The sequence below is a fragment of the Methanobrevibacter sp. genome (assembly GCF_017432245.1).
In the GTDB taxonomy this organism is placed as follows: Archaea; Methanobacteriota; Methanobacteria; order Methanobacteriales; family Methanobacteriaceae; genus Methanobrevibacter.
In genome coordinates, this window is the sequence record NZ_JAFRJO010000013.1 from 1 (window position 1) to 40,429 (window position 40,429).

Here is a 40,429-nt window from a genome sequence, read left to right on the forward strand (position 1 = left end):
ATCTTGCCCTTATATTTTTCAATTATTTCATAATCATCATAATTAAAGTCATTTTCCAAGAAATCATCTAAAATTTCATTTTGCCTTTTATAATCATAATTTGAAAACAATCCAATTCTAAATATATTTTTACTCACTGGAATCTGCCATATGAATCCTGGGAATAAATCTCCATAAGCGTATAAATCTACAAATGACATATTATTGTTATCTTCTTCAATTTTTACTAAATATTGGCTTGCACAATAATAATCGAAATCATTGCCAATTGCAGAAGAAACAAGGGAAAGAGGCCCATCTGCACCTACAATAATCTTGGATTTGATGCTTTTTTCAGCTGATTCATTTTGAAATGAGACTTTTCCTTCAACATCATCAATAGCCACAACTTTAGAAGAAAGATATGAATCGGCACCGTTTTCAATAGCTCTATTGTATAGGAATTGGTCCAATGAAACCCTATCAATTATTAAGGCCTGATCTTCCTCTTTAGAAACGCTTAAGCTATGATTTTTACTGTGTAAAACAGCACCTTTAACCTTATTTAATATTAATTCATCAGGAAAGTGATTGATATTCAAAACTCTTTTATTGATTATGCCTGCACATTGCAATGGCAATCCTATTACTTTCTTCTTATCTATAAGGCAGACATTGATATCATCTTTAGCCAATTCATAAGCCAAAGTAGAACCAATAGGACCTGCTCCAATGATTGTAACATCATAATCAAAACTCATAGTTAACCCACATAATTGAAATAAAAGAGCTTAGAAAAACTAAAAATTAAACTTAATTAAAAATATTAAAATAAAAAATTGATAATTAATTTAAAAATTAAAATTAATTTAAAAATTATTTATCAATATAAAAAATTATCTCCTGAATTTTCTGGAATGCTTTTCAAAGAGATCATCGGAAGTCTTATTCTTTTTATCCTTTCCAGATTCTGCAGTATCCTCATCTCTATAGTGATTATAATCATCATAATGAGAACTGGAATTGCGTCCAGACCTTTTTCTGGATTCCCTAGGGCTCATGTATTTATAATCTATCTCATCATCACCAGAGTATGTTCTGGTACGATTTGCATCATAATGATTGGAACTGGAGCCATAATTATGATTTCTTGAATTAGATTTCCTATAACTCTCATTTTGCCCATAATCTCTTTGATTATAACTATCATGACGATTATCATAATGATTAGGATTATTATAATTGTCTCTTAAAGGTCTTGAATCCTGATATCTATGGGAATTAACATTTCTATCATAGTAGTCATCATAATATCTGTCATCATAGCCATCATAATTTCTATCATAGGCTCTATCATGCCCTCTAGGTCCATGATTATAATCATCTCTAAAGCGATTATCATTTGACGGCTGGAACTTAATGTTATCATCCATTTCATGCATAGCTTGATTTATAGTGGTATCAAACTCTGCATCAGAGATATCTTCATAAATATCTTCATCCTTATTGCTTGAAAATGGATTTAATCTTGAAAGCCCTCTGGATTTCTTTTCTACCTTTTGAGGCTCTTGGTTATAATCCTCGCCATACTGATTTCTGCCTTGAATGTAATCATCATAATCTCTTTGAGCATCTAGATTACTTTGATGGAATTCCTCATAATTATTTGCAAAGTATTTGTCAGGATTTCTTGAATAAGAGTCTTTGATAGCACCGGAATACTGATGATGATGTGAGTCAGGCCTTCTTCTGGAATCATATTGATTATTGTAATCATTTCTAGGAGCTCTGCTTTCTCTATAGTTCCTATCTCTTGAATAATCATCATAATCATAGCCGCCATAATCATTATAACTGTTATAATCATCATAATATGGATCATTGGAGCCATAAGGAGAATCATAATTGGAATTGTAATTTGAGTTATAATTTGGATTGTTTCTGGACCTTTTAGCTTGGCGTCTTATTTCTCTAAGTTGTCTTTTACGCTCTTTAGCATCAACCAGTTCCAAATCATCCAAGTCTTCCATACGTCTATAATGGCCAGGTTCATGATTTGGCCTTATTGGATTGAAATCATCATCATAAATATTGCGACGCATTAAATGGGTTCCTCTCATATTCTCGAAAATGATATCTTCAATCTTTTTAGGGCTGGAAACGTCCTTTAATTCCATATCCTTTCCATCATAAGCGCTGTATAAGGTAATAGTGCCTACAGAAAATATCTTTCCTAAAAGACTTTGGGAACGGCTAACATCCTGAATAGTGTTAAAAGGCATGTAGTTTTTCTTTTGCAAGAGTATGCCCTTTTCAACAATCACTCTGCTTTCAGTGATTGTATACTTGATTGAAGTCCAGATTAAAAGCTTTAAGATGATGTATAACAATACAATCATTATTAAGATAAAGACAGCTATTGCAAAATAACGTGTCATTGGAACTTTGGTTGACTCAATCAAATAGACATTCATGTTCCCAATGTATTGAATTCCAGCAGAATACAAGAAAAATAAAAATCCGAGCACAAACATTGATATTAAAATTCCTTTTGAATAGACAAAAATATTAGGCTGTGTCTCGTATAATACCTTTTCATGATATTCTTCTTTTTTATCTTTACCAAACATCACTTTATATTTATAATTTTTATTTTAAATATAGTTTATGTACATTATATATAATTTATACAATATAATGGAAAAATAGCTAAAAAAGTGAAATTGAGTTTAAAATCCATAAAATAAGTAAAAATGGAATTGAAAATCTAATAAAAAAAGTTAAAATTAAGTTAAAATAATAAAAAAAGAAAATAAGAAAAAAGAAAAAGTCAATTTATTTAAAGATCTACAGCATTTGCATCAAATACATCAATGATAAGGTCTTGTGCTACTAAATCTTTAATGTTGTCTCCAAATCTGATGAAGTGGTCGGTTTGCAAATGTGAACCTAATATTTCTACAGATTCCCATTGTTCGACGAATAACAATGTTCCATCAGCAGTGTTGGAGTATAAATTGTAATCTATGTTTCCTTCTTCCTTTTTAGTGTTTTCAATTAAATCTTGTGCAAATTCTACAATTTTTTCACAAGCGTCTTCATCTTTAGGAATTGCTTTAGCTAAAACTAATATCATATAATCACCTATTAATATAGTTTTAAATAAATATATACGGTTTAATAAATAAAAATATTTCGAATCATAGGTTATGGCAATCTAGAGAAAAAAACTAATTCGTTCGGAGAATGAAAGTCAAATATCATAAATTAAGATAAGAGGCAACATAATTTTTAAATATTTAACTGGGTTGAGAAAAAAATGAATTCGATGAAAAAATTACTTATCAAACCATATAATTTATTTAAAACCTATTTTCCCTTATACTAATCCAATAAATAGATTATAGTTAGTCTTCAAATTGAGGAATTCCAGTAATTCTTAATCCTCCGTAATGGGATCTGTATTTAATGTTCAATCCAATAAGAAGTGGAGTGATTTTTTCAATAATTCTGGATTTTTCTAAAATTCCTGTATCAATTGCTTTTACACCTGGAAGTTTATTAATGAGTTCAGCAGCAATTTCCTTTGCTTCCTTATCATTTCCTGCAATCAAGCAATCACAGTCTATGTCATTTGGAATATTAGATAAGTGAGAGTTACTTATATTACAGAATGCACAGATGACTTTTGCACCAGTTCCAGCAAGGATTTTGTCAGTTCTTTCTGCAGCAGACCCTTCCATCAAGTCAATGAAACGGAATGGTTTTCCACCGATAGCTGTTTCAAGAGGTACGGTTGCATCGAGAACGATTTTGTCTGTACAGAATTCCTTGATTCCTTCAAGAGTAGGTTTTTGTGCTGCAAGAGGTACTGTGAGAATTAAGATGTCTCCAGCTTTTGCTGCATCTTCATTTGCCATTCCTACAATGTTTAAGTCATAATCCTTAAGTTCTTCAATTGTTTCTTCAACAATTTGCAATGCCTTTTCTTCCTTACGGGAACCTACAATAACTTCCACACCTTCAATTGCAAATCTTTTTGCAATTCCTAAACCTTGCGGACCAGTTCCACCAATAACTGCAACTTTCATGTTATCCTCCTAAAAATATCATAAAAGATAATTAAATAGATAATTTTCATATCAACAATTTTTTTATAAAAAATTTTTAAAAAAAAAGTAATGGAATAAATCCATTACTTTTAAAATCCCTAATTCAAAATCAACGAACTTAGTCGATGTCTAACATTACTACAGGTTTGATTAAGTCTTTAGGTTTTTCTTTCATCAAGAGTAATGCATCTTCGATTTTTTCAAGGCCTTTGAATTTGTGGGTAACTAATAATTCAGGGTCTTGTCTACCGCATAATGCTAAGTCAGCAAGTCTTTCCATTCTTACTGCTCCACCAGGACATAATCCGTTTTTAATGTTGATGTTGGACATACCGCAACCCCATTCTACACGTGGAATCAATACGTTGTCAGCACCACTTAAGTAGTTTACGTTGGATACGGTTCCTCCTGCTTTTGCAGATTTAATAGCTTCTGCCCATGTGTTTTCTAAGTTACCACCAGCGATAACTACTGAATCTACACCAGCACCATCAGTAAGGTCTCTGACTTGTTCGTCGATAGCTCCGTTTTTATAGTTAATGATGTCAGTTGCACCGTATTTTTTAGCAACTTCGACAGAAATTGGACGTGTACCTGCAGCGAATAATCTACCTGCACCTAAACATTTTGCACCAGCAATAGCTGAAAGACCTACTGCACCAATACCGATAACAAGTACGGATCCACCTAATGGAATGTCAGCGTTTTCGGATCCCATCATACCAGTAGACCACATGTCGGTTAACATTACAGCACCTTCCTCGGATAATCCATCTGGGATGAAGGTTAAGTTTGCGTCAGCCATGTTTACGTGGAATCTTTCACCAAATACACCGTCTTTGAAGTTGGAGAATTTCCATCCACCGAGAGGTTCGGTTGTTTGTGAAGGGAATCCTCTTTGAGCAGCTTCGTCATCCCAGTCAGGGGTAATAGCAGGAACAATTACACGGTCACCAGGTTTGAATTTGGTAACGTGGCTACCTACTTCTACAACTTCACCGACTGCTTCGTGACCTAAGACCATGTCTCTTCTGTCACCGATTGCTCCTTCCCATACAGTGTGAATATCTGAAGTACATGGGGATACACAAGTTGGTTTAACAATTGCATCATATGGTCCACATTCAGGTACTTCTTTTTCTACCCAACCAATCTCATTGAGTCTTTTCATTGCAAATCCTTTAAAAGTTGCCATTTTTTCACCTCAAAAATATAAAAATATTTATAAAAAACCTATTTTTCATTTTTCTAATCATTATTTTCAAAAAGAAAAATTAAAAGTGTCTAAAATTTTCGAAAACCCAAAAATTTTAGAAAAAATCAAGATTTAAACAAGATTTAAACACTTATTTTCTAAAAAAAATTAATAAAATCAATTTAATTTAGAAATAGATAGATTTAGTACAAATACTTTTCAAATAAAGGTTTATTTAATTCTATATATAAAATTTACTATTTTTTCATAGATTAAATTCAAATTTATGGACATATGACGATTTAATAAGAAAAATAAGACCTTATGATAATTTTTCATACTTATGATGTGAATTTCAATATATATCGCAAAACTGTAAAAAAATGAAAAAAATTAGATTAATAAAAAAAATTTCAAAATAAATATAGAAAACAAAAATTTAGGATAAAAAATTTTGATAATGATGAAAAAATTATTATTTATCTAAAATTTAAAAATGAAGAGGATGTTAAAGAAACTCATGATAAAAAAACATGTTGATGATGAAAATTAAAATCAATGATAAAAACAATTTAAAAACTAGATATCCATAAAAAGAAAAGAATAGATATGATAAAAGAAAATAATTAAAAAGAGAAAAATAAAAAATAAATAAAAAATTATACTATTTCATTCTTGAAAAACCTATAGAACCTATAAGCATCATTTAAATTGGATTCACCATCTAAAAGAAGCATTTGAGAATTGTCAAACACTACATCGTCATAAAAAAGGAATAATGAACCAAAAACATCTGTGACCGTGAAGAAGATATTTGGCATGTCCTCGACAATATAAAGATTGATCTTTTTATCCCTCATCAAACTCCTAAACAATTTTTCATTATCCGATTTAATAATTAAATCATAGATATTTTTTGTAGTGATTATATCCAAATAGCCATCATGCTCAATTAATGCTTCAGCAATAGCATCCATAAAGAGTTTAGAGAAAACTGGCAAAATCATGCAGATATAAGTAGATTTCCTAATGTTTTCCAAATACATATTAATAGGCTTTGCGAATTCTGTAATTGTTGATTCAACTAATGTAGAACCATAGAAAATGGACAATTCCTTTAAAAATTTGTTAGGAATAGACCTTAAGGAATGATTTTCACTAAATTCTTCAAAATAATTAATATTATCAAAATAGAACATCAGATTTTCCAAATTTTTCACAAGCAAAAAGCCTATTGATGAGATGACATACAATTTATTTGGAAGTCTTTCGATTAATTTACAGGACATCAATTCATTCAGCCCTCTGGAAATATTTCCTGATTTTCTATTGAACTCTCCCTCCAATTCCTTTATTGATTTGGAGGATTCATACAAACTAAACAATAATCTCAATCGCAATTCAGAGCTGACAACAAATTTCAGTAAGTTAAAATCTGCCAAATCACATATTCCTTCAAAGAACTCTTCACTAATAATTATCCCCCCTTCCGTTAGGATAAATAATGTCTTCCAATGACACATAAGGCCCACATAATTGTTCATATTCTTCAAAAAGCTTTAATCCGAAAGTTATAGCTTCAGGATTAGTTGAAACCAATACTGAATTTTGATTGAATTGCCCTGATTTAGTATAGAAAGCCAAAACTAAACATTTGTCAGAAACTGTAAATGCAAATTGGATATTATGGTCATTAGGCTTTAATTTGACAAATCTATTCTTAATTCCAGGGCTCTTTGGAACATAATCTATAATGAAATTTTTTACAGCTTCAGAAACTTCATCAGGAAGTATCAATTCGACAGTGCAATCATTATCTATCCAATAGCTGATAATGTCATGATGCCTTGGATGGAAATATGGAAAAATTCCCTTTAAAAATTTAAAACCCATCAAAGAACGTTGAAATATCTCAGTAGCCTTAAATAAATCAGTGCTGGTGGATTCAATTAATCTAGACCCATCCAGAGCAGATAAATCTTTAATGATATCTATATTAATATCTAAAAGAGAGCGATTTAGAAAATCAGCATTTTCTCTTAAAAACTTAGCAGATTTGTTAAAATAGAGAATATTAATTAATTTTACCCTTGTCTTATTATACAAATAAAACTTATCGTCTATATTATAAATAAATTCTTTTTGCTCTAGCTTGTTTATATTATCAAGAATTGAACTATAGCTATAATTAGTTTTCGCTTCAATTTGTTTTATTGAAGCACCGGAATTATATAAGCAGCCTAATATCTTTAAACGAATCTCAGAGTTAATCAAAAACTTAATGTCCTCTTGAAACTTAAGGAAATTTTCTTCATTAGATAGATTTGTCAAACTTTTACCTCCTTCAATTGTTAATAATAGTTATATAATAAAATGTATTTAAACTTTTTAATTGTTCAACAATTTTAGAATAAAAATGATAAATAACTTGTTTAGCAAAAATTTACTGAAAAATATTCTGAAAAAATTTAAATTTGTTTAAATGATTTAAAAAAAGAAATAAGAATTAAATGGCCTCAGATCGCCCATCATTCATCACGTATCAGAGCTCATAGGGTTCATCACAGGCCATTATATGATTTTAACTAAGTTAAAGAATAAAAAATTAAAAATTAAAAAATAAATGATTTTTAAATAAAAAACTTTAAAAGATAATCGGATAAAATAAAAAAAAAATAATTAGATAAAAAAGCAATATCTGGAATTATCCAAACATCACTCCACCATTGTCATCTAATTGACCTTCTTTATTTTTACCTAAAATCTTGTTAATAGCATCCTCAAAGTCTGCCATAATGATATGGTCTCTTTCTTCACGGATAGCAAACATACCTGCTTCTGTACAGATAGCCTTTAAGTCTGCACCAGCGAATCCTTCTGTAAGAGCGACAATATCATTAAGATTAATATCAGAAGATAAATTCATTCTCTTGGTGTGAATCTTGAGAATCTCAAGTCTTCCTTCTTCATTTGGAGCTGGAACTTCAATGAATCTGTCGAATCTTCCAGGTCTGAGCAATGCTGGGTCTAAGATATCAGGTCTGTTGGTAGCGCCTATGATACCAATATCTCCACGGGATTCAAATCCATCCAATTCTGCAAGCAATTGCATAAGAGTTCTTTGAACTTCCCTATCTCCACTGGTTGAACTTTTAAGTCTTTGTGCAGCTACTGCATCAAGCTCATCAATGAAGATGATACTTGGTGCCTTTTCCTTAGCAAGCTCAAATACTTCTCTAACCATTCTTGCTCCTTCACCAATGTATTTTTTAACGAATTCGGAAGCAACAACCTTAATGAATGTTGCATTTGTTTCATTAGCTACTGCCTTTGCAAGCAAGGTCTTACCAGTTCCTGGAGGACCGTACAATAGAATACCTTTAGGTGGGTCAATACCGACCTTTTCAAACAATTCAGGATGTTTTAAAGGTAATTCTACAGTTTCCTTAACTTCAATGATTTGATCATCCAAACCACCGATAACATCATAGGTTACATCAGGTTTGGTGTCAATTTCCATACCGGAAACATTTGCATCCTTCTCAGATGGCAATACTTCAACAACACCAAAGGTTTGTTGATTTAAAGCTACTCTTGAACCTGGTTTCAATAATTTTTCATCCAAGAATTTTGAATAGTTGATGAGGAAACTTGGTCCAGTACTGCTTTTTACAGTCAATCTTGAATCATCAATGACTTCAGTAATTGTAGCCAATATAAGTGGAGGTGATCTGAATCTTTCAACTTCACCTCTTAATGATTTTAACTCTCTTTCTAAACGAATCTTTTCATTTTCAGTTAGAATCTTATCCTTTTCAAGCTTTCTAACCTTCCACATGAGATTACGTTTGGTTTTTGTATTCTCTGCCTTAAGCAAATCTAGTTCTTTTTGAAGTTCTTCAACGGTTTTAGGCTCATCCACTTCTTCTATTTTAGTAGGACTAGCGATATTTTGAACTTCATTTGGAGAATCTTCCATAATACACTCCTCCTTTAAATTAGTTATCATCTATATAAATTTTAAATTTAGTTTTCAAATGTACTAATTAATTTTATATCATATTTTTACAACAATTTTACATTTTAAGTATAGATAGAAATTATAATAATTGTTATATATTATAATTCTATTTTAATCTAAATATTCGTAGATTATAAAATAATTTATACATAGTAATATATAAAGTTTTTCTTAATTTTAGTAAGAAAAATAATTTCATAAAAAATAATCGAAAAATAGATTAAAAAATAGAATATAAATCCTGAAAAAATGAAATTGAAAATATTGTAAAAGGATTATTTCCTTTTGATCTTTACAATACTTCCTAATGTATTTGGACCTGATGCAGAACTTTTAAATGATTCCAAATCCATTTCATCATATTTTTCAATTATAGTGATGCCCAAAGTCTTTTCGAATTTTTTAGCTAACTTTATATCCGGTTCCATCTTTCCAGATTCGATTCTGTTGATTACTGAAACCTTTTCATACATCTTAGCCCCTAATTCTTCTCTTGTCCAACCCTTAGATTCCCTTGCCTTTCTGATTAATAGATTGTAATCTTCTACAAGCTCATCCATAGGTTCTTCTCTGCGTCTTCTTTGAACATTCTGCTTGTTTGCTTGAGGTCTTTGAGGGTTTCCCTTTTTGTTTCTTGAAACAAATTTTCTCTCAAGAGGAGTGTCCTTTTGAACTCTTCCGAATTTAGAACATTCCTTGCAAACTTCTAAAACTGAACCATCTATTTTTGTTCTAATAGGTCTGCCTTCTATAGGTTTACCACATATTTCACAATTCATGTTTAAATATATGATTTTTGAATTATATAATACTTTTTAATTAATTCTAATAAGTTATTTACCAAGTTAACTGAAAAATAGATGAGAAAAAGAGAAATGGAGATTGAAAATAAGAAAAAAATAGTTAGAAAAATAGTTAGAAAAATAAATAAAAATGAGAAATGATAAAAAGTTAACAATGAAAAAATAAAGGGATTACGCCAATTATTCATTATTAGCCTTATAATCCTTCATTTGAGTTGATTGTTTTTTGCCGGAGTAATATCCTTTGAATACTTTTGCATCGTTGAATGATTTATTTAATTCCTTATAATCCTCATAATCATTGCTGATTACGACAATATGAGCAGGAGGATGAATTTTTTTGATTTGAACAATTGCAGTTGCAGTGTCTTCTTTTATACGAAATGCAGTAGCTACATTTGATTTGGTTCTTAATGGAGCCTTTAAAATGTTTTCAACAATTTTATCTGCATATTTTGCGTCAATCCTTTTAGGTTTTGTAGTTAAATTTAAATTTGCATGCCTTTCAACATCTGCAATTGCATTAAGAATTTTTGAATTGTTTTCTCCTCTAATCAATACCAAAGCCATATTATCCCTATAATCATTAATAAAAAAATAAAATAAATGATTTACATTATTTAAAAATCTACATATTACTTTATATTTTTTTATTTAAATATATTACTATTAAAAACTAATTAAATTTAAAAATAAACAATAATATTAAAAATATTGAATAAAAACTAACGAATATTTAAAAAAATTGAATAATAAATAATTTTAATCCAATAAATAAAAAAATAAATAAAAAACAATAGAAAAAATGAACAAAAAATTATGGAGAAATATAAAAATAGAAAAGAAAAATAGAAAAATAGAAAAATAAATAAAAAATAAGAAAATGAAAATTGGTAAAAACCAATTTAAGAAACACGATCTCTAAATGATTTCAATAATCTTGTTCTAAATACAACCAAGACTATTAAAACAAAACCAATTGCTGTTTGAATAGAACCTAAAATAGTAAGCACTATGGAATTAATAGGTAAATTCCATGCAGGAGAAGTTCTGCCATTAGGTAATGCATTGTAGTATACCCCTACAGCACGAACATCAGGTTTTACATTCAAGTCACTCGGTTCTACATAATCCACTCCAACAATAAGACCATTATTGATACCCTTATTAATGGAACCGGCTATTGTCGATGCATTATAACCATACTTCTTAACTGATGCCTTTACCACTTCTCGGGTAATATCAGACAACCCTGCCTTTTCGCTTCCATAGACAGAAACAGAAACAGCATCTTTGGAAATTGTAATTTCATTAATCAATACATCTGTAGCAGAACGAACTTCAAGTTCATGATTACAGATTGGACATACATTATAGTTTTCTGCATCAGGGAATCCAGTAGCCCAACCACAGTCCAAACATACTTTAGAATAATTTTCATCCATTGGATAACCAGTGGTATTTACTTGTTTTGGTACAAACATGTCTCCAGTGCTGATTAATGAAACAAGGTTTACTGCACCACCACCGTATTTCTCACCAGAATCTCTAGCTACTTCTTCCATAGCTTTACCGACAATGTAGGTAGCAGGATATCCATCTCTAATCATTTTACCGATATTTACTGCAGTTTCTCTACGTACACGATCCGCAGTACCATACATAGGGTTACCTGCACTGTTTCTCAAGTGAATGATAGCTCCTTTTGAACCTTGAGGTAATTGTACAACTCCCCCTTCATGGTGAGTAACTCTGATAGTTCCACTATCATCTACAACAACAAGATATGCATTATAGTCCCCACCAATAGCTGCACCCATTGAAGGTCCACCAATAACAAGACGAATACCATTAAAACCACTTGCTAAAGCAGCGGCAGCAGCTGGACTTGAACCATGTTGCATAGCTCCGAGTGCATCAATAATCGCATAGTTCCTTTCTGTACCATTACCTTCCCCCCCGGAAAGCATAGCATATCCATCATTTTTAGACATGATGAATGAAGATTGGAACATGTTATTTGCAAAGGACATACTTCCTGCAGCAGCACCATTTGGATCTTCACCTGAAGGGTCTGTAATAACAATTACGTTACAGGTAGCTGAAGCAGTAGCAATTACTGTAAAGAGCATTAAAAATAAAAATATTAAACCAATGATTCGTTTATTCCATTTATTCAAATTTTAACCTCCTATCCAGCAATACTATAATTATAAACGCTTTTTGAACTCTCTTGATATGAATTATCAGAAGAAGTAGTTTTATTACCTGTAATATTAATAGTTGAGAAATCTTCAATAACAGTAACAGTAACAATACCTGTATCCCTGTTTACACTAACATCCGCTCCTGCAATAGGGGCGATTTTGGTACCTGGGATTGTTGATCTTCGAACGAATTTTTCTGCATTGGCCTCGGCCTCTGTCACAGGCAGCTCCCGTATGGATGTCTTAAGGATATCACCATCAATATAACTGCCTTCTCTTAAACCAGAGTTCTGAACATTATAACGAATACTGTCAATAGGAACTATATCATTTCCTTTAACAATAATACCTGCAATAGGTACACCTTCAGCGACTTCAGCAGAGGATGCATATGCTACATAGATAATTAATCTGTCACAAACAATTAAGATAAAAGCTAATAATAAAATTATTAAAGTGTCTCTCCTAATTTTTAAAAACATAACATGCCTCTATAAATATAAATTAATTATTTAAATCTTTAAATAAATTCAAAAATTTTTAAATGAATTCATAAATTAAATAAATATTTGAGAATAAACAAGCGATTCCCAAATTAATGAAGATTATATTAACTCTACAATTCGATAGAATTGTAAATAAAATATAATATAAATATTTATTTAATTTACATATTATTAATAGTTAACTATAAAAAGAGTTTTTAAAATATTAAAAGATTAAAATAAGTAAATAAAGAAAATAAAAATAGAAAAAAGATAGAAAAATTAAAAAAACTTGGCTACATTTTTGTCATTAAGTCCATAATTGAAAAAGGCTCACCTTCTTTTCTCACTCTAGGAGCTCCACCAAAAGCAGCCATAGCATTCTTTTTAAAGTCTTCATTAGCTTTTTTTGAAACTTCACCAAAAATCATTTTATAAGCTTCACATTGAGGGTCTACAGCCCTAGGAGATTGGGTGGCAACAATTCCATTATAAGGACATCCTCCTCTACAGAACTTAATGAATTTGCAATCTGCACAGTCTTCATCAACAAAATTCTTGAATTCCATTAATTTGCTCCATGCTTCAGACTTCTCTAAATCTTCCATAGATGGCTCATCGTAAACATTTCCCATTATATATTCTTCCATTCCAACAAAACGATAGCAAGGGTAAATGGAACCATCATGACCAACTGCAAGTGTAGTTCCCATACAATCATTGAATGTGCAGAGAGTGCCTACCCTTCTAAGGCTACTTTTTGCAATGTGGTCCAAATCCATTATAACAAACTTATCCAAATCGTATAGGTACTTATCTAACCAATCAATCAACAATTTTCCATGCTCATCTTGAGGAAGTGCCCATGGATCTGCATTATCACCACGTAAAGAAGGTAAAGCTGCATGAATCTTTAAGTTTAAACCATTTTCCTTAAAGAAATCATATATTTCATCCGAAAAATCCTTTGAATAAGAAGTAAAAGTACAAACAAAATTGATTTGTATGTCATTTTCAGTAGCTAACTTAACGGATTTCATGGTTTTATCAAAGTATCCTTCACCTCTTTGATAATCATTTATTTCCTTAGGGCCATCAATGCTTGTACTGATAGCAATATTGTATTTTGAGAATAATTTTGCCATATCCTCATCTAAAAGCCATAAATTGCTTTGCAGGGAAAAACCTTCAGTTTCATGAGTGGTTGCATCATTAAGCAATGGAAGTGCTTTTTCATAGAATTCATAACCTGCAAGCAAAGGTTCACCACCATGGAAAGTGAAATGTACAGGTTCATCTCTAAAATTAGCTAACCATTTAACAATCTGATTGATTACATCAATATCCATTAATTCTGAATTTTCTTCAGAACCCCAACAGTATGCACAATTGGATGGGCATCCTAAGGTAGGTATAATCATTACATGAAAAGTCATTTAATCCCTCAAAAATTTAATTAAAAAACAAACAAAGCAATCATTGTAAATTACTTTTAGAAGAATAATAATTATAATTTTTTATTTAATTCAGTGATAAGATCTTTTTTAATTGTTTCTTCATCAGTTTTTTCATTATCCCTGCCAGTTTCAAAAACATATCCGCAATTGTCACATTTAAATTCCTTTAATTCAGCATGTGCGTGATGATTATCAATGAATCTCCTGTGAGCAGTCTTATCAGTAGAACCACATTTAGGACATTTTGCAATTAAATCTTCAAATTTCATTTTATCTCTCCTTTATTTTTAAAAAATAATTTAATTTTATTATTATAATATTGTTTGTCATTATTAATATAATTTAATTAATCTCCAATATTTTAGTTAAATGTGCTAAATACTTAGATAATCAATAAATATTAATTTAGTTAATTAATCCAAAAGATTATATAATCATTTAGAAATAAATATTATAAAGATATCGAAATAAATATAAATACTTAATATGAAAATATATTTTATATATTATATAATTCTATTTACTAAGGTAACACTATGACATTAGAACTATTAATTAAGGGAAGTAGTGAAAACTTTTTATTAAGGCAATTGATTAAAAAGAATTTTACTTCCAAATATAAAGATTCTGTATTGGGAATCCTTTGGAGTTTTTTAAAACCTTTAATAGAAATGGCTATTTTAACAGCTATCTTTTCTACAATATTTGCTAAAAGTATTGAAAATTTCCCTGTTTACTTTATGGCAGGACGTTGTATCTTAGACTTTTTTAATGTTGGAACAAAATCCGCTATGACCTCTATTAAGAGCAATAGAAGCATTTTGCAGAAAATTTATGTTCCTAGATATATCTTTGCTTTAGGTAATATCTGTTCAGAATTCCTTAACTTTTTAATGACAATGATTGTTATGGTAGCCATTATGATTGCAACTAAAGCTCCATTTTATGCAATGTCCCTGTTTGCAGTCATTCCTCTAGCAACTTTATTCATATTAATCACAGGTGTAGGATTGATTTTAGCAATTGTATGTACCAAGTTTTCTGATATTGAATATTTATATAAAATCTTCACAGGTCTATTGACATATGCTTGTGCAATATTTTACCCAATTGATATCGTTCCTCAACCAGTAAGAGGTTATATGGAATTGAACCCTATTTATGGGATCATTGCACAATTCAGAGAATTCATAATGTTTGGAAGATTCCCTTCAACCAGACTTATGCTAACTACATTTGCATTCTCTGTAATAATATTCATTATAGGAGTATTGATTTTCAGAAGATATCAAGATAAGATTACCTTAGAATTATAAGAAACTTTTAAAAATTAATAAATTAAAATAAAATCAAATTCATGGAGAGATAATATGGCTAAAAGTCAAAATGAAAAGGAAAGCATCATTACTAAAATCATTAATTTATTTAGGAATATTATCTCACCAAAAGATAAGCTTTTAGAAAACAAGGAAGGAGTAGATGACAATATAGCTATTGAATTGAAAAATGTTTCTTTAAGCTTTAAAATCGGAAATGACAAAATTGATAATTTAAAGGAATATGTCATCAGAACATTGAACAGAACAAAAGAAAAGAAAACTATTTTTAAAGCAACTGATGATGTATCATTTAAAATTTACAAAGGCGAAAAAGTCGGAATTATCGGCTTTAATGGTGCTGGAAAAAGTACATTGCTTAAAATCATATCTGGCGTTTACACCCCTGATGAAGGGGAAGTTATCATTAATGGAAACATTGCACCTCTTTTATCATTAGGTGCAGGATTCGATAAGAATTATTCAGGTAGAGAAAACATTTTCCTAAATGGGGCAATTCTTGGATATGATGAGAAATTCTTAAGAGCAAAATATGATGAGATTCTTGAATTTTCCGAACTAGGAGAATTTATTAATCTTCCTGTAAAAAATTACTCATCAGGTATGCTATCAAAACTTGGATTTTCAATTGCTACAATTGTAGATCCTGATATTTTGATTCTTGATGAAGTTCTTGGAGTAGGAGACATTAACTTTAGAAAAAAAAGTAAGGAAAAACTCAAGTCATTAATGGCTTCAAATACTACTGTATTACTTGTATCTCACTCCATTGAGGAAATTAGAAGCATATGTGATAAAGCTATTTGGATTGACAAAGGAAAAGTAATAGATTTTAATGAAGTGAATTCCGTTTGTGACAAATATGAAGAAGCTGCAAAGAATGCAAGCAAGGAAAAAACTAAAAAATTAAAACCACAAAGATTTTAGGTTACGGCTATTTAATAGATTACCTATTTTTTTATTAAACAATCCAAAACTAATCTATTTTTTAAATGTTCTAATAATCTTATCCTTTGCAATATTGAATAGAACACCGACTCCATGAGTTATTGGATCTTTTGTAGAACCATCAACATCATAACGGACAGTAATAGGCACTTCAACTATTTTTAGACCTGATTCAGCTGCATCTACAAGCATTTCACTTTCAATTCCAAAACCGGTTCCCTTAAATCTAAAGCAATCTTTTGACTTGCTGGAAAATGCCCTAAAACCGCTTTGAGAATCTGTAATACTAATACCTGCAGAAACATTTGTGGCAATATCCAAAACCTTTTGGCCAACTCTCCTATAAGCGGGAGTATTCTCTTCAGGACCATTCATATATCTGCTACCATTAACCAAATCAGCACCATCTTCAATAATTGGCTTAATCAAAATAGGAATTTCATCTGGATTATGTTGACCATCACCATCAATTGTTACAATGATAGAATCATCTTTAATAGCTTTAAAACCAGATTTTAATGCTTCCCCTTTTCCTAAATTAGTGCTATGACTAATTAGTTCAGCACCTGCTTCAATAGCTACTTCTGCAGTCTTATCAACACTGCCATCATCAACAACAATAACCTTATCCACATATTTTAAAGTTGTAGCTATTACATTAGCCAACTCTTCTTCTTCATTGTATGCAGGTATGATAGCCACTATATTTGCCATTTTATCACTTTAATAAGTTTAATTGAAAAAAGAAAAAAGAATTACAAATCTTTAAAATAAAATAAAGAATTTACAAATCTTTAAAATAAAATAATGAATTTACAAATCTTTAAAATAAAATAAAGAATTTACAAATCTTTAAAATAAAATAAAATAAAGAATGAAGATTAATTTAATCTTCTATTCTGTAATACCATCTCATCCATTCAACAGTTCTTTTGATTCCTTCTTTAGGATCAACTTTAGGGTCATGCTTTAAATCACGAATTGCTTTTGAAAAGTCAATGGTTTTAACTTTGGTAGTGAATGCTTCAGCAGGTGTGTAAGTTACCAATGAATCATCAACACCTACGGCTTCAAGAACCAAATCAGAATACTCTTCAATAGTCATTTCCCATTCCTGTTTACTTCCAACATTGTAAACTTCACCAGGAATGAAGTTATCGACGATATTTGCAAAGGTATTTGCAGTATCTTCAACATAATCAATAATTCTTTTATGGCCTTTATGAACAGAATAAGGTAATCCATGAAGGGCTTTATAAATAAAAATTGGAATGAACCCTTTATAAGGGGAATAAGCTTCATGAGGACCATAACAATTTACAGGGCGAACTCTTACAGTTTCAGTTCCAAACATGGTTGCAGAGTTCATGCACATCAATTCTCCAGCCCATTTGGAAATGGCATAGTCATTCATTTGATAGGTATCCTTTATTGGCCTATTTTCCATAACATCTTCAGTCATGATACCCTCATAATCCCCATAAACTTCTGCAGATGAAAATGAAATCATTCTAAATCCTAATTTCTCTTGAAGACGAATCATGTTCTTTAATCCGATTACATTGGTCTCCCAAAGGTTTTCATAATAACCTTCACCATTCCATCTTCCATATTCTGCTGCTAAGTTATAAACATAATCAAATTTTTCATTATCATCAAAAATCCTCTCCATTTGACGATAATTACGAATGTCTCCTCTAACATAGTCAGAATAGGAATCAGAGTATAAATCCGCTTCATCTTCATGATGCAATAAGTCTACGGACAATACTTCATGTCCTCTACTTCTAAGCTCATTTACAAGATTAGTTCCTATAAATCCACTTCCACCAGTTACCATAATTCTTTGAGTTTCCATAAAAAACACCTTCTTTAATAAATACCATTAATAAATATCATAAATTTCCAATACAAATCAAAAACTAAATATCAATATCATCTAGGCTTTTAGGTTTTTTACCTCTTACCCGATCAAAAAATCCTAAATCTTCAAATTCATTTAAAGCATATTTCAAATCTGCTAATTTTGTATATGCTATATCCAAACGATTTTCCAAAAAGAAAGTTCTTTGATTTTGACGAATCCTTGATTTCTTAAGTTCCCTTTCCAAACCAGCAATTTCATAATTAGCATCATTCAATTCTTTTGTTAAATTATTTATCAATTCATTTAATTTTTCATTATCTGCCCTTTCAGTCTTAAGATATCTTCTAAGTACATCAATTCTATGATTTAATTTTTTAGTTTCAAGAGCTAATTCTTCAATATCATATTGACGCACTTCCAGTTCCAAGGATTCGAATCGCATAATGTCTCTTGAAAGATTCTCCCTTTCTATAGCAAAATGCTCTATTCTATCCTCATAGGATTCACACCTTTGCTTAAGAATACGATTTTCCTTCCTATAATTGGAAAGCTGTATCTTTAACTCTTCTATCTCTTCCTGAGGGCTTTTCTCATTATTCATTGAATCACTTAAAAATCATTTTAAGATAAAATTAAAAACTGAAAAAATTAAAAAATGATAACAAATGAAAGATAAATAAATATTTAAAAATATTAAAATAATTAAATAATTTCATTTTTAATAAAATCTAAAATTTCGTCTTTAGCCTTCTCATCATATAATGCAATTTTTAAAGAAGACTTTAACCAATCAATACGATTACCAATATCAAAAGATTCCCCTGTAAATACTTGGCCATATATTTCATCCAATTTAGATAATGCATCAGTCAATTGGATTTCTCCACCATAACCTGGCTCAACATTCTCTATATGGTCAAAGATATCTGGGGTTAAAACGTATCTTCCCATAATAGCTAAATTACTTGGTGCAACTCTTAAAGGAGGTTTTTCAATCAATTTATCTATTTTGTAGATATTAGGTTCAATCTCTTCTCCTCCAATAATACCATACCTTTCAACTTTCTCATCAGGAACTTCCTCTAATGCAATTACTGATTTGCCATACTTGTTATAAATGTCAATCAATTGTTTTGTGCAAGGAACCTTATCTTTTGTAATTGTGTCCCCTAACATTACAACAAATGGATCATCCCCAACATGTTTTTTTGCACAATAAATAGCATCTCCAAGACCTTTTTGCTTTTTTTGCCTTATGAAATGAATATCTGCCAAATCAGAGATGTATTCAATTTCCTTTAAAAAGTCTTCTTTGCCTTTAGTTTTTAAGTGATGCTCCAATTCAAAAGATCTGTCGAAATGATCTTCAATTGATCTTTTTCCTTTACCAGTCACAATTAAAATGTCATCAACACCAGAGCTTACAGACTCTTCGATTACATATTGTATAGTTGGTTTATCATAAACAGGTAACATTTCCTTTGGTTGAGCTTTAGTTGCAGGCAAGAATCTTGTTCCTAAACCTGCTGCAGGAATAACCGCCTTCATCATTACACCTCAAAAAATTAGAATTTTAAAATTCTCAAATATTAAAGAATTTATATATTTTAATTTTATTAATAAAAATATATAAATATGATGAAAAAATAGGCTTTTTTAAAAAAATAGCAATGAAAATATGTTAAAATAAAAAAGTTAAAAATCAGCAAAAAAAATTGATAAAACCAGATTATAAAATGGTGCAGGGGACGGGAATCGAACCCGCGAAGGGACTAACCCACTAGGCCCTCAACCTAGCGCCTTTGACCGCTCGACCACCCCTGCATTAAAAATAGTAAAAAATTAACCATATTAATAATACAGTACTATATAATATGTTTATTATCTTATTTAAACCTTACTACAAAATAAAAGAAAAAATAAGCATTTTAGTTAACATAGAATTATATTAACCTCCATAGATTCGCCATTAGCCAAATCCTTAATCAGATTCCTATTCAAATCAATAGCTGCCTTATTAGATTTAATCATTAAAGTTCTAGAGCAAACAAATGTGCTTTTTCTGCAAACGATATCTGTTGGATGGGATAAGCTTAAATCATGGTGACCAAACCCTTCTATGCTATCTGAAGCATTAGGAGTCCTTAATTCAACAATAACTCTTGTATCATCATTAGCAAGTTTCTCTTTAAATTCATTAGGGAAATCCTCCATTGACTTATCAATATCCAATCCGATAATGCAATCTCCAGCCAAGCTAAGATCCTTATCCTTTGTTATTTCAAAAGTGGATTTGTGCAAAGACAATACATTTTCGTGTCCCTTTGCCATAATCTTAAAATTCATAATAAGAATTATGCAAATTATTTTATAAAAATATTTTTAAAAAGCCAATTCCAAATAGATATATGATAGAGAATAAAATTTTTATAGAGGAGTTTTTGAATGATATTGAATACTGGCTTAAGAACTGACATTCCAGGATTTTTCAGCGAATGGTTCTATAATAGAATCGATGAAGGATTCGTATATGTAAGAAACCCTTATGCAAAGAACCAAATCTATTCATATAAATTAGATCCGGAACTTATAGATTGCATAATCTTCTGCACTAAAAATCCGAGGCCAATGCTTAAAAATCTTGAAAAGATAGACAAGTTCAATCAGTATTGGCACATAACAATAACACCTTATGAAAGGGAGATAGAACCAAATGTCCCTCCAGTAGATGACGTTTTAGAAAGCTTCAAATATCTTTCAGACAAGTTAGGAAAGGAAAATGTGACATTAAGATATGATCCAATTTTCATCAATGAAAAATACACATTGGAAAAGCACATCGAATCCTTTGATTACATAGCCAATTCATTATCTGATTATACAACTGAAGCAATCATAAGCTTTATTGACCTTTATGAAAAGACAAAGCACAACTTTCCACAGGCAATAGAAGTGGATAAAGAAGAAAGATTAAAGATAGGCAAAGAATTTGCTAAAATAGGAAAAGAAAACAATATACTTATTAAAACATGCGTTGAAGGAAATGAATTGGACAAATTCGGAATAGACTCAAGCGGTTGCATGACAAAAGAGGTGATTGAAAGAGCAATAAATAAAAATCTAGATATGCCTAAGCAAAAAGCAAGAAATGGGCAGTGCTATTGTCTTTTAAATAATGATATTGGAGAATACAACACATGCAATCATGGATGCTTATACTGCTATGCAAATTCAAATAAGAAATTAGTCAAAAGGAATTTGAAACTTCATAATCCTAAATCTCCGATTCTAATAGGAGAAATAAAGGAAGATGACATCATCAAAGAGACAACTCAAAAAAGTCTTATCATAAATGATAATACTGTACAAACAAAATTATTCTAAAAAATTAAAAAACCCAAGATGAGGATTACTATGAACGAATACATTGCATATTGTGGATTGGATTGCGAGACCTGTGAAGCTCGCATTGCAACAGTAAATGATGACAATCAACTACGTGAAAAAGTTGCAAAGCTTTGGAGCGAACTAAATGGTGTTGAAATAAGCCCTGAAATGATCAATTGTGTCGGGTGTAGAATTGATGGAGTTAAAACTCCATTCTGTGATTCCATCTGCCCTATAAGAAAATGCGCTTCAGCCAGAAAATATGAAACATGTGCAGATTGTGCAGAAATTGAAGAATGTGAAAAAGTAAAAATGATATTTGAAAACAATGCCAATGCATTAAAAAATCTAAAAAGAATATAACATTTACACATAATAATTTATGCACAAAAACATTCCATTTATTTAATAAAAATAATGATTAATTAAATTAAAAATAAAACTAAAAGTTGTTAAATTATGAAAGGAACATACTGTTTAATCATATCGATGAAAAAAAGTGAGAAACTTAACATAGGGCATCTACATCAAGACTATAAGTTTAGGAAAGGACACTATGTTTACATAGGTTCAGCAATGAATTCACTTGTTGCAAGAATAAACAGACATTTGTCTGATGACAAGAAACTTCATTGGCATATTGATTACCTGCTTAAAAATGAAAGCAGTGAAATAAGGGATGTTCTCTTTAATCTTTCAGATAAGAAGATTGAATGTGATTTAGCAGCCATAATAGCTGAAGATGGTGAGGAAGTTCCTAAATTCGGATGTTCTGATTGCAATTGCAATTCTCATTTAATCTATTTTAAAAGAAAAAGAGATGCTATGAATTCTGTAAAAAGCGCATATGATAAAATAGATATGGAATATCATAATTTAAGCTATTTTAAAAAAGAGTTAATTAAAAATAAGAATTAAAAATCAACCAGGAATAAAAAAAATAGTTCTCAGATTTTAAAAAGAATAAAATTAGTTATAAAATTAAAAAAAGTAAATAAAAAAAGAAAGAAAAAGCCATTAATCTAAGAATGACTTAAAGAAATTTTCAAAATCCTCATCTTCCATTGGTTCTGGAGTTGAGAAATTATCATTGATGAAAATATCGCTTGCTAATTTTCTATAAGCTTCTGCCTCATCTGAATCAGGAGCATATTCAACTACTGTTTTTGCATCCAATTCACTTCTTTGAATCAAATTGCTTCTACCTATAACTCCAATGACTTGAGTCTCGATTTTTTCTGCAAAGGAACTGACAATTTCCTCCTCATTTTCAATGCCTTTGCAATTGCAAATGATTCCTCCAAGGTTTCCCTTAAGCTTCTTGATTCCTTTGGAAATATTATTTGCAGCATATAAAGACATATATTCTCCAGAGGATACAATAAATACTTCATCAGCATAATCTTCTCTAAGAGGAACAGAAAATCCTCCGCAGACAACATCACCTAAAACATCATAAAGAATCACATCAAACTCCTCATCAAAGGCATTTAGATTCTCTAAACGTTTCATTGCAACGATAACTCCACGTCCTGCACAGCCCACTCCAGGTTCCGGGCCTCCACTTTCAACACATTTGATTTGATTGAATCCTTCAAAAACCAGATCAGAAAGCTCTGGAGCCTTATTATCCTTTAAGGTGTTTACAATTGTAGGTATCCTTTTACCGCACAAGGTTCTTGTAGTGTCAGATTTAGGATCACAACCTATTACCATAACCTTCTTATCATCTTCACTATAAGCTGCTGCAATATTAGCTACTGTGGTACTTTTTCCAATACCTCCTTTTCCATAAATAGCTATTTTCTTTTGTCTTTTCATCTTTACACCAATAGTTTTAAAATATCCGTAATTTGAGCAAGTATAATAATTATTCTCTAGGGATTAACTTATAAACAAAATCGCTTTCCCTCAATTTCTCATCAATTGCTATTGCCACATTTGAACCTTTTTCTGCCTTTTCAATAGCTTTTCCATCAATTTGCATAGAGTCGATTACATGGGTGATTGAACCTGTTGTTGGCCCTTGGACCATGATCTCATCACCAATAGCCAAATCATCCCATATCTTTAGCTCTGCAACCCTAATCTTATTATAATAATTCACAACCTTTCCAATATCCTTCTTAATGAATTTTGATTGGTTGTTTTCACTGATTTCATAAGGAACATTGAAGTAAAATCCAGTGTCATAACCTCTATTGAACACTTTCATCAATTCCTCCATCCATTTAGGATCATATTGATAGTTTTCCGGATCTTCCTGATACAAGTCAATAGCTTCCCTATAGACCTTAACTGCAGTTGCAACATAATCTGGAGATCTTGCTCTTCCTTCAATCTTAAAGGAATCGATTCCAGCTTCAATGAGTTCTGGAATATGTTCTATCAATGCCATATCCTTTGGAGAGAAGAAGTTTGTCCTATAGGAATCATCATAGGAATTTGATATGATGAATGACTCATCATCACAGTCTGAAAAATTGATTACATCATCATTTTCATCTTCCTCAAAGCTTAGTTTCCATTCCTTTCTGCAAGGCTGGAGACAATCTCCACAATTAGCGCTTCTCCCATACAATCCATAGCTCAAGAAGCATCTGCCGGATATTGCCATGCACATTGCACCATGAATGAACACTTCAGTTTCAATGGAAGAATCACTTTCCTTAAGCTTTTTAGTGATTTCCTTGATTTCATCTAAAGACAATTCCCTTGATAGAATAGCTCTTTTAACACCTAATCTCTCCAAAGCCTTCAATGCATAAAAATTGGTTGTGTTTTCCTGAACGCTCATATGGGCTTCAAGGCCATTTTCAACTGCTAAATCTATTAATGAAATGTCTGATAGGATGATTCCATCTGCACCATACTCCTTGATATAGGGTAATTGTTCCTTTAGCATTTCAATGTCTTTGTCTTTCATTATGGTATTTGTGCAGACATATAGCTTAGCTCCATACTCTCTTGTAATTTCACTTGCCTTTTTAATGTCTTCAAGGGAAAAATTACTTGCATTAACCCTCATATTCATATCTTCAAGGCCAATATAAACCGCATCTGCACCGTTTTTAAGTGCACTGGTTAATGAAATAAAATTTCCTGCAGGAGCTAACAATTCCACCATAAAAACAACTCATTCATAAATCTAACAAATTTAAAGAATTAAATATCAATAAAAAATAGAAAAATAGACATTAAAAAAATAAAAAGATGAAAAACTATTCATCTTCTTCAGCTGCATCTCTTAAAGGTTGATAATAATCATAGTAGGATTCCGCTTCTAAGTCATCTGGAATCTCAGTAGGGTAGTCCTCATTGATACAACCTAAGCATAATTTGTCTCCATCAATGCCAATAGCTTCAATAAGAGATTCAATGCTGATATAACCTAAAGTTTCTGCACCTAACTGCTTTCTGATATCATCAATTTCCAAATTAGCAGCAATCAATTCCTCTTTAGTAGCAAGAGCAACACCGTAGAAACATGGTGCAATTACAGGAGGGCATCCAATCAACATATGTACCTCTCTAGCACCTGCTGCCTTAAGGATTCTTACCAAGGATTCGGAAGTTGTACCTCTAACGATACTGTCATCAATTACAACAACACTTTTTCCTTCAAGTTCATGTCTTAATGGGTTTAATTTAAGTCTTACAGCAATTTCACGCTCTTCTTGGGTTGGCATAATGAAAGTTCTTCCAACATATCTGTTCTTGATTAAACCTTCACCATATGGAATGCCTGAAGCCCTTGCATATCCAATAGCTGCAGGGATTGATGAATCCGGAACAGGCAATACCAAATCTGCATCAATAGGGTATTCCTTATACAATGCTTCACCGATTTTAAGTCTTGTATTGTAAACGCTTCTCTCATCGATTACGCTATCAGGACGGGCAAAGTAAACATATTCAAACATACAATGTGCCCTTTTGGAACCTTTTGCAGATGGCAAGATATAGGAGTTAACCTTATTGTCCTTAAAGTAAAGCAATTCACCTGGTTCCAAATCACGAATAAGCTTTGCATCGATAACATCAAATGCTACAGTTTCAGATGCAACTACAAAATGGTCATCTGTTTCACCTAAAACCAAAGGTTTCATAGCCATAGGATCTCTTAAAACGTAAAGTTCATCATTGATTAGAATTACTAATGAATATGAACCTATTAACTTTTGAGAAACTGCATCGATAACTTTTAAAATATCTTTCTCCTCTTTAGCCTCTTCCTTAATCAAGTAACAGACAACTTCAGAATCAGTATCAGATTTGAATTCATAACCTTTCTTAATCAATTCCTCTCTTAAGGAACCTGAATTGACAATATCACCATTATGAGCCATAGCGATGAATCCATCCTCCAGTTCAGTGTAGAATGGCTGTGAGTTTTCTATCTTTGATTGGCCAGTAGTTGAGTATCTTACATGTCCGATACCTACATTTCCAGCTAAGCTTTTGATTAAAGCATTATTGAAAACATCAGTAACCAAACCCATTCCACAATGGAAGTTCAAACCATAATTAATGTTATGAGTAGCTATACCTGCAGATTCCTGTCCTCTATGCTGTAAAGCATATAAACCGTAATAAATCAAGTGAGAAACATCCTTAAGATTGTCCTTAGAATGTATTCCTACAATACCACACTTATCTTTCAATATTTAATCTCCTTACCCTATTAAGACATAAAATTTTTAATAATTTTAAATCATGAATATAATATTTTGAACTTAAAAAAATATTATATAATTATTTATAAATTTTCTAATATTTATAATAAATCTTTTTGAAAAAAATTTTAAAAAAAATTATGAAAAAATAGATAAGAAATATATTGAAATTTTTAAAAAAAATTGAAAGAAATAAGATAAAAAATAGTTAAAAATAGTAAAATAAATAAAATTACAGTGCAAAAAGAAAATTAAAATGAACGATTATCTAGCCCCAAAGGTTTGAAAAAGCATTGTAGATTTCCTCTTCATCATCATCTGCATTTTCACCATCATCATAATCATAATCTTCTTCATCATTGTCATAACTTGCATTTTCACTTGAGTCATCCTCTTCATCCTCAATTGACTTGAGAGACTTGAGATTGAAAACATTTATGTCTTCCTTTTTGGACTCATCAATGAAAGCATTGCTAAATAGATCATCATCAATGATGGAATCATTAGAATCATCATTTCCTTCGAATCTTTCATTATAGATAAATCCGTCATCTTTTGGAGTATTGAAAATGTCACTCTCTTCTATTGTCTCAAATCCAGATGTGGAAAATGAAGAGCTTGAACCGAACTCATCAATGTCATCGAACTTGAAATTGCTTTTGAAATTATTGTAATCCAAATCCTGCTTGTTTGTATCAGCCAAGATAAATGCTGTCTTAATGATCTTTAACCAATCCAATGCATCTTCCTTAGACTCTGCACAAATAGCTCCTTGACCTATCATAATGTTCTTAGGACGGAAATTGTCTGTACTGATTAAAATAAACTTATAAACATCCTGAGACAAGTATTCTCCAAACAAGTCATACCACAATTCATTTAAGGAATAGACTTCCAAAGAGTTTTTGCTATGAATTCCCTCAAATCTTGATTTCAAATCTGAAAAGTCTGACTTGATTTGATCCAATTGCCTTTGAAGTATTTTTACTTCTTCTGAAAGCTTTTCATTTTTCTCTCTAATTGCTTTGGATTCCTTGACTAAAAGTTCGTTTTCTTTAGTTATCTTATCATATTTCAATGATTCATCTTCAAAATCCTTTTTAAGCTCATGGTATTTTCTTTTGGAGTTATTGATTGAAGATAGATTTGAAATGCTGTATAATCCTCCACGAATGATTGAATTTGCTATTTCATCCTCAATGATGTTTTCATCATAATCTCCGTATTCATAACCATTCAATTCATCAAGTGAAGGAAGCTTTAAGTATTCTATGTAATTAAACTCATTCTTTAATGATTTCTTAAAGTTTTGATATAATTTATGGTTTTCTGCATTGTTTTGAGCTGCAATTAAAACCAAATCTGCACCAATTACAGTATTTTTAGCTATTTCAATGTCTTTTGTTGGAATTATGGAAGAAATATTCACATTAAAATTAGATAAGTCAAAATTGCTTACAGCCTTAGAAAGGAATTCCAAATAATCAAGATTAGTTAGGATAATTCTAACATCAACCAATTCTTCTGCATTTAATTCATTTGAGTAAGTATCTTCAAAATCGTTAAATCCATAATCATTCTCTTCAAAATTATTATCCATTTTAACACTCCACTCTTAAATCAACTTAAATATGAATCTTTTTATGCCAATTCCAAGCAGATTCCACTATGTCTTCCAACTCTGTAATTTCAGGTTTCCATCCCAATATCTCTTCAGCCTTTTTGGAATCAGCTATTAGTATATCAGGATCACCTGGACGTCTTCCTTCAATCTTTACATTAAAGTCAATTCCAGTAACCTTCTTGCATGTGTCAACAACATCCTTTACTGAAAATCCACTGCCATTTCCCAAATTGAAAATATTGCTGTCATTGAATGGCTCTTCCAAATACTGCAATGCTTTCAAATGGGCATCAGCCAAGTCATTTACATGAATATAATCCCTAACGCAAGTGCCGTCAGGAGTGCTGTAATCATCACCAAAAATGGAGATGCTTTCTCTTCTTCCAATTGCTGCATCCAATACCAAAGGAATCAAATGAGTTTCAGGGTCATGGTCTTCACCGATTTCACAATCCAAGTCTGCACCTGCTGCATTGAAATATCTTAAGGAAACATATTTCAAGCCACCGAAATCGGATTCATCCTTCAAAAGATTTTCAACCATTAATTTTGATTCCCCATAAGGGTTGATTGGCCTCAATTCACTCTCTTCACTGATTGGAATGGATTTTGGAATTCCATACAATGCAGCTGTGGATGAAAAGATAAATTTTCTCACTCTAAATTCCTTCATGATCATAAGCAAATTCAAGGTGTTTTCATAATTGTTTTTAAAGTATTTTTCAGGTTCCTCAACAGACTCTGCTACAGATGAAAAGGCTGCAAAGTGCATTACTGCCTCAATATCATTGTCTTGAAAGATTTCCCTTACTTTTTCACTGTCACTTAAATCTGCATTAACCAATTCACCCCATTTAACTGCAGACTTATGACCTTTAGATAGGTTATCCAATACAATTGTCTCATAACCTGATTTATTAAGCAATTTATTGACATGGGAGCCTATATATCCTGCTCCACCAGTAATTAATATCATATTATCACAAATAGCTATTATTGAATTAATAAAATATTTTCCATTATTAAATTTGAAAAATATTTGATTTTTAATCTATGTTTAAAATATATATTAATATTTACTTTATTTTAATGAATATATAACTTTTTATATTAATTTAGTGAAAATAAAGGAAAATTATTAGAAAAAGAGTAAAATAAGATAATTAAAATTATTAAAAAATATAAAAAAAGTTAAAGAAAATTCCTCCCAACTAGTGAAAAGAATTTTGGTCCAGGTTTTGCGCTCCGAAGGAGCGGAAAAGCTGGGTTATAAGAACAATTTACGTAATTTTAAAGCTGCACTTGGTTGAACTTTAATTAAAGCCTTTACAAGTTCAGTGGTTCCAAGAGTTTCAAATTCAATGTCTTGGAAAGCTTTTGCAATGCTGTTTAAGTCATCATCATTTAAAGACCATAAGTAGTCACAAGCTTTGGTGTATTTGTCCATATCGTGACCCATAGCTTCATCAACTAATTCAGCATACTTTTTAAGGAATTCTTTGGAGCAGTCTCCTGCTGCAATAGCTTCAGCAGCGGTTTGTCCTGCTAATTTACCACCAGTAATACCACTGGTGATTCCTCCACCGGTTAATGGGTTAACTTGACTTGCAGCATCTCCACAAAGCAAGATGTTGTCATTGTACATTTCCTTTACAAGTCCACCAACAGGATCTCCACCTACATTCAATTCTACAGGTTGAGCATCCTTAAGTGCGTAACAGTTGTTTACAGCATCAACTAAGTATTCGTAAGCGGATTTTTCAGCCATTTCAGGAATGATAGCAAGTCCTGCATTTACGATATCGTCACCTTTAGGGAATAACCAGAAGTAACCTCCAGGTGCTACGCTACCGAAGTAGAACTCAAGCACATTGTTTCTTTCCATTTTGGCATTACACATCTCGAATTGGATACCAGATTCCATATGTTTAGGTTTGGTGATTGCCTTAAGACCTGCCCATTTAGCTACGTGGGATTCAGGACCGTCAGCACCAATGAGTATCTTAGCATTGATGTCGTAAACATCACCCATGGTTTCAACAGTTACAGTGTAGGATCCATCTTCCTCTTTTTTAAGACCTTTTGCTTGGGTTTTGATTCTGATTTCCACACCTTCTCTTCCTGCTTCCATAGCCAAGTGTTTGTCAAAGACTTTTCTTTCTAAGATGTAACCTGCTTCTGGAAGTTCCACTACATCATTGGTAATCCATACATCAGTTCCATCAGGTGCAATCAATCTTACACCTTCAATTTCCTGAGTAATCCAATGAGGGTCCGCTTCAAGCTCTAAAATATCAAAGGTCTTTTTGGAAACACCTTCTGCACATCTTTTAGGAGCACCGATTTCGGATTTTTTATCAATAAGAATTACTTTAGCTCCTCCTTTTGCAGCAAATCTAGCTGCAGTGGAACCAGCAGGTCCAGCACCAATAACTAATACATCAGTTTTAATCATAATAATCAACCTCGCTTATTCCTCTTCCATTTCTAATGCCGCTAAAGGACAAGCATCTACACAAATTCCACAGTTATTACAGTTATCATCAAAAACTAAAGCAGTTTCCTTTACTTCTATGCAGTTTCTTACACAGACACCTGCGCAACAACCGCAGTAAGAACACCAATCTTTTACAATCATAGTTAAATCTCCATAATAATAATAATAATTAAAATTTAATTTAAATTAATTTCAACAAAAGTTGTATAAAATCTAAATATTTCAAAATATTTTAAAACAAAATTAAATAAACCTTAAAAAGCTTGTTTTAGAATATTTTAGAATAAATAGTCTTAATACATAACATAAAAATATATCTTTTTTATTATATATAACCTTTCGGTTAAAATAAGGAAAAATAAGGAATAAATGAGGAAAAATAGAATTAAAAATTAATAAAAATAGAAAATAAACTAAAAATACTTAATAAAATTAACAAATAAAAAAGAAAAAATAGAAAAAATTCTATTTAAGAAATTAAAATAATAAAAAGAAAAAAAGAAAAATTCCAAAATTAAATCATGTTTGGAACTCTAAGTGAAGTAGGCAATGGCTTGATCTTTGCAGGTGTACCAATAGCCAAGTAATAAGGAGGTACACTACGGGTTACTACAGCACCAGCAGCTACAATAGCTCCTTCACCAACTTCAATATTGGATAGGAATGTTGTATTTCCACCAACGGAACATCCTTTTCTAAGTTGAGGTCCTTTCAAATCATATTCAACTCTAACAGGATATCTGTCATTGGTAAAGCAGGCACATGGTCCGATGAATACATTGTCCTCAATGATACTGTTTCTTGGAATGTACACATTTGATTGAATGCTTACATTGTTTCCAATCTCACATCCACCTTCAATGACAGTGTTTGTACCTATCAATACATCATTACCAATAGTAGTATGATCTCTTACAACAACATTATGTCCAGTTTTAAAATCATCTCCAATGATTACATCATTATAGATTACAGTATTAGACCTAAGCAAAATGTTTTTGCCTAAAACAGGCTCTTTACTAAATCTTTTATAATTAACTCCTAATTTGATTCCTTCCCTTATTAGTCTAGGGTCTTTAGAGTCATTATTATTTCCACGTAAATTTAAAAAACTAGGCATAATATCACCTCTTTTAAAAAGTTCAATGAACTTAAAATTTTTATAATGCTAATATATTCAAATAATAGTATGTTTGATAAAGTATAAAAATATAATGATTTAAATTGAATATTTTTTAAAGCAAATTAAATGAAAATTGGAATGAATTATTTTTAAGGCAATTATAAGTCCAATTCCCTTAGTTTCTTATCCAGTTCCTCTTCAGTGAGCTCATCTTCCTCTTCCAATTCCATTTCCTCATCTAGGATTTCATCTTCACCAGATGCAATCTGTTGTGCTCTTATATTTTCCTCTTCAAGATATTTTTCCTTATTCTCTTCCCAATCAGCCTTGATTTCTGCAATCAAATCATCATCAGCTTCAATGGCAGGTCCAGTGTATGAACAATCCTTACATTCCCATTTAGACCAAACCTGTGGAATGATCCAATCAATATTGCTTGAACCGCAACGTGGACAAATAGTTCTTTTCATATTTTCACCTTAATAAAAATTATCAAAATTATGAAAATTCAAAATTAAATTATTTCAAATTATTAGTCTGTATTATAAAAACTCCAAATCAAGTCCAATGCCTCACCAGGTTCAAGTACACCTGATCTGGTTTCCCTTAAAATTCTTTGAATTGAGTACCTTTTCATATGTGGAAACTTCTTATGAACTTCATACAACAAAGGACATCCGAATCCTTTAAACTTGATTAGATTATAATGACTAGTCAAGGATTTGTTCTCTAATTTTGACACGGATAATGAAGCAGGTAAGTTGAGTCTAATAATCTTATTATTTTCAACTTCTTTATCTACATCAGTTGATTCATTTTTAGTATTTTCATCAAAATTACAAATTTGTTCAGTGATACATTGACTTCCAGTTGCCAACATATCTCCAAAAATTACAATAGGAATTTCATTCTCTAAGGCATATTTGTATAAAGTGTCTTCAATGATTTTTGAACATCTTCCACAAGGGTGGAATCTTCCTGTAAATGATTCCTCTATCAAATCACTATAGTCAACTTCAATGTATTCATGTGGAACATCCAATTCACTTACTAACTTATCAATATTATGCTTGAATTGCTTTGGAAGAACAATTGTTCCAGGATCAACTGTAACAGCTATTGGATTGAAACCCAATTTCTTTGCCAATATGAGTGAAAAGCTGCTGTCAGTTCCACCAGACAATGCTACAATAGCTGCTGGCTTTTCAGCTTCAAAATAACCATATGGACCCTCTTCCAAATCCTTGAAATACTTGTAGAAATTGAATGAATAGAGATTTTCCAATTTTATCTTTAGAATATCAATTAGATTGTTCAATGCTATGAATGAACCATAATCCAAATTATCCTTGTTTTCATTTACAAAGGAATTCAGCTTATTTAATGAAAGGTTCATCCTATACTCCTTTTGTAGGAAATCAGAATAGCTTTCAACATGAATGCTACCGATTTCAAGCTCTTCTCTGAGTCTGCCAACAACCCATCCACCTTTACCTATAATGGCTGATTTGTCGGGACGGTCATTGGTAATTATCCACATCTCATTAGTATCTATATCATATAGAACTTCCTTAATGTCTATATTGACTTCCTCATGACCTATTTCCTTTCTAATCCTATTAATGTGATTTAGAAGAGCATTTACATCATATACCATATTTCCACCATTAGAAACAATAATATTTTAACAATAGTTATAAAATTATTCAAAAAATAAAATAAAGAATGAAAAACAATTAGATTCCTTGTTTTTCAAATTCATTATCTAAAAATATGTTCATATTGTCAATAGCCAATTGGACCATTTCAGGAGAAGGTCCTCCAGGAACCTTTCTTATCTTAACGTTTTCAATAGGATTCAAAGCATTGTGAATCAATTCATCATCAAGATTCAATTTATCGAATCCAAGCTCTTCAGCCACATTATCCACATATGTACCATCAATATCGCTTGGATTAACTCCTTCAGCTACCGCTTCATTTACAATTCTTCCTACAATCTTGTGAGCTGTTCTGAATGGTATCTTTCTTTCTCTTACCATAATGTCTGCCAAATCGGTAGCTGTAGCGAAGTTAGCTCCAGCCAATTCAAGGCATCTTTCTGTATTGAAAGTGACAGTCAAGAGCATATGGTTGACTATCTTTAAGGTATCATAAGCCACATCACATGCATTCCATAAGTGAGGAGTGATTTCCTGCAAATCCCTGTTGTAAGTGTATGGAATAGCTTTCAATATTGTAAGGATAGTTACAAGTTCACCGTTTACAATAGCGCATTTTGATCTTGCAACTTCAGCAACATCAGGATTTTTCTTTTGTGGCATGATTGATGAAGTGGAAGAGTATTCATCTGCCATTGAAACGATTCCAAACTCATAAGTGCTCCAAAGAACCAGTTCTTCACAGATTTTTGACAATGTAGTGCATAATGCGCTTAAGTCAAATACGGTCTCTGCAATATGGTCTCTTGATGAAACACCATCCATGGAGTTTTCAAGATAATCATCAAATCCCAATAGTTGAGTTGTCAAGTCCCTATCAATTGGAAAACTTGTAGTTGCCATAGCAGCAGAACCTAATGGGTTTAGATTGACTCTCTTATAGGTGTCATCCAATCTTTGGTAATCCCTTTTTAGGGCTTGTGCATGTGCCATCAAGTGATGAGCCAATGTAACCGGTTGAGCATGCTGCAAGTGAGTGTATCCAATCATGACGGTTTCCTTATGCTCCTTTGCAAGCTCAAGGATTCCTTCAATGAATTCAAGGATACCTATTTGGATTTCAGTGATTCTATCTCTTAAAAGAAGTCTTATGTCTGTTGCAACTTGGTCATTTCTTGACTTTGCAGTATGCATGAATCCTGCTTCAGGACCTACAAGCTTTGTCACATAGTTTTCTACAGCCATATGAACGTCTTCAACGGAATGGTCAAATTCAAGGGCATCAAAGCCTTCATCACTTAGCTTATCCAATGCTTCAAGGATCTTATCTGCTATTTCTTCATCTATAATTCCTTGTGCCTTAAGCATTGAAGTGTGAGCGTAATTGCATTGAATGTCTGCATCAAAGATAAATCTATCAAATTCCAATGAAGAGGTGTACACTGCAGCTTCATCGGTCATTTCCTTTTCAAGTCTTCCAGTTCTAATTTTCAAGGATATCAACTCATTAAATTCAGTAGTAAATGAAAATTTTTAATTATAATCTTAAAATAAGAATTCGTGAAAATTCTTTAATTACTTATATATTATTAAATTTTAGTTTTAATAATTTATATAAATATCTAAAAATTAGAAAAATTATTTAAAAAATAGGATTGTTAAAGAAAATTAGAAAAAATAGAATATTAAAAATAGTTTAATAAAATGTTAGTAAAAAATAATTAAAAAAGTAAAAAAGTAAAGTAAAGAATAAATCTATTCTTTAGCTTTCATTTCAGTGTATCCACATTTACCGCAAGCGAATCTGTCACCGTGGTCAGCCATGAAGACACCTTCACCACAACGAGGACAGAATGGGTTTTTCCTTACGATTTTGTCTCCTTCTACAGTGTATAAATCTTTTTTATCAGGCATAATAATATCCTCCTAAACATTAATCATTTATTCTTCCGCTTCATCTTCTTCTTCAGCAGGAGCTTCTGGTTCTTTGTTCTTTTCAATGACGCTTGGTTTTTCCACATCAATTAAAGATGATTCTCTACCATACACTTTAGCGTAACCAGTTGCTTTAGGTTCACCGTATCCTGGTTGAATGTTGTCTACAACGATTAATTCTTTTTTAGTGTCAAGCATAGCAACTAATTTGCTTTTGACATCTAAAAGCTTAGGAGTTGGTTCTCCTACATATGAAACATAAAATTTAACTTCAGTTCTATCAAATAAAACGTTTTCTTTCTTTTCAAAAATTTCAATTTCCATTATAAAAACCTCTCATTTTTAGGGTTTGAATTTAATTAATTATAAAATACAATTAAACTAAGCCATTTCCTTAAAGTAAGTCATGAGCTTAGCAGCTTTGTCTTTTCCTTCGAAAACATTTACAAAGACCAATCCTTCATTAGGTTGGCCATATAAAATAACGGCATCTTCAGGTGCAACCAATAAGCATGGAAGAACTGCAAGATCTTCTTCCCCTTCAACTACAATGATGCGTTTTTCGCTATCTTTCAAAGTTAAAGAAATAGCTTCCTCTATGGTTTCCCATAGATTTTCAGTGATTGTACCAGCAGGATTGTCCGCCTCTAAAATGTTTTCTGTACGAATAATATCATGATTATGATCTTTACGTTGAATACGATGGTCTATGATTCCCAAATCAGGAATCAAATCGTTATCAAGTAGATTTTTAGTGGTTTGATCACCAACAGAGATTAAGAAATTAGCTTCTTTAATCATAGGAATTGCATCTTCAAATTCAGCATACAATTTACCTAATGGCTTTTTGAATTCACCTATTAAATTCTCATCTAACTTAAACAAGTTTTAACCTCTATTAATCAATCCAAATAATAATATTTTAATTAAATATTTGAGCAAAAAATATATAGTAAAATAATTATTATACTTTAATATTTATCTAATTTAAGATATATAAAGTTTAGCATGAAAATGCTCTAAATAGAGAAAAATTAGTTAAAAAAAGAAAAATAGTTTAGAGCAAGATACTCTAAACATTAGTAAAGATTTTTGTCTAGGCACTACGGACTGAAGCCTAAAATTTGAATCTATTCCGCATCAGCGTAAAGATTACCTAAAGTTCTAGCACCAAATAAAGCTATAAATGGAGCGCCGACTAAAAATGCAATCAATATACCAATATATGGAATAGCAGTAATAATACCTAAAACAAATCCTAGAACGAAAGCACAAATAAATAAAATAATGAACCATGCAATGAATCTTCCGATACCGATTGCTTGAATGTCAGCAATTACTTCCTTAAAGTTTATAGCTTCTCCAATATCCCCAGATTTAGCTAATCTGCACATTGCAATCTCCAATAATAAACCAAATATGAGATATAAGATTACTGCAACAATTCCAGTGATTGCAAGACCAGTGAATAATGGAGCCCAAAGATCTTGAGGAACTGCACTAATAGCCATACTAGGATCAACTGTATCTGAAACGTTATTTCCTATAAAGGCTAAAATTTCAGCCATAGCGGAATAAGTTCCGGAAACCCAACCGACAAGCAAAACGATAATTGTTGGGATAATGTAATAAACAATTTGCACAACCAATAATTTCAATCCGTCAATGAAATTCTCAAGAATATTTAAAGCAGGAATCTCATCCCCGAGATTGATTGTTTCCTTTAAAACGCTTAAGATATAACCTTCAGTTACAAAATAAAGAATTAATGAGATAATAGCCAATAAACTGATTACAGCCCCACTAATTTCAATGTTCCATGCAATCAATACAGAAGACAAATTAGCAATAAGGAAAATGACTCCAAAAATAACTAATGCCTTATAGTCTTTAGTAGGGTATACTAAAGCTTCTTTGAATAAGTCAATTAAACCAGTCATAAAAAACCTCCAAATAAACAAATAATTATAAAATTACTTAATAGGATTAATAAAATCCAATAATATATTAAACAACATCTTATTTAAGTTTATTGTAAAAATACAAGTTTTTAATTGATTTTAGAATAAAATAAGTGTAATAATCGATTAAAAATAGCAAAATAATAAAAATAATCATTAAAAATAGCAAAATAGGATAAATAATTAAAAATTAATAAAATTAAAAACTTAAAATAGATAAAATAAATAAAATTGAAAAAAAGAAAAATAGAAAAAAATAGAAATAAGAGTTAAGAAAACTATCTTACTCTTAATGCGTATTCGCCAGCTTTTTTAATTCCTAATTCGCGAGCAACTTCTGACTCATCAGGATTAGTAATTATTAAAAGTCCACTCCAGTTAGAAGAAGTAGGGTTTTTACATTCCGGGCATTGTTCCTTTTCAGTTAATAAACTGCAATGTGTACAAGCTTTCAATACCATTATTCTTCCACCTTAGCCATAGCTTTATTTTCTTTTGCCTTATTCTTTTCAGCTTCAATCCATTCAAATTTACCTAAGTTAGGTTGTCTCATTGTAAGACCAATCTTAGATTCCTTAATGGATTTTCCTTTAAGGCTTAAAGTAACTATTCTTGCTCTAATTTTATCTCCTTCAGTTAAGATCTTTTTAGATTCATTACCAATAAGAGATGAATTTTTTAAATCATAATTAATGTAATCATCAGTTACTTGTGATACATGTACAAGACCTTCCATTGGACCAATTTTTACAAAAGCTCCAAATTCAGTAATGTCATTAACTTCTCCTTCAACAATTTCCTGTTGTTCCGGCTTGAAGAAAATTGCATTGAATACAACATTATGGTAAGCAGCGCCATCACCCATAATAAGCACTCCTTCACCGATTTCCACAATATTGAATGCACCAACCATTAAACCTAAATCTTTATCAAGTTGACCTATGTACTCTTCATTTAAAGTTTCAATGGCTACATCCTCAAGAGGATCATCAAATCTGTAAGGTGGAATTCTTACAGTTCCCTCAATAGTTGTCATGTAATACAAAATAATCCCTCGTTTAGTGAAATTAAATTTTAAATAAATTTGTAATAAAGCTAATTTTTATGTTATTATAAATTTAAATTTTATAAATTTATAGTAAATTAAATTAATAAATTCTATAAATTTTTTAAATTTTTAGTAAATTATGAATATCAATTAAAAATATAATAATGAAACTATTTAAAGTTAATTAAAATGATTAATTAACCATTAAACCAGATAACCTTCAACTGCCAGATATTTCTTTTGTCTTAGAATAACTAAAGCAATTCCTTTTTTCTTGGCTTTCTTTCTTAGATTAGCATCATTTGTTGCCAATACTTTGGATAGTCTAATTAATGCATCATCCACGGATTCACCATCATTTAAAGGAATGTCTCTAATTTCAATCTCACCAGATTGAGCAATTTTCAATCCTAAGCCTGCAGCTAATCTAACTTTGCCCTTACTGTTATTCTTTAAGCCCTTAAGCTCATTTATAACAAAGTTTGTAGTGACCAATTGATAATTAGGCAAGATTCTTTTAAATTCCTCTAGAATATCCACATTGAATTGAAAAGGAATCATAAAAAAGTTAGTATCAATAAATACTTCTCTTTTATCTCCAGATTCCATGTTATCACTGACTAAATTTTAAAATGAAATTCAATAATTTAAAAATGTTAAACTTATTGAATAATACCAAATCCAATTAATCTCCAACGTGCACCTACTCTACGGGATAAAGCAACCCTATCCCCTTTATCTGCACATACAGGTAATTTCAATGCAACACTAACGTTTTTCTTAACTTTAGTTACTACACCAATGGTGGTGGTTGTACCACAGTTAATCATTAAAGGTTCTTTGATTTTAATTGGATCTACTTTTCTTTCATCTTTAGTTCCTACAACACGTTCCAATAATTCAGTTTTCATATCAAAGCTATGCAATACCTCAGGCAAAGTGCCTTCAGCACCAGCAACAGAACCAGATAAGGAATCTGCTTTGGTTAATGCAGGATCTAATTTAGTAGCTACACCAATAAGGCCTCCAGGACCTACTTCTTCAACAGATTCTCCACCAGCTTCCAATCCGATGATTTCAGAAGTCAAGCTGATCCATTTGTTCTGTTTGCTTTCCTTAATATTAATTCCAGGCCTAATTTCAATGATGTCTCCTAATTTAAGAGTACCTTGAACTAAACTTCCACCGATTACTCCACCTTTAATCTTTTTAGGGTGGGAACCAGGTTTATTAATATCAAATGATCTAGCCACATGCATTCTAGCAGGTTTGTCCAATTCTTTTTCTGGTGTAATGATAGTGTCATTAATAGCTTTAATAAGAATATCAATATTCGCTCCTTGTTGAGCAGATACTGGAATGATTGGTGCATCTTCCGCACAAGTGCCTTTAACAAATTCCTTGATTTCCTTATAACTCTCAACAGCTCTTTCTCTAGGAACAATATCCACTTTGTTTTGAACTACAACTACATCCTTTACACCAATAACATCAAGTGCCATCAAGTGCTCTTTGGTTTGTGGCTGTGGACATTCCTCGTTAGCTGCAATTACCAATACAGCACCATCCATAATTGCTGCACCAGATAACATGGTAGCCATTAAGGTTTCGTGTCCTGGAGCATCTACAAATGATACTTTTCTAATTACTTCAGTTTCACTTCCACAATGTTCACAAACATCTTTAGTAGTGTAACATAAAGGTTCCTCACATTTAGGACATTTTCTAAATTCAATGTCAGCATATCCTAAACGGATTGAAATACCTCTTTTTGTTTCTTCACTGTGAGTATCTGTCCATACACCAGATAATGCTTTAGTAAGTGTTGTCTTTCCGTGATCGACATGGCCCACAAGTCCTATGTTTACATCAGATTGAACTTTCACAGATTACACCTTTAATTTTTTTAAATAAATAATTTGAATTAAATAATAAACATAAATGAATATTAGATAATAATGATAATTAATAATAAATTCAACAATGAAATTTATATTAATATTTAATTACACTTATGAATAATCTCACTTTTTAAATTAAAATCATATTTATAATTCAATTTTAATATAAACATGATTTAATGCTTTTTAATAATAAAATATAATA

The 40,429-nt window shown here is 31.2% G+C and carries 43 protein-coding genes and 1 tRNA gene; 5 read left to right on the forward strand and 39 right to left on the reverse strand.

Annotation, left to right across the window (positions count from 1 at the left end):
- From IJI80_RS00995 to IJI80_RS01060, 14 genes are all read right to left on the reverse strand, one after another.
- On the reverse strand, nucleotides 1-740 hold a 740-nt coding region (locus tag IJI80_RS00995), incomplete at its 3' end, for an FAD-dependent oxidoreductase (protein WP_292786665.1).
- Nucleotides 741-875: 135 nt separating this feature from the next.
- Nucleotides 876-2,609 (reverse strand): PH domain-containing protein, encoded by a 1,734-nt coding sequence (locus IJI80_RS01000; RefSeq protein WP_292786668.1) that lies wholly within the window; start codon nucleotides 2,607-2,609, stop codon nucleotides 876-878.
- A 209-nt stretch (nucleotides 2,610-2,818) separates the two neighbouring features.
- Nucleotides 2,819-3,115, reverse strand: a complete 297-nt coding sequence (locus tag IJI80_RS01005; RefSeq protein WP_292786671.1) for a putative quinol monooxygenase — start codon at nucleotides 3,113-3,115, stop codon at nucleotides 2,819-2,821.
- 271 nt (nucleotides 3,116-3,386) lie between these two features.
- On the reverse strand, nucleotides 3,387-4,070 hold the full coding sequence (gene npdG / locus IJI80_RS01010; protein ID WP_292786674.1) for an NADPH-dependent F420 reductase: 684 nt from the start codon (nucleotides 4,068-4,070) through the stop codon (nucleotides 3,387-3,389).
- A 139-nt stretch (nucleotides 4,071-4,209) separates the two neighbouring features.
- Complete coding sequence (locus IJI80_RS01015; protein WP_292786676.1) at nucleotides 4,210-5,286, reverse strand: NAD(P)-dependent alcohol dehydrogenase; 1,077 nt, start codon at nucleotides 5,284-5,286, stop codon at nucleotides 4,210-4,212.
- A gap of 659 nt (nucleotides 5,287-5,945) precedes the next feature.
- On the reverse strand, nucleotides 5,946-6,809 hold the full coding sequence (locus IJI80_RS01020) for a hypothetical protein (protein WP_292776990.1): 864 nt from the start codon (nucleotides 6,807-6,809) through the stop codon (nucleotides 5,946-5,948).
- Nucleotides 6,757-7,617: a transcriptional regulator FilR1 domain-containing protein gene (locus IJI80_RS01025; protein ID WP_292786679.1), complete on the reverse strand. Its 861-nt coding sequence runs from the start codon at nucleotides 7,615-7,617 to the stop codon at nucleotides 6,757-6,759. The genes IJI80_RS01020 and IJI80_RS01025 overlap by 53 nt, the downstream gene beginning before the upstream one ends.
- Nucleotides 7,618-7,990: 373 nt before the next feature.
- On the reverse strand, nucleotides 7,991-9,265 hold the full coding sequence (locus IJI80_RS01030) for a proteasome-activating nucleotidase (RefSeq protein ID WP_292786682.1): 1,275 nt from the start codon (nucleotides 9,263-9,265) through the stop codon (nucleotides 7,991-7,993).
- A 317-nt stretch (nucleotides 9,266-9,582) separates the two neighbouring features.
- On the reverse strand, nucleotides 9,583-10,086 hold the full coding sequence (locus IJI80_RS01035) for a multiprotein bridging factor aMBF1 (RefSeq protein ID WP_292786685.1): 504 nt from the start codon (nucleotides 10,084-10,086) through the stop codon (nucleotides 9,583-9,585).
- A 204-nt stretch (nucleotides 10,087-10,290) separates the two neighbouring features.
- Nucleotides 10,291-10,680, reverse strand: coding sequence for a DUF356 domain-containing protein (locus tag IJI80_RS01040; RefSeq protein WP_292786688.1), 390 nt, complete (start codon nucleotides 10,678-10,680; stop codon nucleotides 10,291-10,293).
- A 335-nt stretch (nucleotides 10,681-11,015) separates the two neighbouring features.
- Nucleotides 11,016-12,242 (reverse strand): hypothetical protein, encoded by a 1,227-nt coding sequence (locus IJI80_RS01045; RefSeq protein WP_292786762.1) that lies wholly within the window; start codon nucleotides 12,240-12,242, stop codon nucleotides 11,016-11,018.
- Between the two features lie 59 nt (nucleotides 12,243-12,301).
- Entirely contained in the window at nucleotides 12,302-12,799 is a 498-nt protein-coding gene (locus IJI80_RS01050; RefSeq protein ID WP_292786691.1) for a hypothetical protein, read from the reverse strand.
- Between the two features lie 299 nt (nucleotides 12,800-13,098).
- Complete coding sequence (locus IJI80_RS01055; RefSeq protein WP_292786694.1) at nucleotides 13,099-14,238, reverse strand: TIGR04083 family peptide-modifying radical SAM enzyme; 1,140 nt, start codon at nucleotides 14,236-14,238, stop codon at nucleotides 13,099-13,101.
- A 71-nt stretch (nucleotides 14,239-14,309) separates the two neighbouring features.
- Nucleotides 14,310-14,528: a TIGR04165 family Cys-rich peptide gene (locus IJI80_RS01060; RefSeq protein ID WP_292786697.1), complete on the reverse strand. Its 219-nt coding sequence runs from the start codon at nucleotides 14,526-14,528 to the stop codon at nucleotides 14,310-14,312.
- A gap of 267 nt (nucleotides 14,529-14,795) precedes the next feature.
- On the opposite strand from IJI80_RS01060, the gene IJI80_RS01065 reads away from it, so the two are divergent.
- On the forward strand, nucleotides 14,796-15,575 hold the full coding sequence (locus IJI80_RS01065; protein WP_292786700.1) for an ABC transporter permease: 780 nt from the start codon (nucleotides 14,796-14,798) through the stop codon (nucleotides 15,573-15,575).
- 54 nt (nucleotides 15,576-15,629) lie between these two features.
- Nucleotides 15,630-16,523, forward strand: coding sequence for an ABC transporter ATP-binding protein (locus IJI80_RS01070; protein ID WP_292786702.1), 894 nt, complete (start codon nucleotides 15,630-15,632; stop codon nucleotides 16,521-16,523).
- Between the two features lie 54 nt (nucleotides 16,524-16,577).
- Here IJI80_RS01070 and IJI80_RS01075 read toward each other — a convergent pair whose 3' ends face one another.
- From IJI80_RS01075 to IJI80_RS01100, 6 genes are all read right to left on the reverse strand, one after another.
- Nucleotides 16,578-17,258: a glycosyltransferase family 2 protein gene (locus tag IJI80_RS01075; protein WP_292786705.1), complete on the reverse strand. Its 681-nt coding sequence runs from the start codon at nucleotides 17,256-17,258 to the stop codon at nucleotides 16,578-16,580.
- 172 nt (nucleotides 17,259-17,430) lie between these two features.
- The gene (locus IJI80_RS01080; RefSeq protein WP_292786707.1) at nucleotides 17,431-18,402 is read right to left on the reverse strand and encodes an NAD(P)-dependent oxidoreductase; all 972 of its coding nucleotides are present in this window, start codon (nucleotides 18,400-18,402) and stop codon (nucleotides 17,431-17,433) included.
- Between the two features lie 64 nt (nucleotides 18,403-18,466).
- Nucleotides 18,467-19,012 carry a hypothetical protein gene (locus IJI80_RS01085; RefSeq protein ID WP_292786709.1) on the reverse strand — a complete coding sequence of 182 codons (546 nt, stop codon included), beginning with the start codon at nucleotides 19,010-19,012 and terminating at the stop codon, nucleotides 18,467-18,469.
- Nucleotides 19,013-19,113: 101 nt separating this feature from the next.
- Complete coding sequence (galU, locus tag IJI80_RS01090) at nucleotides 19,114-19,959, reverse strand: UTP--glucose-1-phosphate uridylyltransferase GalU (RefSeq protein WP_292786710.1); 846 nt, start codon at nucleotides 19,957-19,959, stop codon at nucleotides 19,114-19,116.
- Between the two features lie 189 nt (nucleotides 19,960-20,148).
- A tRNA-Leu gene (locus IJI80_RS01095) sits at nucleotides 20,149-20,235 on the reverse strand.
- Nucleotides 20,236-20,343: 108 nt separating this feature from the next.
- Nucleotides 20,344-20,757 carry a DUF371 domain-containing protein gene (locus tag IJI80_RS01100; protein ID WP_292786713.1) on the reverse strand — a complete coding sequence of 138 codons (414 nt, stop codon included), beginning with the start codon at nucleotides 20,755-20,757 and terminating at the stop codon, nucleotides 20,344-20,346.
- 99 nt (nucleotides 20,758-20,856) lie between these two features.
- Between IJI80_RS01100 and IJI80_RS01105 the strand changes: the two genes are divergently transcribed.
- The 3 genes from IJI80_RS01105 to IJI80_RS01115 all read left to right on the forward strand — a co-directional run bounded on the left by IJI80_RS01105 (nucleotide 20,857) and on the right by IJI80_RS01115 (nucleotide 22,716).
- The gene (locus IJI80_RS01105) at nucleotides 20,857-21,795 is read left to right on the forward strand and encodes a DUF1848 domain-containing protein (RefSeq protein ID WP_292786715.1); all 939 of its coding nucleotides are present in this window, start codon (nucleotides 20,857-20,859) and stop codon (nucleotides 21,793-21,795) included.
- A 30-nt stretch (nucleotides 21,796-21,825) separates the two neighbouring features.
- A complete protein-coding gene (locus IJI80_RS01110; RefSeq protein WP_292786717.1) occupies nucleotides 21,826-22,161 on the forward strand; it encodes a DUF3795 domain-containing protein in 336 nt (111 codons plus the stop codon).
- A 96-nt stretch (nucleotides 22,162-22,257) separates the two neighbouring features.
- The gene (locus IJI80_RS01115; protein ID WP_292786719.1) at nucleotides 22,258-22,716 is read left to right on the forward strand and encodes a GIY-YIG nuclease family protein; all 459 of its coding nucleotides are present in this window, start codon (nucleotides 22,258-22,260) and stop codon (nucleotides 22,714-22,716) included.
- Nucleotides 22,717-22,815: 99 nt separating this feature from the next.
- Here the strand turns inward: IJI80_RS01115 and cfbC are convergent, their stop codons facing one another.
- The 19 genes from cfbC to IJI80_RS01210 form a co-directional block, all read right to left on the reverse strand.
- On the reverse strand, nucleotides 22,816-23,619 hold the full coding sequence (cfbC, locus tag IJI80_RS01120) for a Ni-sirohydrochlorin a,c-diamide reductive cyclase ATP-dependent reductase subunit (RefSeq protein ID WP_292786721.1): 804 nt from the start codon (nucleotides 23,617-23,619) through the stop codon (nucleotides 22,816-22,818).
- 49 nt (nucleotides 23,620-23,668) lie between these two features.
- A complete protein-coding gene (locus IJI80_RS01125; protein WP_292786725.1) occupies nucleotides 23,669-24,925 on the reverse strand; it encodes a peptidase U32 family protein in 1,257 nt (418 codons plus the stop codon).
- A 94-nt stretch (nucleotides 24,926-25,019) separates the two neighbouring features.
- On the reverse strand, nucleotides 25,020-26,462 hold the full coding sequence (gene purF / locus IJI80_RS01130; RefSeq protein WP_292786728.1) for an amidophosphoribosyltransferase: 1,443 nt from the start codon (nucleotides 26,460-26,462) through the stop codon (nucleotides 25,020-25,022).
- A gap of 280 nt (nucleotides 26,463-26,742) precedes the next feature.
- On the reverse strand, nucleotides 26,743-28,074 hold the full coding sequence (locus IJI80_RS01135) for a hypothetical protein (protein ID WP_292786731.1): 1,332 nt from the start codon (nucleotides 28,072-28,074) through the stop codon (nucleotides 26,743-26,745).
- Between the two features lie 25 nt (nucleotides 28,075-28,099).
- The gene (gene galE / locus IJI80_RS01140) at nucleotides 28,100-29,074 is read right to left on the reverse strand and encodes a UDP-glucose 4-epimerase GalE (RefSeq protein ID WP_292786734.1); all 975 of its coding nucleotides are present in this window, start codon (nucleotides 29,072-29,074) and stop codon (nucleotides 28,100-28,102) included.
- A gap of 291 nt (nucleotides 29,075-29,365) precedes the next feature.
- Nucleotides 29,366-30,553, reverse strand: a complete 1,188-nt coding sequence (locus IJI80_RS01145; RefSeq protein WP_292786736.1) for an NAD(P)/FAD-dependent oxidoreductase — start codon at nucleotides 30,551-30,553, stop codon at nucleotides 29,366-29,368.
- A gap of 15 nt (nucleotides 30,554-30,568) precedes the next feature.
- Nucleotides 30,569-30,736, reverse strand: coding sequence for a 4Fe-4S binding protein (locus tag IJI80_RS01150; RefSeq protein WP_292776291.1), 168 nt, complete (start codon nucleotides 30,734-30,736; stop codon nucleotides 30,569-30,571).
- Nucleotides 30,737-31,109: 373 nt separating this feature from the next.
- Entirely contained in the window at nucleotides 31,110-31,715 is a 606-nt protein-coding gene (locus IJI80_RS01155; RefSeq protein WP_292786738.1) for an acyltransferase, read from the reverse strand.
- A gap of 161 nt (nucleotides 31,716-31,876) precedes the next feature.
- On the reverse strand, nucleotides 31,877-32,188 hold the full coding sequence (locus IJI80_RS01160) for a hypothetical protein (protein WP_292786741.1): 312 nt from the start codon (nucleotides 32,186-32,188) through the stop codon (nucleotides 31,877-31,879).
- Between the two features lie 62 nt (nucleotides 32,189-32,250).
- Entirely contained in the window at nucleotides 32,251-33,375 is a 1,125-nt protein-coding gene (locus IJI80_RS01165) for an ATPase (RefSeq protein WP_292786743.1), read from the reverse strand.
- A gap of 79 nt (nucleotides 33,376-33,454) precedes the next feature.
- Complete coding sequence (argH, locus tag IJI80_RS01170; RefSeq protein WP_292786745.1) at nucleotides 33,455-34,873, reverse strand: argininosuccinate lyase; 1,419 nt, start codon at nucleotides 34,871-34,873, stop codon at nucleotides 33,455-33,457.
- A gap of 261 nt (nucleotides 34,874-35,134) precedes the next feature.
- Complete coding sequence (locus IJI80_RS01175) at nucleotides 35,135-35,293, reverse strand: 30S ribosomal protein S27ae (RefSeq protein WP_292777618.1); 159 nt, start codon at nucleotides 35,291-35,293, stop codon at nucleotides 35,135-35,137.
- Nucleotides 35,294-35,320: 27 nt separating this feature from the next.
- A complete protein-coding gene (locus IJI80_RS01180; protein ID WP_292786748.1) occupies nucleotides 35,321-35,638 on the reverse strand; it encodes a 30S ribosomal protein S24e in 318 nt (105 codons plus the stop codon).
- 57 nt (nucleotides 35,639-35,695) lie between these two features.
- Nucleotides 35,696-36,199 carry a DUF359 domain-containing protein gene (locus IJI80_RS01185; RefSeq protein WP_292786750.1) on the reverse strand — a complete coding sequence of 168 codons (504 nt, stop codon included), beginning with the start codon at nucleotides 36,197-36,199 and terminating at the stop codon, nucleotides 35,696-35,698.
- Between the two features lie 245 nt (nucleotides 36,200-36,444).
- Nucleotides 36,445-37,254, reverse strand: coding sequence for a DUF4013 domain-containing protein (locus tag IJI80_RS01190; protein ID WP_292786753.1), 810 nt, complete (start codon nucleotides 37,252-37,254; stop codon nucleotides 36,445-36,447).
- A gap of 299 nt (nucleotides 37,255-37,553) precedes the next feature.
- Nucleotides 37,554-37,730, reverse strand: a complete 177-nt coding sequence (gene spt4 / locus IJI80_RS01195) for a transcription elongation factor subunit Spt4 (protein ID WP_292786766.1) — start codon at nucleotides 37,728-37,730, stop codon at nucleotides 37,554-37,556.
- A 5-nt stretch (nucleotides 37,731-37,735) separates the two neighbouring features.
- On the reverse strand, nucleotides 37,736-38,311 hold the full coding sequence (locus IJI80_RS01200; RefSeq protein WP_292786755.1) for a DNA-directed RNA polymerase: 576 nt from the start codon (nucleotides 38,309-38,311) through the stop codon (nucleotides 37,736-37,738).
- Nucleotides 38,312-38,527: 216 nt separating this feature from the next.
- On the reverse strand, nucleotides 38,528-38,932 hold the full coding sequence (locus IJI80_RS01205; RefSeq protein WP_292786757.1) for a PIN domain-containing protein: 405 nt from the start codon (nucleotides 38,930-38,932) through the stop codon (nucleotides 38,528-38,530).
- Nucleotides 38,933-38,985: 53 nt separating this feature from the next.
- Complete coding sequence (locus tag IJI80_RS01210; RefSeq protein ID WP_292786759.1) at nucleotides 38,986-40,209, reverse strand: translation initiation factor IF-2 subunit gamma; 1,224 nt, start codon at nucleotides 40,207-40,209, stop codon at nucleotides 38,986-38,988.
- Nucleotides 40,210-40,429: the final 220 nt, after the last annotated feature.

Coding starts and splice junctions, on each gene's coding strand:
- IJI80_RS01085 (WP_292786709.1), bottom strand. CDS start 19,012: ATGAATAATGAGAAAAGCCCTCAGGAAGAGATAGAAGAGTTAAAGATA.
- IJI80_RS01135 (WP_292786731.1), bottom strand. CDS start 28,074: ATGGATAATAATTTTGAAGAGAATGATTATGGATTTAACGATTTTGAA.
- IJI80_RS01045 (WP_292786762.1), bottom strand. CDS start 12,242: ATGCTCTTTACAGTAATTGCTACTGCTTCAGCTACCTGTAACGTAATT.
- IJI80_RS01005 (WP_292786671.1), bottom strand. CDS start 3,115: ATGATATTAGTTTTAGCTAAAGCAATTCCTAAAGATGAAGACGCTTGT.
- IJI80_RS01175 (WP_292777618.1), bottom strand. CDS start 35,293: ATGCCTGATAAAAAAGATTTATACACTGTAGAAGGAGACAAAATCGTA.
- IJI80_RS01190 (WP_292786753.1), bottom strand. CDS start 37,254: ATGACTGGTTTAATTGACTTATTCAAAGAAGCTTTAGTATACCCTACT.
- IJI80_RS01115 (WP_292786719.1), top strand. CDS start 22,258: ATGAAAGGAACATACTGTTTAATCATATCGATGAAAAAAAGTGAGAAA.
- IJI80_RS01150 (WP_292776291.1), bottom strand. CDS start 30,736: ATGATTGTAAAAGATTGGTGTTCTTACTGCGGTTGTTGCGCAGGTGTC.
- npdG (WP_292786674.1), bottom strand. CDS start 4,070: ATGAAAGTTGCAGTTATTGGTGGAACTGGTCCGCAAGGTTTAGGAATT.
- IJI80_RS01160 (WP_292786741.1), bottom strand. CDS start 32,188: ATGAAAAGAACTATTTGTCCACGTTGCGGTTCAAGCAATATTGATTGG.
- IJI80_RS01040 (WP_292786688.1), bottom strand. CDS start 10,680: ATGGCTTTGGTATTGATTAGAGGAGAAAACAATTCAAAAATTCTTAAT.
- IJI80_RS01110 (WP_292786717.1), top strand. CDS start 21,826: ATGAACGAATACATTGCATATTGTGGATTGGATTGCGAGACCTGTGAA.
- IJI80_RS01020 (WP_292776990.1), bottom strand. CDS start 6,809: ATGTGTCATTGGAAGACATTATTTATCCTAACGGAAGGGGGGATAATT.
- IJI80_RS01165 (WP_292786743.1), bottom strand. CDS start 33,375: ATGGTATATGATGTAAATGCTCTTCTAAATCACATTAATAGGATTAGA.
- IJI80_RS01035 (WP_292786685.1), bottom strand. CDS start 10,086: ATGAATTGTGAAATATGTGGTAAACCTATAGAAGGCAGACCTATTAGA.
- IJI80_RS01070 (WP_292786702.1), top strand. CDS start 15,630: ATGGCTAAAAGTCAAAATGAAAAGGAAAGCATCATTACTAAAATCATT.
- galU (WP_292786710.1), bottom strand. CDS start 19,959: ATGAAGGCGGTTATTCCTGCAGCAGGTTTAGGAACAAGATTCTTGCCT.
- IJI80_RS01180 (WP_292786748.1), bottom strand. CDS start 35,638: ATGGAAATTGAAATTTTTGAAAAGAAAGAAAACGTTTTATTTGATAGA.
- IJI80_RS01000 (WP_292786668.1), bottom strand. CDS start 2,609: ATGTTTGGTAAAGATAAAAAAGAAGAATATCATGAAAAGGTATTATAC.
- IJI80_RS01050 (WP_292786691.1), bottom strand. CDS start 12,799: ATGTTTTTAAAAATTAGGAGAGACACTTTAATAATTTTATTATTAGCT.
- IJI80_RS01200 (WP_292786755.1), bottom strand. CDS start 38,311: ATGACAACTATTGAGGGAACTGTAAGAATTCCACCTTACAGATTTGAT.
- IJI80_RS01060 (WP_292786697.1), bottom strand. CDS start 14,528: ATGAAATTTGAAGATTTAATTGCAAAATGTCCTAAATGTGGTTCTACT.
- IJI80_RS01080 (WP_292786707.1), bottom strand. CDS start 18,402: ATGGAAACTCAAAGAATTATGGTAACTGGTGGAAGTGGATTTATAGGA.
- IJI80_RS01125 (WP_292786725.1), bottom strand. CDS start 24,925: ATGGTGGAATTGTTAGCTCCTGCAGGAAATTTTATTTCATTAACCAGT.
- IJI80_RS01055 (WP_292786694.1), bottom strand. CDS start 14,238: ATGACTTTTCATGTAATGATTATACCTACCTTAGGATGCCCATCCAAT.
- IJI80_RS01030 (WP_292786682.1), bottom strand. CDS start 9,265: ATGGAAGATTCTCCAAATGAAGTTCAAAATATCGCTAGTCCTACTAAA.
- cfbC (WP_292786721.1), bottom strand. CDS start 23,619: ATGAAAAGACAAAAGAAAATAGCTATTTATGGAAAAGGAGGTATTGGA.
- IJI80_RS01205 (WP_292786757.1), bottom strand. CDS start 38,932: ATGGAATCTGGAGATAAAAGAGAAGTATTTATTGATACTAACTTTTTT.
- IJI80_RS01105 (WP_292786715.1), top strand. CDS start 20,857: ATGATATTGAATACTGGCTTAAGAACTGACATTCCAGGATTTTTCAGC.
- IJI80_RS01100 (WP_292786713.1), bottom strand. CDS start 20,757: ATGAATTTTAAGATTATGGCAAAGGGACACGAAAATGTATTGTCTTTG.
- IJI80_RS01145 (WP_292786736.1), bottom strand. CDS start 30,553: ATGATTAAAACTGATGTATTAGTTATTGGTGCTGGACCTGCTGGTTCC.
- IJI80_RS01015 (WP_292786676.1), bottom strand. CDS start 5,286: ATGGCAACTTTTAAAGGATTTGCAATGAAAAGACTCAATGAGATTGGT.
- IJI80_RS01155 (WP_292786738.1), bottom strand. CDS start 31,715: ATGCCTAGTTTTTTAAATTTACGTGGAAATAATAATGACTCTAAAGAC.
- IJI80_RS01075 (WP_292786705.1), bottom strand. CDS start 17,258: ATGGCAAATATAGTGGCTATCATACCTGCATACAATGAAGAAGAAGAG.
- galE (WP_292786734.1), bottom strand. CDS start 29,074: ATGATATTAATTACTGGTGGAGCAGGATATATAGGCTCCCATGTCAAT.
- IJI80_RS01065 (WP_292786700.1), top strand. CDS start 14,796: ATGACATTAGAACTATTAATTAAGGGAAGTAGTGAAAACTTTTTATTA.